Source organism: Microcystis sp. M169S2, from assembly GCF_020245865.1.
GTDB lineage: Bacteria > Cyanobacteriota > Cyanobacteriia > Cyanobacteriales > Microcystaceae > Microcystis > Microcystis ichthyoblabe_A.
The window spans coordinates 1-57,671 of sequence record NZ_JADBUB010000082.1; the positions used below are offsets into that span (position 1 = coordinate 1).

A 57,671-nucleotide genomic window follows, 5' to 3' on the forward strand; every position below is an offset into this window, starting at 1 on the left:
AAACAGGTGCAAGATTTTGAGAGAATCGTGCTTCAAAACCTTGCGTCTTCATCGGCCCGCGTCCTGTAGGGGCGAAGCATTCGGATAAAAAATCTACGGTTTCACCGATAGGTTATTGCCCGAATGCTTCGCCCGTACTTTTTCAGCAAACCCTAATTAGGGCTTGCTGAATAAATCTAAAAACCTTGTTAGATTAAGGCTTTTTCAGGGGGAAAATTCACACCCCACACCCCACACCCTGCCCCCACCAACAAACTTTTTCAGCAAACCCTAATTATTACCCTCTATTCTGTGCAATTAAAATAACTGTTTGCATTAGTCCGACTAGAAGACCAAGAATCCCACCGAGATTAACAATTCCCTGTAATTCCTGTTTAACAATGCCTTGAATAGCATTTTCCAGATCAGCCGGGGAAGTGGCATTCACCCGATCGCGGATTACCTGATCGATGTTGAGAATCGGGATAATTTGGGCGACTAATTTCTCTAAATCTTCCTCTAAATAACGCTCTAAAATTAACGCTAACTCTTGACTAATTACCCCTAATGATGTAGTCATTGACTCCGAAGATTGCAGACGATTAATAATTAAATTAGCGATTTGATCCCAGTCGATCGTTTGTCCAAAATCTTGCAGAAATTGTTCGCCACTTTCTTGAATATAAATTCGCACCGTATCCCTAGTGGTTTTACGCAATTGTCTGACGGTGGAGATAGGTAAATTTTGCAAAGAGATACCTTGTAACCAGTTTTTCAGACGATTACGCATCTCTAAAGATAGTAATAATTCTTTGATTCTGGTATTAGCTAAATCCTTTTCATCAAGGCAAAAAGTGCGTAAGCGAGCGAGAGCATTGCGTAAACCGAATAAATTGGCTACTACCCAATAGGTTCCACTGGTTTTTTCCCGAAATCCTTCATCGATAACCTGAATATTGCGATCGGTTAAAAAATCGATTAAAGCTAGACGGATAACATCAGCAGGTAGGACGGTTTCTAATAGCCAATCGGAGAATTGTCGCGCCTGTTGTTCACTGAGAGAAAATTCTAAGACTAGGCGATCAAAAATTTGATTGATCTGTTTTTCTAAAAAGTCCTGCCGTCGGGCTAAAACTTTTAGTAATCTCGCTAAAGATTCCCCGAATAAATCGTGAAGAATCGCCGCCAAAATCTCGGCTGTTTTTGCTTGCCGATCGCCTTTTATTTGTTTTAAAGCTAATTGTAACAGCCAGAGGATCGCCCCCTGTACCCTTTCGGTGTCGAGGAGTCGTTTAGCCAGTTTTTGTAATTCCTCGGGAGTTAACAGGGAACCCATGATCGTATCCGATACCCGGACAGCTAATCGATCTTGATTGCGAGGAATTAACCCCGGGGTGAAGGGAAGAGGACGCTTACCGATATAAATCGCCTTGTAGGGACGAAATAGCATTTTTATGGCTACATCGTTGGTAAAATAGCCAATAATTGCCCCCGCGATCGGCGGTAAGATCCATGTCCAAAGAGTAGGGAGATTCAATTTAGCAGCAAAAAATAAACGGAAATGTGAGTGAGTTATTTCTTTAAGACTAACACTCCCATCAGTCCTGCTAGGAGTGGATAGTGAACAGCGCCGGAAAATCCCGACCGATAGCCTAATTTTACCTGTTCTGGGCCCCGGGGAAAGCGATCGATACTGGGACTAATATAAGCGTACTGGTCAGTTAAGCCGTAGCGCTCGGCAGCCGGAACGACGATATGATCGAGATACCAGTTTTGGAATAATTTGGCGATGGTTTCGGTGGGTTGATGGAAGTCCAGAATCGCCGCTTTAGCACCCGGTTTGAGGACTCGGTATAATTCCCCCAAACATTGGGCAATATCCACCACATTGCGTAATCCATAGCCAATAGTGGCACAATCAAAGCTAGAATCGGCAAAGGGTAAATTGAGGGCATCCCCCTCCATCCAGTTAATATTAGTGGCGCTAAAACGTTGACGGGCGATTTTTAATTGTTGTGGGGAAAAATCTAGTCCGATCACTTGGCCGGTTTTGCCCACTTGTTTTGATAATAGGTTAGTCAGGTCGCCGCTACCACAACAGATATCGAGAGCAAAATCCCCTTTTTCGGGTTGACACCATTTGACTGTCATTAATTTCCAGATACGGTGTAATCCTAAACTTAATTCTTGATTAAGGCGGTCATATTCGGGAGCGATCTGATCAAAAATTGCTTGTATTTCTGTGGAGTTAGGTGAGGATTGATTGGACATTTTTATAATATGGCATCAGAGAAAATCCCAGATGAAGTTATATCATTCTATCTTATCTGCGCTCACGGGGAGCAGTTATCTTCATGGTGGGGAACAGTGACTTAGGTTACGCTTCATCTATCTGAATCATCTCCCGGTCGCAGTTCGATCAACAGGCCTTCCCGGGCGAGAATAGTTTGAGGGAAAATCTTTCTTACCTGTTCCCCAATGCGATCGAGAAAATCGTCATTATGGGCGGGATCGTGATGAAATAGAACTAACTGCTTAACTTGTGCTGCCCGGGCGATTTTAACTGCCTGCTGCCAAGTGGAATGACCCCAACCCACCTTAGAATACTTAGGATCGTTGTATTCCTCATCGGTGTAGGTAGCATCAATAATCATCACATCCGCTTGCCGGACTAAAGCCAAAACGTTATCATCAAAGCGATCAGGAAAATGTTCGGTATCGGTAATATAAGCTGCCGATAAACCCCGCCAATTTACCCGATAACCCACCGCTTCCCCTGGATGGTTTAAAGGACGGTTTTCGACCCTGACATCGCCATAGTGGAGAGTTTCGCCCATTTCTAGATCATAAAATTCTAAATCGGCCTGCATAATCTGCAAAGGCACGGGAAAATTAGGATGTAACATCTGATCGTGTAATCTTTGCTTGATGGTTGCTCCGTTGGGGGAGGGAACCCCGTAGATTTTAAAAGTATTGCCCCTGATAAAAGCAGGGGTAAAAAAAGGAAAACCTTGAATATGATCCCAATGGGAGTGGGTGAAAAATAAATGGGCTTTCGCTGGACTTTCTGCCATCAAAGACTGTCCTAGGATGCGTAACCCTGTACCACCGTCAAAAATTAATCTTTCTCTACCGACTTGCATCTCCACACAGGAAGTATTACCACCATAACGAACGGTTTCCGAACCTGGACAGGGAATACTCCCCCGTACTCCCCAAAATTTGATCTGGAAGCAGTTGTAGGGCATATCAGAAGTTGGTCTACTTGTGCTGATGGGCTAATAGATCAGATTAGCACTCTTCCACAATTAAGTCTGTGACTTCATCCCTAACACAACGATCTATGATTAAGGGTGAGGATCGTCACTTTTGCAAGAGCATGGATTTACAGAAATTCTTAGAAAAACTGCCCCAACAGTATCAGGATTGGGGATCGCCTTTGATGTCGCCTATTTCCGAGCAATTAACCCTTTTAAGCGAAAAAACCGCCTCCTATCCTGATCGCAATCTCTTTCCCCTGCTCAATCTAGCCGTTGCCTGTCTGCAACCGGACGAGGTTTACTGTCAAATTGGCTGTTTTCGTCGCGGTAGTTTAGTCGCCGCTTTCTGCAATAATAGCGATCGCTGCGGTTATGGCGTAGAAGCTTTTTTTAAATACGATCCATCGGGAGAAAAGCTAACTATATTATCTGAGGATTTGGAGGATTTTCAACTATCAGAACAGATATTTTTAAGCGATCAAGAAACGGAAAACTTTTTTGATGATCTGGAAGAATTAAACAGTGAAGAAAAGCTGGGAGTTTATTACTACGATGCCGCCGAAGACTATCGATCCCTCTTCATCTCTTTACTTTTCGCCAAAAAATTCTGGTCTGATTACGCTTTAATTATCATCAATAAATGTCAGCATCCTGCTCTCCAACAGGCAATAAAAGATTTTACTAAAACCCATCCCCAAGCCCAGATAATTTTAGATGATCAAGTAGCTAATCACGGTTTGCTTGGTTTGAAAAATATTTGTTTATTAGCTTGGAATGCTCCCCCAGGGATAACAGCGCTAAAATCCCCGAAAAAACTGGTTTTAAATGTGGGTTGTGGTCCCTATAATCCCGAAGCTTTACCTAAACTATTCCGCGATGGCAATTGGCAAGAAATTCGCCTCGATATCAATACTGCTGTTAACCCCGATATTTTAGGAACAATTACCGATTTAAGTGCCGTTCCCGATAACTGCGTCGATGCGGTTTTTTCTAGTCATAATCTAGAACATATTTATCATTACGAAGTTCCCATCGCCCTAGGAGAATTTAAACGCATTCTTAAACCCGAAGGCTTTTTAATGATCGTAGTTCCCGATATGCAAACTGCCGCCGAATTTGTCGCTAGAGGCGATATGGAAAATGAACCTTTGTATATTTCTCCTGGAGGTCCCGTGCGGGCTTTATGGATGTTTTACGGCATGGGAACAGAAGTCCCCGGAATGCCCTATATGGCTCATAAAACTGGTTTTACCTCCCAAAATCTTAACCAGAAATTACAAGAAGCAAATTTTGCCAGAGTCGAGGTAATTCGCACAGAATTTGAGTTAGTTGCTTTTGGGTATAAGTGAGGAAAGATTAGCAAAAATTGCCCGCACTTGTGGGGATATTCTTTCCCTTTGATTGATTAAATAAATACTAACGAGGGTTAAAGATACCCCCACCCATTGCAATATACTTAACATCTCACCAAGGAATAAATTCCCGAAACTGAGGGCAAAAACCGGAGTTAAAAAAGTTAAAGAACTTAAACTGGTTAAATTGCCCTTGGCGGCTAAATAAAAGAATATTCCATAGGCGATCGCACTACCAAAAATCGTGGCATAACTTAAAGCTAACCAACCATTTAAATCGATATTTTGCCATTGATGGGATTCGGTGAAACCTGAAGCTAAAAATAGCGGCAATCCTCCTAAAATCATGTGCCATCCGGTGGCGCTGACGGGATCCGCATGACGACAGACAAACCGGATTAACACTGTTCCCACCGCCATGGATAGGGAAGCCAAAAGCATGAGCATTTCGCCGCTATTTAGTAATTCCTGCCAGCTAAAGTCAATATTTACCGCTTTTTGTCCAAAAAAGTCATAAAACCATTGATCGGGCAGGCCGATTAAACTAATTCCCCCAATCCCTAAACCCAATCCTAACCATCCCCAGACACCGATAACTTCTTTAAATAGCCAACTGGACATTAAAGCCACCGCTAGGGGTTGGGAGTCAATAATTACCGATCCTAACCCCGCCCCGGTGCGATTTAATCCCAATGCCAGAAAACCTTGAAAAAGAGTGGCATCCATGAGAGCAAAAAGGGCAATCCATAACCATGCTTGCAGGGTTTTGGGCTGAGGACGACCTAAAAACCAAGCTACTATTAAAACTAACATTCCGGCGGGGACAAGGCGAATTCCCGCCATAAATAGGGGGGTGGTGTGGGGGATAACACCCTTCATCGCTACCATCGCTGTTCCCCAGAGAAAAAACGGTGAGATAAATAAGAGGGGCGAGGATTTCTTTAAATCTAGGTTTTCCATAGGTAGCGATCGAGTGTTGTGGATAACAAATTTCTCTAATTGTATAGTAGAGACTGGGGATCAGCCCTTAATTCTCCTGACTTTCTCCTAACTGATTTTCCTCTAAATCTGTTATTGGTTTTTCTTCCCCGTAACTGATCCAGATCGCAATCATTCCAGCAATAGGAATGGAGAGAAAAATTCCTAATAATCCCGCAACTCTTTCGCCGATAAAGAGGGATAAAAATAAAATTACTGGGTTTAATTCTAGGGCATTGCCCATAACTTTAGGGCGAAGAATATTATCTTGAATTTGCACCAAGACAACACAGACAATAAAAGCTTTAACGGCAATTGCTAGTCCCTGGGAGGTAAAAGTCAAGATAGTTACCAGCAAAATGCCCAGGGTTGCCCCGATACCCGGGATAGCATCGATAACACCGAGAATACTCGCTAAAATTAGCCCATATTTGATTCCCAATAGGGAAAAACTTAAGAAACTCGTCACGGATAAAAAGAGCATTAATAACAGTTGCCCGCGAATAAATCCCAGAAAACTTTGTCGAAAAGACTTGGCAAAACGCTCCCGGTATGCTAGGGGGAGAAGTTGCAAAAAACTTCGCCAGAGTTTATCACCGTCGATGAGCATATAAACACTGATCACCGCCCCGAAAATGCCCGTAAAGACACTGGAAAAAACTCCCTGTACAAGCGATAAACCCGTGGCTAAACCGGTTTGTAAGCTTCCCACCATTTTATTCAAATCTAATCGATCAAGAAAGTCTTGAAAGGGTAAAAAATCTTTTTGACTAAGGGCATCGGTAAGATTAAATAGTAGTCCTCTCCCCTGATTAACCGCTTCTAATCCTATGCCTGTGACTAATCTAAATAGGAGGATAAAAGCTACTAGGGTGGTAATAGCAATGGCTAGTCCTCTCGGTAGATAACGGGATAACCAAACCACGGGATAATTTAATAGAGCGGCCAGGACTGCCGAACCAGTAAAAATAGCGATCATCCCGTAGAAATAGTTAATTAAGATAATTAGACTCCAGCCACAGCCAAATAATAATAGATAGCGTACTAGAATCGAGTTATTCAGAGTTTTCCAAAAGGAACTAGAAGGGGGCATAAATAAAGCCAGAAATAGGATTTTAGCATTTAGAATTGTTTTAACAAAGCTTCCCGCATGACCGAGACGGGGACGGGTTGACCTAACCAGATTTCTAGTGCGATCGCTCCCTGATTAACTAACATTTCTAACCCATCAATAATTCTTATCCCTCTAGTCTGGGCCAACCGGAGAAATTTGGTCGGCCGGGGATTATAAATTAGATCGTAGGCGATCGCCGATGGGGGTAAAAGGTCTAATAATTCTAACTCAACAGGGGATTGTTCGCCCTGGGGGGACATTCCGATCGGGGTAGAATTAATCAGGAGTTCTGTGGTGGATACCAGCCCCTCTAATTCGTCCCAGCTATGCACTTCTAGGAGGTCATAGAGGCTGGTATTCGCCCAACTTTCTTTAAAAGGATCTAATTTCTTTTGATTGCGTCCTACCACATGAATTTCGCCACAGCCCAACTGGGCGCAAGCCACCACTACCGCCCGGGCCGCGCCGCCATTGCCTAAAATAACTGGATTCACCTGACTCCAATCTTTGTCAAGGGATTTCAAGGGTGCGAGAAAGCCATCCACATCGGTATTCGTTCCCTGCCAGCCGGTTTCCGTGCGCCAGACGGTGTTAACTGCGCCTACTAGCCTGGCTTTCTCCGTAATTTGCGATAATAAGGGAATAATTGCTAATTTATGGGGAATTGTGACGCTAAAACCCTGTAGATCGATGGCGGACAAGCCAGCGATCGCAGTTGCTAAATTTTTCGGGGCGATCGGTAGGGGAAGATAGACATAATTTAGCCCCAAGGCATCGATAGCGGCATTGTGCATGGGGGGAGAAAGAGTATGGCCGATAGGATCGCCGATTACGCCTAATAACTTGGTTTTTCCGTTAATAATGGTCATAAAAAAAGGTGGGCTTTCCCCACCAAAGTTTGATATCAAGGGTGGCCAATGCTCACCTTACTATACTAGGGTTTGCTGAAAAAGTTTTTCCTGGGGGCAGGGTGTAGGGTGTGGGGTGTGGGGTGTCGGGTTTTACCGATTTTGAGGGGGTCAATTACCTAATTTTCAGGGAAAAAGTCCAGGGATTTTTCCCCCGATCACTCCCAGATCCATTACTTTTTGATGGCCAAAAGGTCTAAAAGTTTTACCCAACAAGGTTTTTAGATTTATTCAGCAAACCCTATACTATTTCTTGATTTCGCGGGCCATTTTCAGGAAAGGATTGATATTGTCATCGTTAGCGCGACGAACGTTATCATTAGCAGCGTTAGCCTTACTATTAGCCTCGGAAGTAGCCGATTTTGCCACAATACCGTTATCGGTGACTTTGCTGACTTCCATAGAAGAAATCTGTTTAATCGATTCGCCACCCTTTTTATTCGAGGCAGTTTTCGGGAAAGTACGTCGGATCGTGATCGGTGTCCGCATAAAGTCGATATCACCGAGAGTTTTAGCGTCATCGGGTTCCAAGTAAAAAGCCTCTTTCGGTTCCGGTGCGCTCATATCCATCGGTTCATCGACGTATTTCGTCTTATTGCCAAACAGGCCAAAGAATCCAGCCATTTTCTCGCTCTCCTAAATAAATATATTTACCATAAATTGCTGCTCATTGTTAAATAATATCAATATTTATGACAAAAAGCTAGGTAGCCATCTATCAGTGATCAGTTATCAGTTATCAGTTATCAGTTATCAGATGTGAGTTTTCAGTTCACTGATTACTGTTTACTGTTTACTGATCACTGAAAAGCTTCCCACACCCCACACCCCACACCCCACACCCTACACCCCACACCCCACACCCCACACCCCACACCCCATCACCCCACACCCCATCACCCCATCACCCCATCACCCCACACCCCACACCCCACACCCCACACCCCAATCAACGCTGTTCTAACCTACGACTGGCTAGGGACATAGAATAACAGAAAATCCAGTAAATAAACGCCAAAAATAGATAAACCTCTGGATAATCGCCGATAAATTTCGGATTAGCTAAAACCGATCCTGCCATACCCAAGAGGTCCACCAGTCCCACGATCGCCAGTAGAGAAGTATCCTTAAATAAACTGATAAATTGACCAACAATAGCGGGAATGACCGCTTTTAAAGCTTGGGGTAGAACGATCAATAATAAAACGAAAATCGGTTTTAAACCCAAGGCTTTGGCCGCTTCAATTTGACCTTTGGGAATCGCTTGTAAACCACCCCGGACATTTTCGGCCAGATAGGCTGCCGCAAAAAGGGTAAATCCGGCGATCGCTCTGATCACCCGTTCTGGTCTCGTCCCGGCGGGTAAAATTAAGGGTAACATCACCTGAGCCATGAATAAAATTCCCAACAAAGGTAAACCGCGCAATAATTCGATATAGCCAATAGATAGCCAACGAATTGCTGGTAATTCACTCTGTCTCCCCAGGGCTAATAATACTCCCAAGGGGAAAGATAAAATCATACTGGCGATCGCTACTAATAAAGTTAAGATTAAACCACTGAGATCATCGAGGGGAATTGCCTTTAAAAATAATCCCCCCAATAGTAACCAAGCAATTAAAGGTAAAGTCAATAACCAGAGCAATCCCCACCAGCGTTGGAGAAAAGCGGGGCAATTGGGGAAGCGACCCCGGTTTAATTGCCAAGAAAACAGCGATAAAGCCGCAATTATCGTTAAAATCAGCCAAATTCGCCATATTGACTGTTCTGGATAACGACCGACCACAAATAAACCGAGATTTTCCGTCACTACAGCCCATTTTGCCTGATTTATCGACCAATCAAGAAAACTTAAGCCACCCCAGAGGCAGAGAAATAGACCCGCAAGGGTTAAGATGACGTTGTACCAAGTGTTAAAGAGATTTTTTCTTAACCAGAGTCCCATAAAATTCCCCAACCTCTACAGTGGTGATCATTGTACTTATTCAGTACAATGGTGCTATTAGAAAAATTCAGACTGATTTTCGACCATGAACAGTTGCATTTTAATGGCTAAAATTGTCCGTCGTCCCGAATTACGTTATACCCAAGATAATCAAACTCCCTACGCTCAAATGTTAGTCGAGTTTTCTCCCAATCGTGCCGAGGCAACCCCAGCTAATTTAAGGGCCGTAGCTTGGGGAAATTTAGCCTCAGAAGTCGCTCAGAACTATAATGAAGGCGATCGGGTAATTTTGGAAGGTCGTCTCTCCATGCAGACGATCGATCGTCCCGAAGGTTTTAAGGAAAAACGGGCCGAATTAGTCATTAGTCATCTCTATCATCTTGACGGCAGCATGAGTAGCGGGGAAATGGCAGCCCCGACTCCAGAAAAAGTCGTACCAATCAATGCCCACAAATCGAATAAAACCGAGGTGGAAAAACCCGTCGCACCTGTCTCCACCGGGGACTTTGAATACGACGCATCCTATGAACTTTCTAATCCTTCCGCTTGGCAACCCAGCGACACATCGGTGGAGGAAAATTTAGACGATATTCCTTTCTAATCACCCCGACAGAATTAATGGCTCTTCTCGATTTTGTCTGATAATTTTTGCTTATGGAATCGTGAAATGCTGATCGGGCAAGACTTTCAGCACTATTTGGCGGATATTCTATCAGTATAGACCTCGTTTCCACACAGAAACCAGAAGAGCCAAAGCTTTAACTGAGATATGGCGGGTTAGAGAAGAATATGCGTGAGGATGTCTCAATGAAAATTACCCTGAACCTACCGGATAACCTCAGCCAAGCCGAAACCTTTAACCAAGGCGACTGGCTCCGGGAGATTGCCATTGCGCTGTTTCAGCAAGAGCGGATTTCCCTCAGTCGCGCCAGTAAAATTGCCGGGATGGAAGTCATGGACTTTCAAAAACTGCTGGCAGAGCGCGATATTTGTGTTCACTACGATGTAGAAGACTTTGAGCAGGATGTTCAGCATCTGCGCGATCGAGGCTGGCTATGATCGTCGTCAGCGATACCTCCGCCCTTTGCAATCTGGCGATCGTCGATCATCTCTGGTTGCTAGAGTCAATTTACCAAACCGTGTTAGCGAAATTTTGAACCCTATTACCGAATCTGACACACCGCGCCACAATCCCTCACGGAAGGCGATCGGTCGCCTGAGAAGCAGTAAAACAGGGTAAAATACCTGAAAATCCTTCCCCTGTCAATCCCTAAGCCAGGGAGAAGAATATAAAGATTTATTAAATTGTAACTTTTGATACAGTTGTGGGGGGGGGTAATGTGTATCCTCTTGTTGTCCGCTAGTAGAAGTATTTTTCGGAATACTATTAAAAATGAAAAACTTTAATTTAGGTTTGATTCTTGGAATAACAGTAGCTACTATTGCTTTATGTCCTAAAAATGTTACCGCAAATTCCTTTACACTGATTAGTTTAACAGATACGAAGGATAGTTTTACAGCTACTTTCCAGTGGGATGGACAAATAGAGCCTGGCGAATCACTTTTTTTTGCTATTGATAGAAATGATTTTCCACAGATTAAATGTGCATTTAATGGAGGAGTGTGTTGGGATTTTTATGTTGCTTTTAGTGATAATCAAATAAATGGTCTAGATTTTTTTGCTTCTGCTCAACATAAAGTTCCTGCTGACGATGGTGATAGTGATGAAGGTGATTTTTTTACATTTTCTCAAGCTGGAGATAAGATCGTCCCTGGTTTAATAACCCAAAAAACAGTAGGACATGAACATAATCCAGCACCAAATCATAGGGACTTGTATAGTATTACTCTTAGTCCTCAGTATATTTTTGTTTTTACTGGAAATCATATAGGTAGTGACATCAACATCAGTATACCTGAACCCTCTACCGCTCTCAGCCTCCTCGCTCTAGGAACACTCGGTGCAGCTTCCACCCTCAAACGCAAACTAAAACCCTCCCAATTGACAGAAAAAGAAACTACAAAAGTCTCCTAAAATCCCCCATAAAACCCCACAAAAACCCCTTCATTAATTGGAGGGGTTTTTGTCATAAAACCCAGTCGTTGGTCGTTAGGAGAATTGAGATTGATTGTATATACCCCAAAATAGTCCTACTGTTCACTAATTTTACTTTCAGCGAGAATTTCTTGGAGGACGGGGGATAAATTGCTAGTTAAACGGCCAGATCGAATAAATTCAGCGTAGGTATCAGCTTCGATATCTAGGAGGGTTTCCCGAAGTTGTTCCATTGTTAATAGCTGTAATTGGGGATAACTATCGTTGAGAGATTGTATTTCCGCTTCTACAGTCTTTAACTTTTCTTTGACGAGATGCTGCTCATAACTAAAAAATTCGGGGGCAACATCGGGAGATTTATCTAACTTAGAAAGATAGTCTAAAACTCTTTTTAAAGCTACCCGTCGGGCTAAAAGTTCCGCATAGTTTTCTCGAATTGGTTGATCACCGATCAAGTCTAATCTCGATAGGAAAGTTTGAATAGTTAATCCCTGAACCAAAAGGGTAAAGAGAACAACTCCGAAGACGATATCGATGATATCCTGACGATTGGGAAAAATAACCGGCACACTTAAAGCTAGGGCAATAGAAACGGAACCGCGCAAACCTCCCCACCATAAAACCGTTTTTTCCCGCCAATTAATTTTAGTTTCCATCAAGGCATTACTAACAGTTGCCAAAGCAAAGGTAGCCAGAAAACGGGCCGCTACCACGGCAGCGATCGTGATAAAAATTAAATTGAGATTATCGGCTAAACTGGAGAGACGAATCTGATCGCCGATGAGGAGAAAAACGATCGAATTGACAAAAAAAGCGAGAAACTCCCAGAATTGCGTGACTAATAGGCGGGTACGGGGACTCATACTAATTCGAGAGCCAAAATTACCTAAAATAATCCCCGTAGTCACCACTCCGATTACCCCCGAACCCCCGAACTCCTCGGTTAATAAATAAGCACCGTAGGCGGACACAAGAGTTAAAGACTGTTCCACTAGGGGTAAATCGAGACGTTGAGTCAGATAGGAAATACCAAAACCCACTAAACAACCCACTGCTACCCCGATACCGATAAAAGCAGCAATCCGGCTAATGGTTGTCTCTAAGGATAGACCACTAGCACCGAGGGGAATTTCCACCAAAAGAGCGAAAGCGACCACAGCAACCCCATCATTAAATAAGCTTTCCCCTTCCAAAAGCACGGTGAGGTTTTTACTGGCCCCTAATTCCCGAAAAAGAGCGACAACAGCGACGGGATCCGTAGAAGAAAGGCTCGCACCCACTAATAACGCCGTAAATAGGGGTAAATTGGTCAATTCATCTAGGGTAAAACCAACCCCGAAAATCGAGATAATTACGCCGACAATAGCGAAAAGACTGACGGGAATCCAATTATCCTTCAGATCTCGCCAGCGCGTATTCCAAGCGGCTTCAAATAGCAAAGGGGGCAGAAAAATTTCTAGAATCAGTTCGGGGGATAGGTTCACCAGACGGATATCGATGAAGGCTAAACCTAAACCGACTATCACTAACAATAGGGTGTAAGGAATTTGGCGAAACCAGCTAAAAATCCTCGAAACCGTGGCCACACTCAGGGAAACGGACAAAACAATTAGAAATTGTTCTAAATTTTGCTTAATGACTTCATCGGTAGCGGATTCTAAACTCATTGGGTGGGAGGCAATCGGTGAGCGGACGTGCAAGAAAAGAACAATCTCAATTATTATGACACTTTAGAACCAGTGATTTTTTCTCCTAAACCCAAGTTTTTCTGCTGGCAATTCCTTATTATCTATGTCCTTGACTATGCCTCAGTCTGCCGAGTCCTCCACGGGTGAGGATTTACCCCTAGCTATCTCACCCAGTAACGAGCAGTTAGAGAATATTAATAGCTATTTAAACCTGATTTTGGCAGCTTTAGTCTCTCTAGCTAATTTAGACTCCGATTCTATCACCCAAGCAGCCCAAGAATTAGCCTTAGATGCAGATACAAGCGATCGCCTAGTTGCCCACCACTGGCAACCCCAGTCAAAACTTTCCCTAGCGGACATCCGTTCTCTAGTTCTCCTCCTCTGTCATCTAGCCCAAAAAAAGCAAGAGTTAATCCGTCGCGCTGTAATTCTCTTGGAACAAGTGGGAACTCAAGGAGAAGAACCGGTCAAAACCACGCTTTTGGGCAATTATATTGATAATTTTCGCTTAAAATACCCAGAAATATCGGAAAATAATCTCAGTGATTCTAGCCTTGCTTCCCTAGCCTGGAAATTATTAATCGATTTATTGTTCTACAGCAGCCCCCGCAGTCATCTCCTTCTTTGGCACACCCTTTTGGCAAGTAAAAAGTAAAAAGGCTATCAGTTATCAGTTATCAGTTATCAGTTATCAGATGTAAGTTTTCAGTTCACTGATTACTGTTTACTGTTTACTGGACGGCTACGCCGTGCCTTTGGCAACACTGAAAAAAAGCTTCCCAGTTCATAATTCATAATTCATAATTCATAATTCCCACCGATAACTAAAAATGAGTAATCTAATTCGCAAATATACACCCCCCACCTGTACCCTAGAAATTTGGGGAAATAGTTCGCCTCTAGCGGTTTGGCTAGGTAAAAATGTCTTAAACGATGCCCACTTTCAATTGCGCTTTGATGATCCTAGATTGAGTGAGGAAAAACAGGTGACGATCAAAGGTGATCGCACACAATTACAACTCCTAGGGGAAATTGTCGCTAATTATGTGCAGAATTTACTCTCTAGTCCTGTTTCTACCCTCTCTTTCGTGGCTAGTGGTTCCCCCGAAAGTCATCTTCCCTCCTTACCCTCTCTCCGTTGTCAGGGACTTCTGCACCATCAATTATTTTTAGGTTCCCTGCTAACCGATCGAGATAAACAGGAGATCGAATTAACCACATCGCAATTATTCGATCTAGCCAATGCTTTAGGGGAATATAACCATGAAAGCCCCCTAATACCCCCATTAATTCGCCAGAAAACTCGAAAAAATGCCCTGATGTGGACGGGATTAATCGCCTCAGCCCTAATAACTATCGGGGGAATAGCGATCGCATTTTATCAACGGCAAGAAGTGGTCAACAATGATTTAACCAGCGATCCCAATAACGCCAAGATTCCCCAACCCTTGCCAACGCTGCCTTTACCCCCCACGGGAACAGCCGCCCCAAACCCGCAGTTACCGGCAAATTTGGGCAATAAAACCCCTTTACCGCCACCGCCGCCCGTGGCAACCGTTCCAGCCCCAGTTCGCCCCTCTAGCGTCCCCCTAGTGATTCCGCCGTCCCCTGTACCGCCGCCACCAGTCACGGGTTCGCTTCCCGGCGGCACGGCGATCATAATTGAACCGAATAATCAGAACATCCCGATTACTGCCCCCCCCGTCACCAGCGCTCAGGGTACAAACGCACTAGCAAATATTCCCCCCACCACGATGAATCCGACTCCAGCACCGCCAAAATTGCCCAATTTACCGCCTCTAAGCCCTATTAACCCTGAAAATGTCAATTTAGACCCCAAACCGCCCACAAGCACTGCTAAAGCCCCAGAGACGAACTTACTAGATACAATTCCCCAAGTGGCAGAAACCAGAGAATATTTTCAGTCCCGTTGGCAACCGCCGGAAAGTCTCAAGCATACTCTAGAGTACCGTTTGGTCTTAAATCAGGATGGTTCCCTAAAACAGATTATTCCCCTCGGACAGGCGGCGAAAATCTATCTCGATCGCACTAATATGCCCCTGCTCAATCAACCTTTTGTTTCTCCCCTCGATGTACCCGGTAATCCCCAATTGCGTCTGGTGCTTGGTTCCGATGGTACGGTGCGGACTTTTATGGAACAGTAATAAGCTGTAAGCTGCCCGCGCATTTAAATTGCTTGTTGAGACGAGGCAAGAGGCAATTTAAATAGGGTTTGCTGAAAAAATCTAAAAACCTTGTTTGGTAAGACTTTTAAACTTTTTGTCAATCAAAAAGTACCAGGCATGGGAGTGATCAGGGGGAAAATTGAGGTACTTTTTCCCTGAAAATTAGGTAATTGGCCACCTCAAAACCGGTAAAACCCCACACCCCACACCCCACACCCGTTCGGCTGAGCTCACGGCCGAAGCCCACACCCTGCCCCCAGGAAAAACTTTTTGCCGCAAACCCTAATTAACAATAATCTCGTCGGCGCTGTCGGGTTGGTTCATTTCTGTTAGGGTTTGCCAACCTGATTGCCAGAGATTCGCGTCTTGCAACTGTTTAGCATTAATCCAGAAGCGGACGGTGGGATCGCAGGAAGCGACTAATTCGGCAAAAACCCATTGACCGCGATTTTGACGATTGACCACTTGAAAATGTCGCCAGCCCCATGTTTTTTGTTTTGCCGTCCATTTTGATCCCAAGAGATGGGGATATTTCTGTTTTTTGGGCATAAAAGTTAAAACACCTGAGTTCGGGATAGGCTAAAACCCTTATATTATCCTAGTTTGCCAACCCGATTCTTTTCCGGAAGCCAAGGAGAGGAAAAATGATCGGGGCGCTTAAGTGCGCCCCAGTTTTGCCTAATAACCGCGCCAAACACCAACCAAAACCCCTTGTACTTGTACTTGTTCGGTATTGGCTGTAATTGGTTGATATTTTTGATTGGAGGGTTGAAGAGTGATGATTTCTCCTTCTTGGTAGAAACGTTTTAAAGTAGTGCCGTGGCCTTCGACTCTAGCGGCGACGATTTCCCCATTGGACACCGCTTCACTACCCGTCAGAGAACGCATAATCACCAGATCCCCATCGGCAATATGATCCTCGATCATACTGTCTCCGGAAACGCGCAGAGCATAACAGTCTTGACTGCGTTGCAACAGGTTAGAAAGATCGAGTTTTTCTTCCTCATCGGTGAAGGGTTCCACTAAACCACCGGCAGCGATCACACCTAGAACTGGTAAACCTTGCACTGGTTGTTTGAGAATCCGCAGAGTGCGTGCTTTTCCTTCTGTCCAATCAATATAGCCTTTGGTGCGTAAACGTTCTAAACGGCTTTGAATCGGTGCGGGAGAGCGTAAATTCATCGCTCGCATCATTTGCCGGATGGAAGGGGCGTGTTGCGTAGTACGAATATACTCAATTAGCCAGTCGTACAACTCCTGTTGCGCTTGAGTAAGGGATTCGAGGTTAGTCATGATCTATTTTCCTATCCTTGGGTTAAGATAATTTGTACTTTAGTTCATTTGTGTTCAACCTAGTACATCTTAACTTCATCGGCCGACTAAATCAACTGGTTATTGAGACCGCTGGCAAAAATCAAAAATTTAGGAAATTAATTCTGCACGATTACTTATCAATTCTCAATATTAATTAATCCAGGTGACAATTGCTGGCAAACTCAGCAGCGTATTAAGAAAAAATAACGAATTGCTAGAAAGCCGAGAATCTGGATAATGATCGAGGTGGAGACAGAAAAATCGCTCTACTTAAGCCTGTCTGCCGTAAGCGTCCAATAGTAGATAGGGAGTCAAAAGCGACGCTCAAGAAAATCCTTCGGTTGTCAGGGAAACGAGAGGATATTTAGTGCGAAATTGAGCCGTAAAAAAACTTAAAATCCCGACAAATATCGTAAAAACTAAGGGGAACACATGACCACAAAAACCTATGCAACCATAGATGGTAACGAAGCTGTTGCACGCGTTGCCTATCGTCTCAGTGAAGTAATCGCTATTTATCCTATCACTCCCTCCTCGCCTATGGGTGAATGGTCCGATAGTTGGGCAGCCGAACGCAGAGCTAATCTCTGGGGAACCATTCCTTCCGTAATCGAAATGCAGAGCGAAGGTGGGGCAGCGGGAACCCTGCACGGAGCGCTACAAACAGGCTCTTTAACTACTACTTTCACTTCCTCCCAGGGATTATTATTAATGCTCCCCAACTTCTACAAAATTGCGGGAGAATTAACCTCTTCAGTAGTCCATGTGGCGGCCCGTGCTTTAGCAGCCCAAGGGTTGTCAATTTTTGGAGATCATAGTGATGTCATGTCTGCCAGAAGTACGGGTTGGGCTATGTTAGCGGCTAATTCCGTTCAAGAAGCTCAAGATTTGGCGGCTATTGCCACAGCTACCACCCTAGAAACCAGGATTCCTTTTCTGCACTTTTTTGATGGGTTTCGTACCAGTCATGAGGTGCAAAAAGTCGAATTAATTAGCGATGAAATTCTCAAAGAACTGATCGATGAAGACCTAATTATTGCCCATCGTCAAAGAGCTTTAACTCCCGATCGACCAGTGTTACGAGGCACGGCACAAAATCCCGATGTTTATTTCCAGGCAAGGGAAAGCGTCAATCCTTTCTATCATGCTTGTCCCGATATCGCCCAAAAAATTATGGATCGTTTTGCCCAATTAACAGGAAGGCAATACCATCTCTATGAATACCACGGTGCGCCCGATGCCGAAAGAGTGATTATTCTAATGGGATCGGGAGCGGAAACCGTCCATGAAACCGTGGATTATCTCAATCAAAATGGGGCTAAAGTTGGGGTTTTAAAAGTTCGTCTCTATCGTCCCTTTGCCGCCGAAAAATTACTGGCAGCTCTGCCCACCACGGTGAAAAAAATAGCCGTTTTAGATCGCTGTAAAGAACCCGGTGCCGGGGGCGATCCGCTATATTTAGACGTGGTAAATGCCTTTATGGAAGAGTACGAAGGCAAGCTGCCGAAAATTGTGGGAGGACGCTACGGTTTATCTTCCAAAGAATTTACTCCAGCCATGATTGCTGGTATATTTGATAACTTAAGTCTCGACAAACCGAAAAATCACTTCACTATTGGTATCGTTGACGATCTTACCTTTTCCAGTCTGGAATATGACCGCAGTTTTTCCACTGAACCAGACGAAGTAGTGCGGGCGGTTTTCTACGGTTTAGGTTCCGATGGTACGGTGGGAGCTAACAAAAATTCAATTAAAATTATCGGTGAAGATACCGATAATTATGCCCAGGGTTATTTCGTCTATGATTCCAAAAAATCTGGCTCCGTCACCGTTTCTCACCTACGCTTTGGCCCCCATCCGATTCGCTCTACCTATTTAATCACTGATGCTAACTTTATCGCCTGTCATCAGTGGGAATTTGTCGAACAATTTGATCTGCTAGAAACCGCTAAATCGAACTCAATTTTTCTCCTCAATAGTCCCTATCCACCGGAGGAGGTATTTAGTCACTTACCTCGCAATCTCCAGCAAACTATCATCGATAAAAATCTGCAAGTTTATACGATTAATGCGACTCAAGTGGCCAAAGAAGCGGGCATGGGCAGCCGGATTAATACCGTGATGCAGGTGTGTTTCTTTGCCCTAGCGGGGGTTTTGTCGCGGGAAGATGCGATCGCACAAATTAAAAAAGCCATCCGCAAGACCTACGGCAAGAAAGGCGAAGAAATCGTGCAGATGAACATTAAAGCCGTCGATTCTGCCCTAGAACACCTCTATCAAGTGCCAATTTCCGCCACTGTCACCCCCGAAGCTTTTGAATTAAGACCCCCAATTCCCGACACCGCACCTGCTTTCGTCCGAGAAGTCCTCGGCAAAATTATCGCCCGTCACGGGGAGGAATTGCCCGTTAGCGCCCTTCCCAACGATGGGACCTATCCCACCGCCACTAGCCAATGGGAAAAACGCAATATTGCCCAAGAAATCCCCGTTTGGGATGCGGATGTCTGTGTTCAGTGCGGTAAATGCGTTCTCGTTTGTCCCCACGCCGTTATTCGCTCGAAAGTCTATGATGAGGCCGAATTAGCCACGGCCCCGGAAACCTTTAAAGTCGCGAATGCCAAGGATCACGACTGGAAAGGGCTAAAATTCACCATCCAAGTGGCCGCCGAAGATTGTACCGGTTGCGGTCTCTGTGTTGATGTTTGCCCCGCTAAAAACAAATCGCAACCGCGTCTAAGAGCGATTAATATGGCTCCCCAATTGCCCCTGCGGGAACAGGAACGAGTTAACTGGGATTTCTTCCTTAATTTGCCTAATCCAGACCGATTAAGCCTAAATCTCAACAAAATTAACCATCAGCAAATGCAGGAACCTCTCTTTGAGTTTTCCGGTGCTTGTGCCGGTTGTGGTGAGACTCCCTACGTTAAATTAGTCAGTCAGCTATTTGGCGATCGCATGATAGTAGCTAATGCCACCGGTTGTTCATCTATCTACGGAGGTAATTTACCGACAACGCCCTGGGCAGTTAACGCCGAAGGTCGCGGTCCGGCCTGGTCGAATTCCCTCTTTGAAGATAATGCCGAATTTGGCTTAGGATTCCGAGTTTCCATCGATAAACAGGCAGAATTTGCCGCAGAACTCTTAGGAACCCTCGCTAGTGAAATCGGAGAAAGTCTAGCGGCAGATATTCTCAATTGTCACCAAGTCGATGAAGCGGAAATTTACGAACAACGGCAACGGGTAGAGGCCCTAAAATCCCGTTTAGGGCAATTAACCCCGACCACGCAAGTGAAAATGTTGTTATCCGTGGCCGATTATCTGGTTAAGAAAAGCGTCTGGATTGTCGGGGGTGACGGTTGGGCCTACGACATCGGTTATGGTGGCTTAGATCACGTTTTAGCCAGTGGTCGCAATGTGAATATTTTGGTCATGGATACGGAAGTTTACTCGAATACGGGCGGCCAGGCCTCGAAAGCTACTCCTCGGGCCGCCGTAGCTAAATTTGCTTCTGGTGGCAAACCCAGCCCGAAAAAAGACCTCGGTTTAATGGCCATGACCTACGGTAATGTCTATGTGGCCAGCGTGGCTATGGGGGCAAGAAACGAGCAAACTATCAAAGCTTTCCTGGAAGCGGAAGCTTACAACGGGCCATCGTTAATTATCGCCTATTCTCACTGTATTGCTCACGGGATCAACATGACCACCGCCATGAACCATCAAAAAGAAGTGGTGGAAAGCGGTCGCTGGTTAATGTACCGTTATCATCCCGATTTAGCTAAAGAAGGCAAAAATCCCCTACAATTGGACAGCCGTGCGCCTAAGCTTACCGTAGCGCAAACTCTCTACTCGGAGAATCGCTTTAAGATGTTGGCCACCAGTAAGCCGGAGGAAGCTAAACGTCTGCTCAAAGAAGCACAAGCAGATGTGGATACGCGCTGGCAAATGTATCAGTATTTAGCAGCAAAAGGTACAGGGAGCAACGAATAGTTATGAATCTACACACTACCTACATGGGTTTGCAATTGCGATCGCCGCTAGTCATCGGTGCGGCCGCACCCTTGAGCGAGGATATCGACAATATCAAGAGAATGGAAGACTTTGGGGCCGCTGCCGTGGTTTTACACTCCTTTTTCGAGGAGCAGATTAAACAGGAAAGACTGGCTCTACACCATCATTTTACCCACGGAGCCGAGAGTTTTGCGGAAGCTTTGACTTATTTTCCCGAACCGGAGGTTTTTCACGTTGGTTCCGACGAATATCTCAACCATATTCGCAAAGCCAAAGAAATGGTCGATATTCCCATTATTGCCAGTCTCAACGGTGAGACCTCTGGGGGATGGTTGGAGTATGCCATTCAAATTCAACAAGCGGGCGCTGATGCTTTGGAGTTGAATGTTTATTATGTTCCCAACGACCTGGAATTAACCGGAAATCACGTCGAACAAAACTATATTGATATCCTCAAAATTGTCAAATCGGAGGTATCGATTCCCGTCTCGATGAAGTTAAGTCCCTACTTTAGCAATACGGCCAATATGGCTAAACAATTAGCGGAAGCGGGGGCCGATGGGTTGGTATTATTTAACCGTTTCTATCAGCCGGATATCGACTTAGAAACCTTAGATGTTCACCCCAATATTATCCTCAGTAATCCCCAAGCAATGCGTTTACCCCTGCGCTGGATTGCCATGCTTTACGGTCGTGTACCGACGGATTTTGCCGCTACCAGTGGTATTCATAACGCCATCGACGTGATCAAAATGATGATGGTGGGGGCAAAAGCGACCATGTTAGTTAGTGTTTTATTACGCCACGGTTTGGAGGAAATTACCAAGATCGAACAGGGTTTATTGCATTGGTTGGAAGAAAATGAGTACGAATCGATCGAGCAGTTAATTGGCAGTATGAGTCAAATGAATTGCCCAGATCCGACCGCTTTTGAACGGGTACAGTATATGAAAGCTCTGCAAAGTTACGAACCTGTTTGGAAACGTTTTCAAACCACCAGTAAATAAAAGTGGGAAGCTTTTTTCAGTGATCAGTGATCAGTAAACAGTAATCAGTGAACTGAAAACTTAACTGAAAACTGAAAACTTACATCTGATCACTGATCACTGATAACTGATAACTGACAAAAAAATCCTGGAGGATATAACCATGAACGAGAATCAAAAGAAAAAAATCGGCATTCTGACCAGTGGTGGCGATTGCCCGGGGTTAAATGCGGTAATTCGTGCCGTGGTGAAATCATCAAAACTCAAGGGTTGGGATGTGTACGGCATTCCCTACGGGACCGACGGTTTTATGCAGATTGCCGAGGGGAAATATCACCCCGAAGATTTGATCCTGACTCAGCATGGCTATAACCTACCCGGGGTCTTGAAAGGATTAGACGTTTTGCAGTTTCTTAGTGGTAGTGTCTTGGGTTCTTTGAGCAAAGGACATCCCGAAAACCCAGAAATTGCCACGAAAATCCTGCAAGGATACGAAATGCTGGGATTAGATGCCCTGATCGTCGTCGGGGGCGATGGGAGCATTGATATCATCTACGATCTCGCCCAGAAAGGCAACTGGAATATTATCGCGGTTCCCAAAACCATCGATAATGACGTTCCCTATACGGAATGGGCAGTCGGTTTTACCACTGCCGTCGATATCGTTACTCAAGCTTTGTATGATCTCACCTTTACCGCCGCTAGTCACGAAAGGGTGATGATTGTGCAGGTGATGGGTAGAGATGCCGGTCATCTAGCCCTTCATGCCGGAATTGCCGGGGGGGCCGATGCGATTTTTATTCCCGAATTAACCCCGGCTCTCACTCCCGCAATTATCGACGGTTGTTGTCGTCATTTGGCAGAATTACGCGCTCAAGGTCGTAAATTCGCTCTTATTGTGATTTCTGAGGGTGTTAAAAACGAAGATAACCAAAAAGAGAAGTATATTGCCGATTATTTAGAAAAATTAATATTTGACAAAACTCGCTCTTTGTGCATTACCGATCCCGTCTTCTGTTATCTCAATTCCATGGATGTGCGGGCCATGTCTTTGGGACACCTGCAAAGAAGTCGTCCTCCTTTGGCCATGGATCGACTGTTAGCCACGGCTTTTGGCATTAAGGCCGTAGAATTAATCGAACAGGGAAAACTCGATCGCGTGGTGATTTGGCGCGGGGGACAAGTGCGTAGTTTGCCCCTGAAACCAGTGATCAAAATTATCAAACAATGTCATCAAGAGCATCGCTGTGCCTATCCCGTGGATCCTGAGGGTTTTATCGTGAAAACAGCCCGTTCTTTGGGAATTTACCTAGGGGAAAATCCCACGACCGAGACGGCAGTGGTTCCAGAAGCTGTGGAGGCGTTGGTTTAGTTATAATAAAGCGAGAAGGGTTGCTCATACTTTCTCGCTTTATTAATTGGTTAAGATTAGGCATTTCTAAACGCTACAATTACGGGAGATACTGACGGCTACTGTCGAAATAAAGAAACTTTTTAAAAGAGTGTAATTAGGGCTTGCTGAATAAATGTGAAATATAGACGAGGTAAGGGTTTTAGGGGCCTATTTTGCGAAACAGGTGCAAGATTTTGAGAGAATCGTGGTTGAAAACCTTGCATCTTCGGGGCGAAGCATTCGGGCATAACCTATCGCTGAAACCGTAGATTTCCTATCCGAATGCTTCGCCCCTACTTTTTCAGCCAGCCCTAATTAATTTTCTGAGCATAAACTTTTATCATTATAAACCCGAACTGTATATCCTTCTCAACCCGACGAATCAAATTCTTTTCTGTCAAATTTGTGGCTTTTCTCGCGAAACAGGTGCAAGATTTTGAGAGAATCGTCGTTCAAAACCTTGCATCTTCATCGGCCCGCGTCCTGTAGGGGCGAAGCATTCGGGCAATAACCTATCGGTGAAACCAGAGATTTTCTATCCGAATGCTTCGCCCGTACTTTTTCAGCAAACCCTACATAAAGACTTCTACTATCAGTAATGAGGTTATAAAATTGAACTATTGGACAAGCTTCAATGAGATGTCTAATCTCTTGAAAATAGTCATTAATCAACAAATTCTATCTCCTCAATTTCTTCTTTGTCTTGCAGTAAAGCTTCTAGCATCCAAGCTTCTCCCATCCATTCATCAAAGTCTAAGGTATGCTGCAATTCATTGTTTTCAAATCGTCTGAGAAATTCTTGTGTCTGCATTTGATACTTAAGTAGGTAGGCGTTAAAAATCATCAGATGCCCCCCTTATTAAGGGGGGATTAAGGGGGGATCCCCCCACCTATCGGCACCCCCCTTATCAAGGGGGACAGGGGGGATCGAACCTAAAATCCATTTTTAATTTAATTATAACCAGCTACTTATTTTCAAAAAAAGTTATTCGTTATTGAGTGCGCTTAATTCCTTCTTGAAGTTCTTGCAGTCTTTCGGTTAATGCGTCTTAAATAAATTTTTTTAAGGAGTTTAGATGCTTGGATTTAAGTTTTACTTCAGCCATAATGCTTCCGAGTTGATAATCGCTGCTGTTTGCCATTCGTCAGTCCATCCTAATTCTAGTTCATCTACTGCTAAAAAAGCTTGGGCGAGTTCTTCTGCTTCTTGTTGTTGTCGCCATTGTTGTAAAATTGAGGCGATGAAAATGCTTTTATTTTCTACTTTCTGGTCTAGGTAATTAACCAGTTCATCGGGTAAAGAAATGGAGATTTTAGCCATGGTTATCTCTTTAGCTATTTGATTCTAATATAGACTATTTTGATTGAGATAAAATAACAGAATTAAGGGGGAAAGACTCAGTTTCTAAACGAGTTAAATCAACAATTTGACTAGCTTGATCAATATCAATTCCAACTAATTTTCCTTCGCTATCAAAATCTAAAACGATATCAGGGGCGATTTCTTGAGAATCGGTGCTTGTTTTTTCTGATAGGCTAATGTATAGAGAATCGGTTTCAGGATAATAACTAAATTTCATTTTTTACTCCTTAAAGTTACGATCTGGGAAGGCGTTATGAATGGTTTCTCCATCATCTAGAGTGACAACTCGCAAGTATTTTCCTAATTCGGGAATGTATAACCAATGACGAATGCGTCCGTTTGGTTCTATTTCTCGTCTAACTGGATTCTGGATAGCCTGTTGACACCATTCTCGCTTAAGATAGGGTCTTTTGACCAAGACTTGTTCTTCAAAGTAGCGGGTAGTTTTCATTCATCATTTTTCTGATCGATTCCTTCTATCATAATTTTAACGAAATTTAGATAAATTTCCCCAGATACTAAATTCTCCCCCCTTTTTAAGGGGGGCAGGGGGGGATCAAATCCCATCACACAAACCCCTATCCTCCTCCCTGACACCAGAATTAGGATTGTGCAAATAAACCCGCACCCAATCGCAACTACGTTCCATTAAATCACTTAAACCCCAGTCTGTCCCAAGATTCCAGAGTTTGATAGTGTTGTCATCACTACCGCTCACCAATGTCTTGCCATCGGGACTAAAATTAACGCTATAGACAAAGTTATCATGCCCCTTGAGGGTGCGAATTTCTTCGCCTGTTTCTACATTCCAGAGTTTGACAGTGTTGTCAGCACTACCGCTCACCAAAGTCTTGCCGTCGGGACTAAAATTAACGCTATTGACATAGCTATCATGCCCCTTGAGGGTGCGAATTTCTTCGCCTGTTTCTACATTCCAGAGTTTGACAGTGTTGTCAGCACTACCGCTCACCAAAGTCTTGCCGTCGGGACTAAAATTAACGCTTCGGACATAGCTATCATGCCCCTTGAGGGTGCGAATTTCTTCGCCTGTTTCTACATTCCAGAGTTTGACAGTGTTGTCAGCACTACCGCTCACCAAAGTCTTGCCGTCGGGACTAAAATTAACGCTTCGGACAGGGTAATCATGCCCTTTGAGGGTGCGGATTTCTTGGCCTGTTTCTACATTCCAGAGTTTGATAGTCTTGTCACCACTACCGCTCACCAAAGTCTTGCCGTTAGGACTAAAATTAACGCTTATGACAGTGTTATCATGCCCCTTGAGAGTACGGATTTCTTTGCCTGTTTCTACATTCCAGAGTTTGATAGTCTTGTCAATACTACCGCTCACCAAAGTCTTGCCGTCGGGACTAAAATTAACGCTCAAAACATAGTCATCATGCCCCTTGAGGGTGCGGATTTCTTGGCCTGTTTCTACATTCCAGAGTTTGATAGTCTTGTCCCCACTACCGCTCATACCCGTATCCTCATCCTCTTTGTCCCAACTAAAACTACTGCTCACCAAAGTCTTGCCGTCGGGACTAAAATCAACGCTATTGACAGGCTCATCATGCCCCTTGAGGGTGCGGATTTCTTGGCCTGTTTCTACATCCCAGAGTTTGATAGTCTTGTCCTCATCACTATCGTCCACCAAAGTCTTGCCTTCGGGACTAATGCTCACCAATGTCTTGCCGTCAGGACTAAAATTAACGCTATTGACAGGCTCATCATGCCCCTTGAGGGTGCGGATTTCTTTGCCTGTTTCTACATTCCAGAGTTTGATAGTGTTGTCCAAACTACCGCTCACCAAAGTCTTGCCGTCGGGACTAAAATTAACGCTATTGACAGAGTAATCATGCCCCTTGAGGGTGCGGATTTCTTGGCCTGTTTCTACATTCCACAGTTTGATAGTATTGTCAGCACTACCGCTCACCAATGTCTTGTCGTCGGGACTAAAATTAACGCTTATGACATAGTAATTATGTCCCTTGAGGGTACGGATTTCTTCGCCTGTCTCTACATTCCAGAGTTTGATAGTCTTGTCCCAACTACCGCTCACCAATGTCTTGCCGTCGGGACTAAAATTAACGCTCAAAACATAGTCATCATGCCCCTTGAGGGTGCGGATTTCTTGGCCTGTTTCTACATTCCAGAGTTTGATAGTCTTGTCCCCACTACCGCTCACCAATGTCTTGCCGTCGGGACTAAAATTAACGTCTAGGTCAAGCTCATTATGCCCCTTGAGGGTGAGGGTGCGGATTACTCTGCCCGTTTCTACATCCCAGAGTTTGATGGTGTTGTCATAACTACCGCTCACCAAAGTCTTGCCGTCGGGACTAAAATTAACGCTATAGACAGCGCTATCATGCCCCTTGAGGGTGCGGATTTCTTGGCCTGTTTCTACATTCCAGAGTTTGATAGTGTTGTCATCACTACCGCTCACCAAAGTCTTGCCGTCGGGACTAAAATTAACGCTATTGACATCGCTATCATGCCCTTCTAAGCGATTGCGTTCACTTTTCTGGTTGAGAAGTTCCTGTAAGGCATTTGTCACATTTTTGTTGTATGCCTGCTGCTTTTGTAGAATTTTTCCCGCTTTAATCGCTTCGACGAAAGCCTCCAAGTTTTTATGTTCATTCAATAGAGATAAGGAATATCTACCAAGAGACTCAGCTTGATTAAATTCGGCTTCTTTTGTCTTATTCCAAGCCATCAAACCCAAACTACTACTAACCACCACCGCCACTAAAGAACCCGCCGCAATCCTTCGCGCTGTTCTAATTTTTTCATTTTTTTGTCGTTCAGCTTGAGTAACACTCGCCTTAATAAACTCTATCGCCACAGCCTCTAAATTAGGCAGAGAATTATTCTTTTGAAACTCAACAATTTTAGCTAACTTAGAACCTCCCCAAAGCTCACTACTCGCTTTTACTGCATCTTGCTTCTGTAAATCATCCCACTGTTTTGCATCAGCATATAAACGACTTCTCAGAACAATTATCTCCTCTTTTTCTCGAATTAAATCCTGTAACACTTTCCAAGAACGAATTAACTCCTCATGTGCTACCTCAACCGTTGCTTTCCCGTCTTCTCCCTTACTCACCAAAAGACGATTATCTATCAATTGATAGAGAACCTCCTTTTGCATTTCCTCCTGTTCAAAACTCGATTTATCCGCCCTTCTGCTAACCGCTTTTTCCCCTTCTAAACTAATTAACTCTAGAAAAATTTCCTCTGCTGCTTTCCGTTGCTGTTCATTAAATTGACCATAAATTTTATCCGCTTGTTTTTCTAGCGCACCCGTTACCCCACCAATCTCTTGATAAGTCTTAATATTTAAAATCCGCTCTTGAATATGATTTTTTTCCCACAATAAATCTAACGTATATTGTAACAGAGGTAAAGAGCCAGCCTGTTCATAAAAATCGGCAATAATTTGATTAATTAATCCCTTTTCAAAGATTACCCCATTTCTCGCCGCCGGTTCAGCAATAGCTAATCTTAACTCACTTTCGTCCATATCTGTTAACATCTTGCTATACTGATCATGGATTTTTCCTAAACTGGGATAAGGACTTAATTTATCTAAAAAATCCGCCCTCATCGTCATCACAATTTTAACTAAACTATCATTATTTTCAATTAATTTAATCAAACTTTTAATGAAAATATCTCTTTCCGTCTTCGGTGTACGAGTAAATAATTCCTCAAATTGGTCAATAAAAATAAACCATAAATCAGAATTATTTTTTAATCCTTCAACCACCTTAATTAAAGTATCTTCCTTAACAGCTTGTGCTAACTTTGCTTGGGATTGTTTATATCTATTTGCCAAAAGACAACCATAGAAAGACTCAAAGGGATTAACATCAGGAACAAAAGTTAAATTAACCAATTTATTTGCGCCAAAATTATCCTTTAACTTAGGAATTAAACCCGCTTGAACTAGAGAAGACTTACCACTTCCCGACGCACCTAAAAGCAATAAAACATTCTTTTGCTTTAAATAATCGGTTAACTCAATAATCCAATTATCTCGCCCAAAAAACCTATCCTTATCATCTACCTCAAACTTCCTTAAACCCAAATAAGGTGAACCCGTAATTAAAGTTTGAGCCTGAATCTCAACTCCTGACTTTTGGGTAATAATATATTGATTGATTACACCGCCACTAATATCACCCGCAATTCCCTTAAATTCACCATCACCAATAAGACCTTTAACATCACCCCCTATTTCTAAATAATAACTTTTATCAGTCATTTTTGCTACCCCAAAATTATTCTTTTAAAGTTAACTTTAAATTGCAGTTTTAGAATTAGCAATTTTTAAGGACTTCCTACTAAACCAAACAATTTAGCCAAACCGCCTAAAATCGTTACAATTAAAGCGACTAAAATCCCTCGACTGACAAACTCTTGATTCTCTAAGCGCTTTTCCACGCCATCAATTTTTCCCTCTAAACGCTTCTCAATACCATCAATTTTTTCCTCCAGACGCTTCTCGACACCATCGATTTTTTCCTCCAGACGCTTCTCGACACCATCAATTTTTACCTCCAGACGCTTCTCGACACCATCAATTTTTCCCTCCAGACGCTTAATTTCACCTTTAACTTCACTAAGTTCAATCTTAATATCAGTAACATCTTTTTGAAGATTGTCTAACTTTTGATTGATTTGAATTAGAAAATCTTTAAGTTCTACCTCAACAGTAATTGACATAAATTTCCCTCCTAAATAATTCTCAACTAATTAATGTTCTGACTAATATTTCTACCACTAATATCTCCTGCAATTCCCTTAAAAGTACCATCTCCCACCATTCCCGTAATATCATCACCAACATTAATATTATACTTACCTGCGGCAAATTCTTCAGGTTTTAATTGCTTGAGTAATTCTTCTGCTGTCTTAATAACCTCTGCATCTCTATCAATTTTTGCCTCAAGTAACTCTTCTTTGAGCAGTGTTTTTACCCCCTCTGAATCTGGTTTTTTCTCATGTTTATCGACGATATCACTATCATCTGTTTTCCCTTTTTCTGCAAATTTCTTCTTAATCAACGCTTTTAAACCCTCATAAGCATCCTTAACGGCTGTTCCTGCCGTATCCTTAGCAGCAGCAACCGCACCAGCAGCCAACGCAGCGAGAATTAGAGAAATCGGTTCCATTGCCTGAGACTCCAAATTAGATATTGCTGACTCAATCTTAGATCAAAGCAAAGTATCTGACGCGATTATGGCGCAGGTATTGGGCGCAAATGGCTTGCTCGTCGGGGTTGTTGGCTACTACTATAAGCTGGACGTAGGGGACTTGCTTGGGAATAATATCCCAGCCAGAAAATCGCTCTGTAGAAAAATCAGACCAGCCAGATAGCATATTATCAAAGCGTAAGTCCCTTAGCTGCGGGGACTCTCGAAGGACTTCCCCCTACTTAGGGTGATCAGCACACTTGAGCGATCGGAGGGCGCAGGTTCCTGGCACTTCTACAGTAACGGATTTTGTCCACAATGTAGGGGCGAACTGCGTTCGCCCAAAAGATACATTATCAAAGCGCAAGTCCCTAATCCCGTTTAGAGCATATTTCATTTAGACGAGAAAGGCTGTACTTAAAAAAATATGGTATGATGAGAAATTGTCAGTTTTACGAAAGCCGATGAAAACGGAAGAGATTATCAAATCAATCGAAGCCGAGTATCTCAAGAGCGATCTGCCCATTATCCATGTCGGTGACACGATCCGGGTAGGGGTGCGAATCGTTGAAGGAGATAAAGAGCGGATTCAGCCCTACGAGGGTATTGTCATCGCCAAACGCCATGGCGGTATCAACGAAACGATTACAGTACGCAAAGTCTTCCAGGGTGTGGGAGTAGAAAGAGTTTTCCTGCTCCACTCGCCCCGGGTTGCCAATATCAAGATCATCCGTCGTGGTAAAGTACGCCGGGCGAAACTCTACTATCTGCGCGATCGGGTTGGCAAAGCCACCAGGGTCCAAGAACGTTTCGATCGCCCTCTCTAAAAAATTTCCGGCGACAGCCTAACCAAGAAAGTTGCTTAATCGCCAACAACTACGCTATAATAAATAAAGGCCTTAAAAAAGCCCAATAGTTTAGCGAATGGGCGCTCTTAGTTCAGTTGGTAGAACGCAGGTCTCCAAAACCTGATGTCGGGGGTTCAAGTCCTCCAGGGCGCGTTTGGTAATCACCAAGCCGATAATTGCAAAGGACATAATCTAAATGTCTGAGGGTTAGTGTGGGTTGTCCGGTGAAAATGATAAGTTAAGGATAGCTTGAGTATCATTTTAAGGAGTAGCGATCGTGGCCAAAAAAGAAACCCTAGAAAAAGACGCGAGCGACAAGAAAGAGGGAAGCTCTTTTCAGGTCAAGGAATTCGTCAATGAAACCAAAGAAGAACTCGCCAAAGTCGTCTGGCCTTCCCGTCAGCAACTTTTGAGCGAATCGGCGGCGGTGATGTTAATGGTGACTTTGGTAGCCACTCTCATCTATCTGATTGATAAATTCTTTGCCTGGGGTGCGGGGAAGGTGTTCCCATGAATCTAGAAGAAGAGCAGTTTCCCGAAGAACTCAATCTTAGCGGCCTACCGAAAAAACCCCGTTGGTATGCCGTGCAGGTGGCTTCCGGTTGTGAGAAACGGGTCAAAGCTAATTTGGAACAGCGCATCCACACCCTCGATGTGGCCGATCGCATTCTGCAAGTCCAGATTCCCCAAGCGGCCACCGTCAAAGTCCGCAAGGATGGTTCACGGCAACACGGTGAGGAAAAAGTCTTCCCCGGTTATGTCCTGATCAGAATGATCATGGATGATGACGCTTGGCAGGTGGTCAAAAACACCCCCCATGTGATCAACTTTGTCGGGGCCGAACAAAAACGCCACTACGGACGCGGCCGCGGTCACGTCACCCCGCTACCCTTGAGTATGTCAGAAGTCGATCGCATCTTCAAACAAGCTCAGATTCAAGAACCCGTCGTCAAAATCAATATGGAAGTTGGCGATCAAATCTTGGTTCTATCCGGTCCATTTAAGGACTTTGAAGGGGAAGTGATCGAAGTTAGTCCCGAGCGCGGCAAACTCAAGGCCCTGCTCTCCATTTTTGGTCGGGATACCCCGGTCGAATTGGAATTTAATCAAGTCGAAAAACAAAACTAAATCATGGCTAAAAAAGTCGTCGCAATTATTAAACTAGCTTTACCTGCTGGTAAGGCTAACCCTGCTCCTCCGGTCGGTCCTGCTTTGGGTCAACACGGGGTAAATATTATGGCGTTTTGTAAAGATTACAACGCTAAAACCGCCGATCAGGCCGGGATGATCATCCCTGTGGAAATCTCCGTTTTTGAGGATCGGAGTTTTACCTTTGTCCTCAAAACTCCCCCCGCTTCCGTTCTCATCCGCAAAGCGGCTGGTGTGGAAAGAGGTTCCAACGAACCTAACAAGAAATTTGTCGCCACCATTACCCGCGACCAATTACGGGAAATCGCCCAAACTAAAATGCCCGATCTTAACGCTAACGACATCGAAGCGGCCATGAATATTGTGGCGGGAACGGCCAAAAATATGGGTGTCAAGATCTCAGACTAAATCTTATTACGGGGAGAAGTTAAGCTTCGTTATTACCCAAGGAGCAACAAATCAGATGGTAAAAAAAGTTTCACGACGTTTGCGAGATGCCCAGGCTAAGGTAGAAAATAAAGCCTACGAGCCATTAGAGGCACTAACATTATTAAAGGAATTAGCGACGGCGAAATTCGACGAAACCGCCGAAGCTCATATTCGTTTAGGTATCGATCCTAAATATACCGACCAACAACTGCGGACAACGGTAAGTTTACCCAAAGGAACCGGACGCACGGTGCGAGTAGCGGTCATTACTCGCGGGGAAAAGGTACAGGAAGCGAACAACGCCGGGGCCGATATCGTTGGTTCGGAAGAATTAATCGAAGAAATCGCCAAGGGGATGATGGATTTCGAGGTGTTAATCGCCACCCCCGATATGATGCCGAAAGTGGCTAAATTAGGTCGTCAACTCGGTCCGCGGGGTTTAATGCCTTCACCGAAAGGGGGAACCGTAACCACGGATTTAACGGGAGCAATCTCTGAGTTTAAAGCGGGTAAATTGGAATTCCGGGCCGATCGCACTGGGATCGTTCACGTTCAATTTGGCAAAGCTTCTTTTAGTGCCGAGGATTTGTTAATCAATTTGAAAGCTTTACAGGAAACGGTGGACAGAAACCGGCCTTCCGGGGCCAAGGGGCGTTACTGGCGCACAGTTTACGTTTCTTCCTCCATGGGGCCATCGATTCAAGTGGATATTAGCGCGCTGCGGGATCTGAAATTAGCAGAAGGTTAATACAGTTATTTTTTCTGAAAAAGCCTCCAAGTAATTGGGGGCGTTTTTTTGGCTTGATCGCCCGATTGATATAGAATCAAAAGGCTACACTCAAGATTAATCGCTTGAATTATTCTCTTGTATCTGTTCTTAAAGCCAGCGTGTGGATTGTAGATTCCCCTAATACCCGTATTTTAGCCCCCAGTGCGATCGCTCTTGGTAACTTTGATGGTTTGCACCTAGGTCATCAAACCGTCCTACAGCCAATTTTTCAGGATGAACCCGCTTATCCCACCGTTGTTAGTTTTACTCCCCACCCGCGGGAATTTTTTACGGGGGAAAAATGGCAGTTATTAACTCCTCTAGGGGAAAAGGTGGAGGTTTTGGAGAATTTAGGCGTTAAACAATTAGTTTTACTGCCTTTCTCTGCTCAATTAGCTTCCCTGACTCCCTTGGCTTTTATCGAACAGATTTTAGTAGCAAAATTACAGGCTAAATCGATCAGTGTTGGTCAAGATTTCCGCTTCGGTTATCGTCGTCAAGGTACAGCCGAAGATTTATTACAGATCGCCTCTCAATTTAACATTAAAGTCGAGATTGTTGCTTTAAAAAACTGTGGGACGGGTCGAATTAGTAGTTCCCTAATTCGTCAAGCTTTGGCAGCAGGAAACGTTGAGCAAGCTGGGCAAATGTTAGGTCGTCCCTACAGTTTAACCGGTCGTGTGGTCATCGGGCAACAGCTGGGCAGAACATTAGGTTTTCATACCGCTAATCTACAGGTTCCTCCCGATAAATTATTGCCGCGATTGGGGGTTTATTGCGGTTGGGTGCATCTTGATGGTTCTCGCTTACCAGCAGTTATGAACATCGGTTATCGTCCCACGATCGAGGGAAAAACTATCAGTGTGGAAATCCATTTATTGGATTGGTCAGGCAATGTATATGATCGCATTTTAACGATGGATTTAGTGCAATTCCTGCGACCAGAACAGAAATTTAATTCTCTCGATCGATTAAAAAATCAGATCGAGATAGACTGCGATCGCTCTCGGTTAATTCTAACTTCTGTAACTGACAATTCCTAATATTTTTGGTATTCTCTTTCCACTTTACCCACGGCTTTCAATAAAGGAGAATCGAGGGAATCGATCCAATCAGCTACTTCTCGCGCTAATCCTAGGGTAACAATGCCTTGAGACGGTGGTAATTGACCAGCTAACGCCTGACTTTTGATGGTTTTCAGGACAGAAATTAAACCCTCAATCCGAGTCGATCTTTCTGTTTTCGGCATCTGTTCGGCCACGGTAATAGCTTGGTCAATTGATTGAATTAATTCCCTCATGTTCGTTTCCATAATATTCTAGCGACAGGAAAGAGATGTAACCGTTATTGCTCGCCCCTCTCCCCATTGTATATTGGCATCTCGCGAGTCTTTAATAAAAGTTTGCTGACCACCACCGGGATAACAATCAGCCGGATTCTGGGGGGCGACAATTCCTTGATAAACCGTTGTTCCCGCAGGTAAAGTCACCGATATTACTTTGGTCGCTTGATTGGGAGGATTCCACTTTTGATCGAGGGCTAAATTTCTGATCACCTCCACATTGGTGGTATATTGATCCGTGGTCAGAAAACGACCTTTTTTGTAATTTTCGTCACTATAATAACGGAAGAAAGTCTGGGGTTTTTCTAGGGTAATTGCCTGACATTCACTATTGCGAAAAGTGATGGCAAGATCTGGAGGAAGGGGACAGGAAGGAGCCTGATCTTGAGCCAATATTTTCCGAGAATTGAAAGTCAAATTTTCGGGTAAACTATTGGTTAATGTACTGGCAGCGATTCCTAAAACAAGACTAAAAACGAGTGAACTGGCTTTCATCTTCACTGATTAAGAGAAATTCTTCTCGATTTTACCGTACTGAACCGACTGAAAATCTTGATTTCGCCCACTGGCAACAATTCTTAACTAATTTTCTCCCTGCTCGCCACCCTAACCCCGATTAGCTCCCTAGCAGAAAATTTCCCGCCATTGTCTGTCAACTTTTCTCGCTAGTTTGGGCAAATTAGGAAAAGAATCGTTAAGATCAAAAAAACTTAACATTAATCTTCTTGACAAAATCCCCCATTTGTGCTATGAGAGACGCTATTGATATTTTGATGGAAAATTTGAGCCGGAGCATCGTCGGCCAAACCGAATCGATTCGCATTGTGCTGGTGGCTTTACTCAGTGGTGGCCACGCTCTCCTGGAAGATGTACCCGGAGTCGGCAAAACCCTGTTAGCCAAATCCTTAGCGCGTTCAATTAACGGTCGTTTCCAACGGGTACAATGCACCCCTGACCTCCTTCCTAGTGATATCACGGGAACGACGATTTGGAACCCCAACAGTCGCGAATTTGAATTTATCCCTGGCCCCGCTTTTGCTAACGTCCTGTTGGCCGATGAAATCAACCGGGCTACCCCGCGCACCCAATCGGCACTTCTAGAAGTCATGGAAGAAAAACAAGTTACCGTCGATGGAGAAGCGCGGCCGGTCCCCCAACCCTTCTTTGTTATCGCCACCCAAAACCCAATCGAATATCAAGGCACTTTTCCGCTTCCAGAAGCACAAATGGATCGTTTTGCCGTTTGCCTGAGTTTGGGTTATCCCAGCGCCACAGAAGAATTAAAAATGTTACAAAGACAGCATTCTCAAGAGGCGGTTAAATCGCTAGAAGCTTGTATTTCCCTAGAACAGGTGGGAGAATTGCAAAGATTAGTCAGTCTGGTCCGGGTAGCTCCTGCTTTACAGCAATATATTGTCGATTTAGTCCGCGCTACCCGTGACCACGAAGATATTAGTTTAGGAGTCAGTCCCCGGGGTTGTGTGGTTTTGCAAAAAGCAGTTCAAGCTTACGCTTTCCTCGAAGGTCGCGATTATGCCATTCCCGATGATGTTAAGTTAATTACTCCCTACGTCTTCTGCCATCGTCTGATTCCTAGTCACGGTCGTCAAGCTAAAGCGATCGTGGAAAGACTTCTGCAATCGGTGGCGATCGAGGATCGCATCTATGCTTAAATTTCAGTTATCGATGAATGGTAAGTTACAGGGTATTTCTAAATTCTGCCAAATTGGTAGAGCCGATCTATTAATTGCTAGTATTGCCTTAGCTAACTCAAGGCTTGGGTAAAAAAATTTAGTGAGTCCACGGAAAATCTGCTCTCAGGAGAAAACAATGTTTTGTTCACAGTGTGGAATCAAAAGTGGACATCTCTAAAAATTATCACCCGCTCACAGCTTGCTTTTATGTTCTGTACTAATCAAGCAGTTCGATAACGGAAATGTATGTCTATCGTTGCTAATTCAATTTCAATGATCGTTCCCTTCCTCCTTGCTAGAAAAGCGATCGCCCGATCTTGTATAGGCTAGATTAAGTTTCTGTAAAATTACCTCTCTGAATGCGATCATCAATCAATTTTGATACCACGGAAGTATGTAATTTTTAGAAGCTCTAACAAACCCTTTTTGGTTGTTATATTCAACCATCAGCCATAAACCACTATTGCCAAAACCAACATGAAAAACTTTCGGTCTTTGAGAACTAGAGTCAACCAGACTTTTGATCACTGTATCTATAGGGATAGTGGTGATAGGCGGTGAGCCTGTACCAACAGAAGGACGTAAATTCAAATCAGTCAAGGTTTTAAAGTTTGGCGCATTGATAATCTCCCAAACCTCAACATCATTTTCACCGGCCTTTTCTTGCATTTCTTCCTGCGTCATGGAGTAGGTTACGTCACCAAAATATTCTCGAAAGACTTCTAGACCCACAGATTGAATTTCATCAAAAGAGGATGGGATAGGTCGTGTAGCAGTTGATTTTGGAAAAACCAGGTACTCAACTCCAAATTCGATTCCACTAATAATCTCAGTTTTACCAGCATTCCAAGGGTTTTCTCCCAATGCTTCAACCAGTTTGATCGAGCCTTCACCAATTTTATCGCTAGGTCCTTGATCAGCATAAATTGCCAAGATTTCCTGTCCTTGCCAACGAACAAGAGCTAAGTCTCCTAGCTTACAAGTTACACCGGAGACTGAAGCAAAATTTCCGGGTAAAACATAATAGGGAATGGTTTCTGCATTGACATACTCAGCATCTCCTCGCCAACCTTTGCTCTTGCGGAGAGATGTTGGCAGTTGACCATATTTGGGATCAATAGTCCGTGCGCGAGGTGAACCATCAGCATCCGTATCCATATCAGCTTTGATGTAAACAGCACCGTTACTGAGTATCTTGATGCGTGATTGAGAGGGTTGATAGGAATGGGAAATGCTCCTTCCTGCTTGTATAGCAGCAAGAATTTTATCTGACCATAACTGAGACATATTGATTTCCTCCCAAGGATAAAAGATAATTTTAGTTTGACATTAAAAACCGACTAGATTTACTCGCATTTAAAATATCTACCTTCTTTATCTTCAGACTTTTGTTTACACCAATCGTTAAAATCAATTAAGTAGGTGGGTGGAATTAAATATAAGATGAACGTAGGTTAAATTGAAGCATGAAACCCAACGCCCGCAAGGATTACGCTACCGCCAACCCATCCTTTTTTCTCTTCATTATTATTCATAATTCATCCCCTCTATCTTACTACTTAATTTCAGAACACTTACACCACCTTATAAGTTTGATGGCTCTCTTGATTACTGCGGACAAAATGTTCTACCATAATAAACAAGAGAGCCGCTTTGATTATGCAGGTTGCAGTTCAGCAATAACCGTTGACGCAATCGCATAAGCCGCTTCGGTAGATAGTTTTTCGGCTTCTGCTCGTGTATCAATGGCATCTAAAAAGTAACTCTCACACAGAACACAAATCGGACAATTCGTGTCTTCAGACTCCGAGAGAACGGTTACACCATTTTCCATTACACCAAAATCCCTTTGTCCAATTGCATTAGCAACCGAAGTCGAAAGTTTTTTGGCAAAAGCGATCGATTTTGGTTTAGCTTTGGTTGGGTGAACCATTACACAAGTGTAGTGAGGTTTTCTGTCCGTAGCATTGTGATGCAAACTGAGAAACATGGAATGATCTGCGGCTTTTTGTCCGATCAGATCGCGCGGATCGCTTGCTGGATCGAAAATCTCGGCTGAAATGCTTGCTTTATCTAGTTCCGCTTTCACGATCTTGGCTTGCAAAAGATTCATCTCATATTCAGGAGTCCCATCTTTTGCATCAGTACCTGAATGGATGGGGGAATGACCAGGATCAATTAAAACAGAAGCTGGACGAACAGAAGGATGGTCCATAATCTGATTCCAAGTCCGTTCATCTACTATCCCTGTTACTTCCGATTCCCCTAAATGATCCCGTTGGAAATTTTCAACAGCCTGTTTGGTTTTGGGTCCAAAAATCTTGTCAACCCGACCACAGTTAAAGCCAATTTCATTAAGTTTGGCTTGTAATTGTCCAACTTGTAACCCTTGACTGCCTACTTGTAATAACATAAACTTGTCTCCTCCAATCTCTCGTAAAAGTTTTTGTTTTTTGTGCTTCTGGATAGCATCGATTTATGATCTAGTCTGCATACCCTAAAAAATTAAACAAACGGTGAGTTTTCCCAGCGTCCCCCCTATTCTGAAAAAACTCACCAGAAGCCTTTATCTGGCCCCTCACACCTTATCGAATCGGTCTCCTATCCGAACTGTCCCGTATCGACCCATTCACTCTTGATTAGCGACCACCAATCAGTCGCCAGCCCATCGAGGACGTACTTGTAGGGCAGCCAGCCGTAGCCTGCGCTTCCCCAGCCAGTCCCCCAGGAGTTGCGAATCAGCAAGGCACCAGTGGTTTCAATGCCACCCGCATTGGTATTCTTGATCTTGAGGTTGTCGTCGTAACCAACTGCGTCAATGGCGTGACCGCCGAGAACTCTCTCGCCCCGAGTCGGGTAAGGAATCTTGCCGGTCGTGTTGCCCTGACTGATAGAACTGTAAACAGTAAAGCCAAACATTGAGGGCAGCCCATTTGCCAAGTAGGTTTTAATCTGAGTTAATAGGTTGCTCCGTGTCGTTCCTGGGGGGTCGAGGCGATAGTAAGAGATCGCTTGGAAGCTCTGGGCAAAAGCGTAGCAGAATGCCGACGGCTCTTTGTCAAAATCAGCGATATTGTAGGGATAGTATTCTTCTGGTGGTACGCCAAACAAGGTGAGGGCGTACATTGTTGAGCGCAAGAAGGCCCCCGTATCTCCCGTCCATTTGAGCAAGTTGCGCGTCACTTTGTAGAGGAAGAGTCTGGAAGCATCGAGGTGTTTGCCAAAAGCTCGCCGCTCAAAATACTCCACCAGTCCGACCCCGGCGTGGGCCGTACAAGAACCGATAGTTTTTTGATCCTCGATGAGGGAACACCACGGCCTCAAGTCCACGCTGGTTGGCAGCGCTGCTGGGGCAGATGTCGTTGCTCCCACTTTGGCCAGCATTTGCTTGACAGATGGCTGTCCCAAAGCTTGCAGTTTGGACGGTACGCGTTCAGATTGAAAAGTGACATCACGAATATCGGGATAGTCGGGCAACCATCCCATTGCGGGAATTACAAATGTTTCACTCATTTTTCTTTTCCTCCTAAGTCGTTACTCACTAGCCCCAGGCTGTCTGAGAAGCCTTTACTCTCGGACTTGGAGCGTGACGGTAAATCGTTCGACAATTGACGGTTCTCCTTGCCACTCTCGCCAGAGCTTAAGCCTTAGTTGGCCTATCCCAGCCCGTTGCGCTTTAAAGGTCAGGACTCTCTGACCGCCCCCGCCGACTCTCGACTCTATGGCAGGTACATACTCAGAGGCCTGCAGCTTCACTAAATCGCTCCCGACACCATCGACCGCCCACTGAAAGCCAGTGGTGGGATTTTCGTCGAGGGACAGTAGCAGCAGGTCATTGACCTGCATGGTGATGGATTTGCCGTTGTCAGTGCGAGTAAGGGTTAGCATTGCATCTTGACCGTTCCCTCCTTTCGGGTTCCACTCTGTCGCCCCACAGCCCTGGGAAAAGACCGGGGAAAGCACGAAGATTAGAGTTATGACAATCGCGACGGCCCACTTAAGAGAACGATCCATTATTTTCCTCCCTCGTCTCTATAACGGCCACAGGGATTTACTCTCGTTATTGCAGTTGGGAAATCGCGCCAAGCGCAGAACAAACTGGGAAACGATCTAATTTAATTGTCTCTTGCTTTGCCCACCGAGAAATGGTAGGATGGAAGATTTGTGATTTTTCTTAATAATCCCCCTCGCCTGCGCCTACACGAGCTTCAAATACCCTTCAGAGCAGTCCTATCCGTAATTTGAAATAACTCCTCAATGCTCCCCCATTTCGCCCCCCTAGAGGAGAGAATTGCCACGATCAAAACCTCTAGCGGGGGAATAACAACGACTAGCAATTAAACCCAAAACTAACCACCAGAGGGTACTAACTTGGGGACGATACCAAACCGTATCAAAAAAACCGTGGGCAAGAATTCCAGCCATAGCGGCAATTGCCCCGATTAACCAAAAGCCTTGACTATCCATTTTATCGCGTAAAAGTTTAATTTGATGGATGCCTTGGCCGATAGTTGTGACTAATAACCAGAGGAAACAGGTAAAACCAATAATTCCCGTTTCTACCATGATTTCTAATAGCACAGAATAGGCACTTAAAGCCGTGTATTTTGGTTTCATGAATAGGGGGTAAATTTTCTTAAAAGCATCATTACCCGGTCCGATGCCCAAAAGCGGATAAGTTTGAATCATGCGGATAACTGCATCCCAAACATTAATCCGAAAGTTATTACTACTATCTTCCCGGCCTGCAAAAATACTCATCACCCGAATTCGCAGCGGCTCCACCAATAAAATCGCCCCTAAAATCACCACGGCTAAACCCCCTAAAACTAATGGTAAAAGCCATGTTTGCCAAAATAAAGGTAGATAATTTTTGAACCAATAAAATAATAGCAATAAGAAGACGATTCCTAAGACCATCAAACCAATCCAACCGCCACGACTCTCGGTAAAAAATAAACAAGCGGCATTGGCTAAAGTTAATAAAGCCGCTAAAATTTTCGGTAGCCATCCCTGCCACACAAACAAGGCTGCACCGCTAAAGGCAATACCAGGGAATAAATAACTAGCTAATAAATTAGGATTACCGAGATAACTATAAACCCTAGTATCTCCCGCTAATTCTGAAGTGGGATCGTTCCAAGTTGCTAACTGTTCCGCACCAAAAATTTGCTGACGAATGCCGTAAACGCTCACTGCTAAGGCGGTTAAAACTAAAGTAGTCAGAATCCAATTTGTTAGGCGTGGCGAACGCATGATTCGGGCGGTAAAGGCAAAAAAGATGAGATTGAGAGTTAATTTAATTAGTCCTTCCAAAGCTGCCATTTTAACGGGAGAAAAAGCCGTAGAAACCGTGGCAATTCCCCAGTATAAAAGCACTAAAATGTGAATCGGTGTCACCCCGATTTTGCCTTCATCCACAAGGGTTAACAGTAGCCAATAACCGGCTATTGCTAACAATAAAAAACCGATTTGACTGGTGGAAAAAAACGGCGCAGTGGCGATAAGAAGAGAGATTAACAGCGCACCCATCAGTTCTGTCCACTCCACAAACCGGCTACCCTGTCGCCATTGACTAAAAAGGCCGACGAAACGATGCAGATAGCTATATTTTGACCAAGAAGCGGGGGAAAAGTTCAGTAGGGTGATTTGTTTCCAAAAAGCATTCATAGGGTTTTTAGTTGCGGTTGTCACCATCACACTTTGATTAAGATACCGATTGTATCTTAATTGTTGACTCTTGGGAGCGAAAAGAGTTTCAGTCTGGTGTCTTAGGGCAGCTTCACACAGTCAAAACCTAATAGCATAACCAGTCTAAGCATGGGGTGAACGTAAAGCTTGACCTAAACGAGTTAAGCCTTGGGAACAGTCAAAACGATCGAGATGTACTTCAATAAATGATAGGCGATCGATGTTACCCTGGGCAATTGATAAAGCCTTTTCTAATTCCCCTTCTGTCCTGACTTGACAACTCCAACTTTCCCCGTTAAATACTGCTGGTAATTGGTGATATTTCCACGGTTGTAGATCATTATAAATATTATCCTGAATTACCCGCTCGATCGTGTAACCATCGTTATTAATTAAAAAGATAATTGGATTGAGATGATGACGGATAATTGTCGAAAGTTCCTGGGCAGTCATTTGAAAAGCGCCATCCCCCACAAAGACGATAGGACGAGTATTGGGTGCGGCAAAAGCTACTCCTAAACAGGCGGGAATTGAATAACCAATAGAGAGATAAAATGCTTGACCAATAAAGTCGGTTTTTTGAGGCATTAATAAATCAATCGTGGCAATAATTGCATCCCCTGTATCGGAAATAACAAAAGATTCTTGAGCGATAAAATGATTCATTCGCTCATAAAAACGAGCATTAGTTAATTTTTGCTCTGGCACGGCAATGAATTCTAAATCCTTCAATTCGGCTGCGGGTTTAATCTCTAGTGTAGCCGCTTCTTTGTGACTTAGTTTATCAATTAAACCATCGATAAAGTCTCCTAGGAATACTGGTTGATAGAAGTGATGTTTAATTTTTACTTTCTCAGAATTAGCATTAATCAAATTATTGGGATTTAAATTAGCCGTAAATCCGCCTAAATTCATATCGGACATGATCGCCCCTAAACAGAGGACACAATCGGCATTTTCCACCCGTTGACTAACGTATTCGCGACTTAATGCTCCCACATAAGTGCCGATAAATTGCGGCTGCATTTCCGAAATTGACGACTTACCTAAAATAGTGGTAGCTAAGGGATAACCCGTTACTTCTAAAAGTTTCAGCAACTTATCTTGGAGTTTAAACCGATGGAATTCTACCCCCGCTAAAATAATTGGTTTTTCCGCTTTTTCTAATAAAAAAACCGCTTCTTCAATGGCTTCTTCTAAAGCGGCGGTATCCGTGAGATTATCGGTTAAATAAATTGGATTTTCTGAGGGGATACAGGGACGATAGACTAGATCCCGGGGAATTTCGATATACACAGGACGTTTGTGATGCAAACAAGCTGTTAAAGTTTGATCGATTTGACTGGCTGCTTGGGCAGAATTAGTGAGAATAACCGAGGCAACCGTGACTTTTTCCATGATGGAAAATTGCAGATTATAATCGCCCGTGGTGTGGTGTAATAATAAATTATCCCGGCGAATCGAGCGATCGGAAGCTCCACTAATTACCACCAGGGGAACTCTTTCAGCGTAAGCACCGACCACAGCATTAACAAGGCTAAATCCCCCGACTCCGTAGGTGACACAGACAGCGCCCATACCTTTGACTCGCGCGTAGGCATCGGCGGCATAACCCGCGTTAAGCTCATTACAGGTGCAAACTAATTCGATCGGACTTTCCACCAAAACATCCATCAAATCGAGGACATAATCCCCCGGCACCCCAAAAATATGATTAACCCCTAAATTATGGAGACGCTGGAATAAATATTCGCCGATGGTGATCATAGCAATTTTCTCGCAAAGATGAGCAGGATGTCGGTGCGGAATTTTCCTTGCTCACTTTCAGCCAAAATGCCGATCGCTCTTGCTAGGAAAAGACCGACTAACTTACATATCATATTTACTAATGATAGCAACTCCCAGATCTACATCTAGAGTACCTTGAGCGCCACCTCCGGGGATTAAACCGCAGAAATCTCGCAAATAACGCTCGTAATGGTTAGTTTTTAGTTGTCCTGCCCCTCCTAACAAACGTTGGGCAATCAAAACTAATTCGATGGCGCTGTCGGTAGCATAGGATTTAGCTAAGCTAGTAATCGGTTCCCAGAGAGGATCTACCTGACCAGCGGCCTCAGCTTCTAGGGATTGATAGACGATCGAGCGACTGGTTTCTAGCAGTTTATACATTTTACCGATCTCTGCCTGTACCGATTGCATAGCGGTTAAGGGTCGATTGTAACGGATGGAATGACTGAGACTTTTGACGCAATCTTCCAAAATTGCCTCCATTCTGCCCAAAACGGGACTAACCAAGATAGAACGACGGGCGTTTAAAAATTCCTGCACATGACTTAACCCATCGGCTGCCACCATCACCGAGTCATGGGGAAGAAAAACATCATGAAAATGTACCGTTGAGATGCCAGCAGCACGCCATCCTGCCATGGGTAAGGGAACAATTTCCACTCCGGGGAATTCTTTTTCCACCAAAAAAACCTTAAGATCGTCAAAACTATCGGTTTTATGACGGGCATAGGTCATAAAGGTATCAGCATTGTAACCGCCAGTGGTGAAAAGTTTTTTGCCAGAAAGGATATATCCGCCTTGGGTTTCTCTGACGCAGGTGTTAAAGGAAAAAGGATCCGCACCGTCGGTATAGGCAAAAGCGGGCGATCTTTTCCCCGCGATCATCGGTTTCAGGTAACGTTCGATCAAGTCCTGTCGTTTTGACTTGTAGATCATTCTCATCACCGAACCGCGCAGAGAAATCACGAAGGGAAAGGATAGATCTTGACAGAGATAACCGACTCGATCGAGCATCATTCCCCAGGATAGCTGATCAGCCCCTCCACCTCCTAATTCTTGAGTTACAGGGTAGGGAGTCATCCCTAAACGACAAGCTTCGGCAAAAATATCTTCTGGTATACAAGTACCATTGGCATCCCGTTCTAAAACTCCGGGGTTAATGCGTTTGCGAATAAAATTGCCAAAACGACTATCGACTTCTGCTGCTATTTTTTTGGCTAGGGTACGATTCATGATGTTTTTATCAACCTCTTGTCTCAATTTTTTCCGGATAACGATTTTTTTGTCCCTATATACTTAGCAGGGCAATCGCACTTATTTTGTATAAATTGTACTTGACAAACAGACAGTTTAAGCGGTGGAGACCAGGGGCTAGACATGGCCGCTTGAATCGAGGACAGTATCTAGGGCTGGCTGAATAAATCTAAAAACCTTGTTGGGTAAGACTTTTAGACTTTTTGTCAATCAAAAAGTACGGCTCTTCGGTAATTGTTATGCAAATAATTAACTTAAAATAAAATTTGATCAGAGAGCCTATGCCCAAAAATAACTGAAACCCATACAGGGAAAGATTTTAGGCACAAACAGGTTAATGCCAAAAGATAGACAATTGAGTTAAGATTTGATATAATAGCCAAAAACCAGAGTATTTTACTTAGGGTTTGCTGAATAATGGTAAAACCTTTTTAAAATAAGGCTTTTGGCCTGTTAAAATCCAATGTTCATGCTGCGAAAATCGGATTGGTATCCTCAAAAACCTTGCATTATCCTTGCCATAGTACATAACCTAGTACGAAAGAGAGGGCAACAAAGCCTGAAACTCCTGACTCCCGACTCCTGACTCCTGACTCCTAACTCCACCAACAAACTTTTTCAGCAAACCCTACTTATGATACTTGACAAATTTTTGAACCTAGAAGGAACCTCTATTCAAGGCTATCGACACCTAGAAAATATCGTTATAGTTTTCCGAATCGAAAAATAAAAAAGCAACGGCAGAAGCGCAGAAAAATAAAAAACAGAAAGCGGAAAAAGAAGCAAAGCTAGAAGTTTTAAAGCGAAGTAAATATAGCCTGTTAAAAAATGAAAAAGATTTAACGGAAACCCAAAAAATCAGGCTAGAAGCTATCAAAGGAAATTTTCCAAATTTGAAAAAGATGCAGGAATTAAAGGAAGAATTCAGAAAGATTTATGAAACCTCAGAGAATCCGACAGAAGGACTGCTATCTATCTCGGAATGGTTGGCAAAATCCTCTAGTGTTTTTACCAAGAGTTGTCAAACAATCCGAAACTGGTTTGGAGAAATCATTAGTTATTTCGAGCGAAGGACAACGAATGGGGTGGTCGAGGGAATCAACAATAAACTGAAACTAATAAAACGGAGAGGCTATGGCTTTAGAAACGGAATTTTTGGGTTAGAAGTATGTTATCTAGGCATCTTGTCTGTTGATTTAGCATAAAGAGTAACGAAGAGCCATCTTTTTGCCGCAAACCCTACTCAGCGATCGGTACTCAATTGACCGATCGCTGTTTTTGGCGAGATTTTAGGCGATTACTGGTCAAATTGTTCGATCGCCGTGGCGTAACTCTCTTCCACCCCCGTGCCGTAACCTAGTAAGCGATGGATAAAAACTACTCGGTGCTGCCAAAGATAGACTTTCGTGTCCACAACTCCTTCATCAAGGAGAAAATAGGGTTTGTGCAGTTCGATATCTATTTCTTGTAGGGGATTACTGAAACCCACTTTCAGAGCTGGTTGTTTGCTACCTTGGCCAAGAACCAGTTTTTCCCGACTAGCATTAATGTAGGCTGCCGCTTCCATAAAAGCCCATTGATCGGCAAAATCAAGAGCATAGCGGTGCAATTGGAAGGGATAACGACCTTCTGCGATTAATTCACCCTGTTTTTGTTCTTCAATTTGTTTAGTTAATTTTTGGACTGGACGTTCAAATTTTTTCGAGATTTCTTCTTCCGAGAATAAATTTATCAGTTCCTCTGGCAATCGCCCTGGTTTTGCTCCTAAACTCACTTGATCGGTGATTGTTACTGGACGTAAACTGATTTTTACCTGTGCCACTTCTTGATTATCAGCCAAGATACTAGAAGGCATTTCTAATAATACTCCCCCCTTAATGCAACTGGCACGGGTGACGAGTTGAATCGTTTCGCAATCGTGAAAAGTGACATTTTTGATGTAGCGCAGATGGGCCATGGCAACTACCATACTGGTTTGATAGTTTTCCACTAACTTTTGAATACTCATCAAGTGATCGCGCAACCATCCCGCCCAACCATTTAATCCTAAGCGCAAAAGTTCTCGCTGGTGCATCTGCAAGGGAGTGAATAAAGTCGGACAGGCGGCGAGAGTAAGTTCACTGGTTCTCGGTGGGGATGAAGTGGGAGTAGTTGCGGCAACTGTACTAACCATTTTGTCGTCCTCGGCTAAAGATTTTGTGGCAATAAAATAAGACTAGGGAAGTAAGTAGATAAACCTGCCCGACGAAACAGTTAATCTTCCCTGTTGATAGTTAAAGCTGGGAATTATTTAATATTTTTAATTAACCACCAGCAATTGCCGTTAAAATTTGCAAGCGATCATTTTCTTGAATACTGCGGTCTAATTCATTCGAGAAAAGCTGTTCCCCATTTAAAAAAAGTCGATGAACTTTGCGAACTTCGCCATTCGCATCGTAGAGAGAAGCCGTTAAAGAGGGATATTTTTCCGTGAGAGTCCGTAAAGCTTTGGAGATGGTTTCCGCTTCTAGGGAAACTTCTTTTTGGTAGTCCACAAATCGTAGGAGAGTTCCAGAAAATGCAATGTTTAAGGTGGTCATTGTGGTGTTCCTCTTGTCTTACTGATCAGGAATACAAGCTTTTTGAGATTTATTCCGTGAAAATTGATTTGCCAATTTAGACCTGAATTGGCAATTATCTTCATCTTGTGTCATGATACTGCCCTCTCCCTTATTACCTCCATTATGTGTACATTTCTTAACAAAAAGATAGAAAACTTAAAAGAGTCCGAAACGATTGATAGGTATAGTTTTGAAAGAAGTAATCTACTGAGGGGTCATCAAAAAAAGGGAAAATGGGCAGCCCAAGGATTATTTCTGTGGAAAACTTATCGAGCCAATGTTGTCCATCGGAGCTTACTTGAGCTTTTTTTAAGCTTTGCCTCCCCCTAAAGTACGATCAATTTTTTAACAAAACTTAACTTGACGCTGGGCATAAATACGCTTATTGTGAAGCGGAAAGGTTAGTCATCTGTCTTTGGGAATAGCCACGCTGCTGCTTCAGCAAGATTTCTGCTGCTAATCAACTGATATAGTACAAATTCAAAGCCCAAAATGAGCAAAAAATTAACAGTTTCTACCATCGCTTTACTAGGCGCATTTGTCGCTACCTCCCCAGCGCAAGCGGCTTTAGTTCAAAACGTATCTCTTTTAGACTTGGTTAATAGCGGCACCGTTGCTGGTTCCACGGGAACCCTAACTAGAACGGCGACGGGAATTGCAAGTACCGTGTCCACTAGCAATTTATCCCCTGGGGCTGCCTATACCATGTGGTGGGTTATCTTCAATAACCCTGAGTTTTGCGTCGGGGGTTGTGGTCAAGACGACTTCTCCAATCCTACTGTCAATGCTTCGGTATTTTTTGCCGATGGAGAAGTAATTGGTTTAAATGGACTGGGTAATTTCTCTGCTCAAGTCGGTATCGGTCAACTGCCTAATCCTAACCAAGTGGAATTAGGTAATGGGTTATTCAATCCCTTGACAGCAGAAGTGTGGAACGTAGTTCGCGACCATGGACCAGCTAGTAGCGACCCCGCACTGCTAAACGCACAGTTAACCACCTTTAATGGTGGCTGTACCCTTACTCCGGGGGATGGTCTTTTTCCCTGTCGTGATGAGCAGTTAGCGGTTTTTTCAACCCCTGTTCCTGAACCTTCCGTTTCCGTGGGGTTAATTGTCTTGGGAACTCTAGGAATTTTATCGAGATTCCAAAGAACCAAAAACTAAGCTGGACTGAATTGAAATTATCTGAGGGATAATCCTTCTCTTAGTCCGTTTTTCCTCGCTTTCGGCCCATTTGTTCCCATTTGCCGGTCATGTACAAAAAAATACTCTCTTTAACCCTTTTTCCTTTAGGGATTGCTTCCACTGCCTTGCTGCCAGTATCATCTGCTCAAGCGGTCACGGTGGCCAGTGATTGGATTGGTGCCGCCACTCAAGGTGTCAGAAATCAACCCCAGGGACCAACGGTAGCTTCTCGGCTCTATGGCATCCTTGGCACTGCTATGTACGATGCTTGGTCAGCCTACGAAGCTACCCCCATTAGTACCGTTCTAGGAGATACTTTACAACGTCCTACGAGCGAAAATACTCAAGCCAATAAACAGGAAGCGATTAGTTTTGCCGCCTATCGGGTGTTAACGGAACTGCTACCCACACAAACGGCTAATTTGACTGCTCGGATGAATAGTCTTGGTTACAACCCCAACAATACCAGCACCGATACCACTACGGCAGCGGGAATCGGTAACACCATCGCCGCCACACTGATGAATGCCCGTCGTAATGACGGTTCCAACCAGTTAAACAACTACGTTGATACCATCGGTTATAGCACCCCCAACACTCCCACTCAAGTGGTCAATATCGAACTCTGGACTCCAGAGAGTGTTCCCATCGATTCTGGTTCAGCACTACAGAGATATCTCACCCCCCACTGGGGAACGGTGCAATCCTTCTCTTTAACCGATAATGCTCAATACCGTCCCCCTGAAATTATTCGTTTTCTGTCAGATCGCAACGCTTCGGCGGATTTACAGGCGGGAACGATCACCCGGGCTAATGGTACAGTGGTTCCTATTAGTGCTGCTTTAGTGGGAGTAGATATCAATCCCGCTTTCATCCAGCAAGCGGTTGATGTGGTGGCATTCAGTGCCAATCTCACCGACGAACAGAAACTAATTGCTGAATTTTGGGAAGATGGCCCTGGAACCCCCTTCCCTCCGGGTACATGGATGGAGTTCGGGCAAGATATCTCGCAGCGGGATAATAATACTCTCGACGAAGATGTGCAGTTATTCTTCGCCCTCGGTAATGCGGTTATGGATGCGGGGATTGCCACCTGGGAAGCGAAACTATCCTATAATTCCGCCCGTCCCGTGCGCGTGATTCGCGAGTTAGGTCGCTTGGGTTTAATCGGGACTGACAGTAACGGCGATGGAGTCTTTGAAATTAACGCTTGGGGCGGCCCCGGTTTAGGCACAATAACTATTCCCGCTACCCAATTTCTCACCTACCAGAATCCCTTTGGTCCTCCTTCGCCACCCTTTGCCGAATATACCTCAGGCCATAGTGCCTTTAGTGCCGCTGGGGCGGAAATCCTGCGTCTTTTCACTGGTAGCGATGTCTTTGGTGGTTCTGTCACCTTTGCTCCCGGTACTTCAGCTTTTGAACCGGGCATCACTCCTGTTAGTCCGGTAACTCTTTCTTGGGATACTTTCTCAGAAGCGGCGGGTGAAGCCGGTATTTCCCGTCGTTATGGCGGTATTCACTTCCTCGACGGCGATATTCAAGGCAGAATTTTAGGTCGCAGGGTGGGGAGAAGTGTTTGGAACCGCTCTCAATTTTTTATCAACGGTGGCGTTACTACTCCAGAAGCGGATAATGTTCTCGCCCTCTTGACCCTAGGCGGTATTTTCTCCCTAACACGCCTGAGAAAAAGCAAAATTAAATAAAAATTAGACATTTTGCTAAATTTCCTAGAGACGTTGCCCCCAACGTCTCTATTTTACTTTCTCCCTAGTCTGCCCATCCCACAAGCCGAAAATAGGGAGATTGGCTCCGATCGCTTGTTATACTTGTCTAGGATAGAAATTACCGCTCCTCACCCCTGACTGTTAATGATTTTTACTGAATTAGTTTTGCAAAATTTCGGACCCTACGCTGGTCGTCAAGTGATTAATTTACGTCCTGAAAAAGATAACAATCCCTGTCCGATTATCCTTTTAGGAGGCATGAATGGCGGCGGTAAAACTACTTTAATGGATGCGATTCGTTTGGCTTTGTACGGTGCGCGGGCGAAGTGTTCTACTCGCAATAATTTAAGTTATGCCGAGTTTCTCAGTCAAGCAGTTAATAATCAAGCTTCCCTCATCGATCAAGCTAGAATTGAACTGGCTTTTGAACATCTAGTTAATGAACAATGGCGACAATATCGTATCGTTAGATACTGGACAAAACAGCCCAAAGATGGTAAGGATACCCTCGGTATTTTAGATGAAGATTGGCCTGATCCTGCCTTAGCTAATACTTGGGATGAATATATTGAAACTTTATTACCTTTGGGTATTTCTAACCTGTTTTTATTTGATGGGGAACAGGTAAAAGAATTGGCAGAACAGGATGTACCTCCTGACAGTGTTAAGGATTCGATGCAGACTTTATTAGGGTTAGAATTAGCGGAAAGATTAGCAGTTGATCTTGATATTTTAGCTAGTCGCAAGCGTAGGTTATTAGCGGCAGAGAATGAACTGGCAACTATTGAAGCTATCGAGAAAAAATTAGCCCAGTACCAAGAAGATTTAGAATTGGCTCGGCAAGAGATGGAAACTCAACAAAAAAATTTAGATTTGGTTAGAAATGATTTTGATGCAGTCTCGGATAAATTTCGCATTGATGGCGGAAAAATTGCCGCCGAAAGAAGTCAATTAGAGAGCAGAAAAAAGGATTTAGATAAAAAGCTAGATAACCAGAGAGAATATTTAGGTCAATTAGCGGGGGAATTTTTACCATTAAAGTTAATTTTTCCTCTCCTAGAAGCGGCTAAAATTCAGGGAGAAAAAGAGCTAAAATTGCAATCGTCTCAAGTCGCTCAATCGGTTTTAGAATCCAGAGATAAAAAGTTACTTGCTTATTTAGAACAACTGAATTTAACTTTAGAACAATTAGATAATATTAGAGAATTTTTACAGCAAGAAAATCAGTTTTTAGCTGAGGATAGCGATTGTTTGATTACTCCTTACTTAGATTTAGACGAGGAGGCGATCGAGTTATTAAATCGAGTCTTAACCCATCAATTACCGGCACAAATTAACCTCGCTCATCAAGCGATGGAACAATTAAGAAATCTGGAAGCTGACTTAGATAATTTAGAGCGAGAATTAGCAGTAGCAGCCTCTCCCGAAGAATACGAAACCCTGAGTAATAACTTAAAAACCGCTCAGAAAAAGTATCTAAATGCTCAAGCGGAATACGAGCAAAGCCACAAAAATTATGAGGAAATCAAAAAGAAAATTGAGAAAACTAAAAAAGAATTATTTGCCTATAGTGAGAAAGCTTTAGAATCCCAAAGTAACGAACACATCGTCAATGCTATTGTCAAAGCACAGCAAACTTTAAAAGTATTTAAAGAACGCTTAACTTTAAAAAAATTAAATAGATTAGAGGGAGAAGTGGCGGAATGTTTTCGTTATTTATTGCATAAGTCCGATCTAGTTCAAAAAATAGCGATTGATGCTGATACTTTTGGTCTATCTCTCTTTAGTCCTGATGGACAAAATGTGCCTAAACACCGTCTTTCTGCCGGAGAAAAACAACTATTAGCGATCGCTTTTTTGTGGGGATTAGCGCGAGTCTCTGGACGAGATTTACCCATCGCTATCGATACACCCCTCGGACGTTTAGATTCTTCCCATCGCCATAATTTAGTTGAACGTTATTTTCCCGCTGCTTCCTCTCAAGTTATCCTCCTTTCCACCGATACAGAAATTGGACAAAATGAGCTACTCTTATTAGAAGAACAGGAAGTAATCGCCCGAAAATACCTGCTAGAATACAATTCCCAACAACGTCAAACCACTATTCACCCCGATCGCTACTTTTGGTAAAATCATGACCGAGATAAATTCCCCAAAAATCCTCCCCCAACAGGATTGAGAATGACTAACTATTTTCTCATCACTCAGATCGAGGTAAAATTATAAATTATGGAATCACCGATCGAACGTTTTAGACTATCTCAAACCGCCAAAGATAGCCTAATAAAATTAAAACGCTACACCAAAATTGACCAATGGAATATCCTCTGTCGTTGGGCTTTTTGTCGTTCCCTTGCCGAACCGAGTCTCCCCTCTCCCGTTCCCATTCCTGCCGATAGCAATGTAGAATTATCTTGGAAAGTATTCGGGGGAGAAATGGCCGATATTTTCCTAATTGCCCTCAAACAACGTTGTCATCAAGACGGATTAGGAACCGATAAAGAAACTCTAACTCAACAATTTCGCTTACATTTACATCGCGGTATCGGTTATCTTGCCGGGGATGCCAAGCTAAAAAAAATTGATAATTTGATCGAATTAGAGAGAGAAAATCTCAGAGAATCTTGATCAAGAATGATCTGTTTTTAGGGGGAGCGCATCTCAAACGCTATTGACAATTGGGTAATTTTGTGATGGTATTTAAAAGAGGGCGGCTATCGGGGGATGAGAAAAAATGGAAAATTTAATCGAGGAAGCACTAAGCCATCGAGCGATTAATCATCCGTATTTACTTGCTTTAGAAAAAGGAGAATTTCAACATACTGATGAGGTTCTCAAAGACTTTGCCAGTCAATACGGAGCTTATAGTGACTGGTTTTCCCGTTATTTAACAGCAGTAATATCAAAGCTAGAAAATCCCACTCATCGAAATCACCTGCTGAAGAACTTAGCTGAAGAAAACGGACATCTACACGATGAAGATCTCGAAGCAATCCGTAAATTAGGTATTAAGGACGAGTGGGTACAGGAAATTCCTCACCCACAGTTATTCAAGCGTTTTCAAGAAGCGATGGGAGTAGATAGCAGGCAACCGCCTTGTGTTGAAGTACAAATTTGGCGTGAATCATTCTTATCGCTGCTCCAGAATGGAAGCTCACTCCAAGCTATTGGAGCCATAGGTTTAGGGACTGAATCTGTTGTTAAATTTATCTACAAACACATTATTGAAGCGATTAAAAACCATACATCATTATCCTTGCAGCAATATGTATTTTTTCCTTTACACACAGAAGTGGAGGATGAACACAGCTTAACTTTAGTTGAGATCGCTAAGGAATTAGCCAGTGAAGGCGAACAGGCTGTTCTGGAATTACGGAAAGGAATGTTAAAAGCCTTAAATCTACGTGCTGCTTACTGGGACAATATGTATGAACGTGCGTTGGCGCTAGATAAATCTTTGACATCATCAGACCTACCCAAGATTGTTACGCTTTTCACTAAAATGATTAAAAGCAAAAAGCTGTCTAATCAGGAACAGGAACTTTTATCGCATCAAATCAATGACGTGCGTATTGGATTGACGGAAGACTTATCTACTGTTCCAGTGGAAAAACTACTACCCGGATTGAGTTCACTTTTGCTATACGGTATGCAAAGGGAAAAGCACAGGGAAGAAGTTCTGAACTTGTTAGATTGGCTTGCGGATCCATCTGATGAATGCCAATGCTCTCCAACAATATTAAGGCTTGCATCACAACTTTACCATGATTTTCAAACGCTACGACTGGGAGCCTTGACCGAAAAAATCAATCAACAAAAAAGCTTAACTTATGTCCAAGAAGCTAAGGAGCTTATTTCAACAATCAGCGCCAGCAACTTAGAAGCTTTATACAACAATCAGGTTGATAAACTCAATATTGATTTTAACGTATTTCGCCTACCGTTTGCTCTAGAAGTTTTAGATGCACGCCTAGTCATAGTCAAGCCAGGAAAAACGAATGAAATGCACCGACATGCACATGAAACCGTATTTGTATTTCTTCAGGGTCAAGGAAAAGTTATTGTTGATCAATACGAAAACGAAGTCGAACCGGGTACTTTTGCTGTTATTCCCCGTTGGTGCGTGCATCAATCTGTGAACTTAGGAGAAGAAGATTTGGTTTTTCTGGCGATAGCTGATTTCGGATTAACTGGTAAAAGTTTCCTGGGTAATTACTTGCACAGTGCTAGGCTAAAACAAAATTAGTGCAAATTTTATCCCGTTAGATAGGTAAGGTATGAAAGCAACACAAGAAACCAAAAAACTTTACGACGAAAGCGCATCCGACTGGAAACGAGTAGAACCGATTTTGCTTTCTGATTACTCCGCGCGTCCGTTTGTCATTGATTTATGTGAACCGATTGTCAATAAGAAAATATTAGATCTAGGCTGTGGGGAAGGTTATGTAGGAAGAGAGTTAATTAACCGAGGCGCTCAATATGTTCATGGGATTGATATTTCATCACAAATGATCGAGCAGGCCTTGATTCAAAAAAACGAGCATCAGATTATTAATGCTTCCTATGAAGCTGGTGATATTCGTGATTTTGCGGTAACTGAGTCCGAACAATACGATTTAGTTCTGGCTATGTTCCTGTTCAACTACTTAAATGTTTCAGAAACTATTAGCACGATGCAGAAAGCCTACCAACTTTTGAAATTCGGTGGCTATTTCCTGTTCGCCGTCCCCCATCCCTCTTTACCTTTTCTGAAAAAAGATAAGTTTCCCTTTTATTTTAAACCGAAAGCTGGCTATTTTTCTGGACGCGACCAATTATTCCCCGGTGAGATTTGGCGCCGAGATAGAAAAGCCGTCGCCGTGCAATGTGTTCATAAAACTATGGAAGATTACTTCACATCTCTTCGTTTAGCAGCCTTCACAAAAATGCCAGAAGTTTATGAACTAAAAATTAATCAGGAACATTTAGAACTAGACCCAGAATTTTTTACTCCGCTCATTGACCTTCCCCTTCACGTTGCCTTCAAGATTCAAAAATGATTAGACCAATTTTTGATCCTAATATTTCATTACTGACTTGGAAAAAATTGCCCGATCCTTCTCAACTATTTTTTAGTTTACCCAAATCATTAGTCTTGGATTTACTGAAAACAAGCAATCACAGATGGCTTGAAAAACCCAACGAAATAGGACGGGAAACAGTTAATAAAAATCTTGACTTTTTCCTGCCGTTTCGTGAGAAATTGCTCCTAGAACCCGGAATAGTTATTTTCCGATTAGATTCAGCATTAACAGAAACGGAAATGCGGTTAATTTATGCTTTTATTTCTCGTATTTTTGGACGACTAAACCACCGCTATGGCTATTTTTTTGATGTAATCGATCGAGGAATGGATTACACTAAAAAAGCTATACCCGTTTCGATGACGAATGCAGAAACTGGCTATCATACCGATAGTACAGCCAAAAACTACTTCCCTGATCTTGTTGGCTTACTGTGTCTTGCTGCCGCAGATGAGGGAGGAGATTCTCTTGTAGTAAACGCCGCCAATTTGTATCAATATTTCTGGCAAAACCATACAGACCTAGTTCTCTATCTTTACGAACCTTTGGCGCGCGATGTGATTACACCTGGAGAGATTAATTCTCAAGAAGCTATTCAAAATAATAATTTCCCCTTATTCTCAACAGATTCTCAGGGTCTGGTTTTTCGTTATATGCGGTACTGGATTGAAGTCGCTTACTCCAAACTAGAAATAGCGCAACCGGAAGCTATCACAAAAACACTCGACATCATCGACGACTTTTTTTCAAAACCAGAAAATATAGTCCGCTTCAAAATGAAAAAAGGCGATATATTTTACATTAATAATCGCTTTTTATGCCACAATAGAACCGCTTTTAAAAATTCAGGAAAACCCCGACAGATGGTCCGTAGTTGGATTAACCTTTAAACAAAATACGTCCAAGGGAGAAAGTGAACCGGTCAAGGTACAGAGTACGATGACCTCAACCTCTTTGTCACCCCTTCAGTGGTTCAAACTCACCCTAAAAAACCTTCGGTCGGCCTAAAGTAGTGATATAAATAACTGCTTCATCGGAGGGAATTCCTAACACTTCATTAACTTGATCATCAAAAAAACCACCGATACCACTAACCCCTAACCCCAGATGAATAGCCGCTAAATTTAATCTCTGTCCCAAATGGCCCGCATCTGCATGAAGATAACGATAAACTCGATCGCCATATTTAGCCACTGCTTTCGACAGATCCGCCGTATGAAAAACCACAGCAGCCGCATCTCGTCCCAAATCCTGACCTAAACAGAGATAATGTAACTCTTGCCGGAAATTTTTAAAGCGAATTTGCCGCAATTCTTGGGCTTTAGGAGCATAATAATAACAGCCTTCCTCTAATCCAGTTACTGCCGAAACAGCGATAAAAGTTTCCAATAAATCCAGAGCAAAATAATCGGGATTGGGATCGAGATTTTGACTGGCATAATCTTGGGGTTGATAGGTAAAATGCAGCAGCGCTCGCAATTCGTCTAAACTGAGACTAGCACCACTATAAGCGCGGGTAGATCTGCGTTTAAGCATCGTACTTTCCAGATCGATTAAATCTTCCCCCCAATTGACGGGACGGGATGTCACGGAAACTTTCAGACAAAAAGGAAAATTATATTTATCTTCCCAATTAGACGGGGTAACGGCTGCTTCTATCTTTTCGTCTGTAGCTATTATAGTGGCTCGCTGTAGGGAGCTTAATAATTCTCCCTCGGCAATTTTGGGATAAAGAGTCGTGGTTGCCGAAGGGAGTGCCGTGGTACTAGGGGGGAGATTTTGGCGGATATTGAGCAGATCTGCCAAAGGAATCACCGTCATGACACTTTCCTTCTCGGAATCAAGATAAAGCAATTCATTCATCTGGCTATCGTTAAAACCACCGATTAAATGAGCGCGATAGTCATTAATCGAGGCTGATAGCTCAATATTGCCCAATAAATGCCCTGTATCGAGGAAAATACGCCGATAAGCTCGATCTTCGTAGCGCCAAGCAGACCGATAAAAAATGGCACTGGTAACTAAAGCGATATCGGTATTTTCTAAAACAGGATTCCAGAAACAAGCAGATTGTAGGTGGGTCCAGACATCACTTTCCCAGAATAAAAGCAGCGAGTGACTTTGACCTTGATAACTGTAGAGACCGGCGGGTAAAAATTCCGTGCCACGGGAGATCAGATAGACCTCGGCGGGGTATAATCCACCAGCAGAGGGTGCGGAACGTAGGTACAAGGGACTGCCCATAGTGGCGATTTTGGCAGTTAAACCATAGCTACAGCCCAAAATTCGCGATATACGTCGCCAAAAGTCCCCTTTTTGGGGAACCGTTTGACGGGAGAGGTAGGGTTTGAGATCGAAAGTCTGACCGATTTTGTATTCTTTGAAGGGATGGGGTTGTTGACTCCAATCA

At 43.5% G+C, this 57,671-nt stretch carries 55 protein-coding genes, 1 tRNA gene and 1 pseudogene (1 of these 57 running past the window's edge); 26 read left to right on the forward strand and 31 right to left on the reverse strand.

Going from position 1 to position 57,671, the window contains the following annotated elements; all coding sequences use genetic code 11:
- Positions 1–277: 277 nt before the first annotated feature.
- The 3 genes from IM485_RS08390 to IM485_RS08400 form a co-directional block, all read right to left on the reverse strand.
- Positions 278–1,516 carry a DUF445 domain-containing protein gene (locus IM485_RS08390; RefSeq protein WP_159253385.1) on the reverse strand — a complete coding sequence of 413 codons (1,239 nt, stop codon included), beginning with the start codon at positions 1,514–1,516 and terminating at the stop codon, positions 278–280.
- Between the two features lie 35 nt (positions 1,517–1,551).
- Entirely contained in the window at positions 1,552–2,250 is a 699-nt protein-coding gene (gene ubiE, locus IM485_RS08395) for a bifunctional demethylmenaquinone methyltransferase/2-methoxy-6-polyprenyl-1,4-benzoquinol methylase UbiE (protein WP_287742423.1), read from the reverse strand.
- Positions 2,251–2,363: 113 nt separating this feature from the next.
- Complete coding sequence (locus IM485_RS08400) at positions 2,364–3,227, reverse strand: MBL fold metallo-hydrolase (protein ID WP_104395584.1); 864 nt, start codon at positions 3,225–3,227, stop codon at positions 2,364–2,366.
- Between the two features lie 131 nt (positions 3,228–3,358).
- Here IM485_RS08400 and IM485_RS08405 point away from each other — a divergent pair, with 131 nt between their 5' ends.
- Positions 3,359–4,588, forward strand: a complete 1,230-nt coding sequence (locus tag IM485_RS08405) for a class I SAM-dependent methyltransferase (RefSeq protein WP_104395585.1) — start codon at positions 3,359–3,361, stop codon at positions 4,586–4,588.
- Here IM485_RS08405 and IM485_RS08410 read toward each other — a convergent pair.
- The 5 genes from IM485_RS08410 to IM485_RS08430 form a co-directional block, all read right to left on the reverse strand.
- Positions 4,565–5,551 carry a DMT family transporter gene (locus tag IM485_RS08410; protein WP_104395586.1) on the reverse strand — a complete coding sequence of 329 codons (987 nt, stop codon included), beginning with the start codon at positions 5,549–5,551 and terminating at the stop codon, positions 4,565–4,567. The genes IM485_RS08405 and IM485_RS08410 overlap by 24 nt on opposite strands.
- Before the next feature lie 67 nt (positions 5,552–5,618).
- Positions 5,619–6,662: an AI-2E family transporter gene (locus IM485_RS08415; protein ID WP_104395587.1), complete on the reverse strand. Its 1,044-nt coding sequence runs from the start codon at positions 6,660–6,662 to the stop codon at positions 5,619–5,621.
- Between the two features lie 29 nt (positions 6,663–6,691).
- The gene (locus IM485_RS08420; RefSeq protein ID WP_287742427.1) at positions 6,692–7,552 is read right to left on the reverse strand and encodes a shikimate dehydrogenase; all 861 of its coding nucleotides are present in this window, start codon (positions 7,550–7,552) and stop codon (positions 6,692–6,694) included.
- Between the two features lie 285 nt (positions 7,553–7,837).
- Positions 7,838–8,215, reverse strand: coding sequence for a hypothetical protein (locus IM485_RS08425; protein ID WP_002737069.1), 378 nt, complete (start codon positions 8,213–8,215; stop codon positions 7,838–7,840).
- A 325-nt stretch (positions 8,216–8,540) separates the two neighbouring features.
- The gene (locus tag IM485_RS08430) at positions 8,541–9,536 is read right to left on the reverse strand and encodes an amino acid ABC transporter permease (protein WP_287742429.1); all 996 of its coding nucleotides are present in this window, start codon (positions 9,534–9,536) and stop codon (positions 8,541–8,543) included.
- Positions 9,537–9,621: 85 nt separating this feature from the next.
- Between IM485_RS08430 and IM485_RS08435 the strand changes: the two genes are divergently transcribed.
- The 4 genes from IM485_RS08435 (at position 9,622) to IM485_RS08445 (ending at position 11,571) form a co-directional block, all read left to right on the forward strand.
- Positions 9,622–10,137 (forward strand): single-stranded DNA-binding protein, encoded by a 516-nt coding sequence (locus IM485_RS08435; RefSeq protein ID WP_104395590.1) that lies wholly within the window; start codon positions 9,622–9,624, stop codon positions 10,135–10,137.
- 206 nt (positions 10,138–10,343) lie between these two features.
- Positions 10,344–10,595, forward strand: a complete 252-nt coding sequence (locus tag IM485_RS08440) for a UPF0175 family protein (protein WP_287742431.1) — start codon at positions 10,344–10,346, stop codon at positions 10,593–10,595.
- Positions 10,592–10,693: a PIN domain-containing protein gene (locus IM485_RS22940; protein ID WP_464472986.1), complete on the forward strand. Its 102-nt coding sequence runs from the start codon at positions 10,592–10,594 to the stop codon at positions 10,691–10,693. The genes IM485_RS08440 and IM485_RS22940 overlap by 4 nt, the downstream gene beginning before the upstream one ends.
- Before the next feature lie 236 nt (positions 10,694–10,929).
- Positions 10,930–11,571, forward strand: a complete 642-nt coding sequence (locus tag IM485_RS08445) for a PEP-CTERM sorting domain-containing protein (RefSeq protein WP_238141829.1) — start codon at positions 10,930–10,932, stop codon at positions 11,569–11,571.
- Between the two features lie 116 nt (positions 11,572–11,687).
- On the opposite strand, the gene IM485_RS08450 is transcribed toward IM485_RS08445, so the two are convergent.
- Positions 11,688–13,259 carry a Na+/H+ antiporter gene (locus IM485_RS08450; RefSeq protein WP_002758276.1) on the reverse strand — a complete coding sequence of 524 codons (1,572 nt, stop codon included), beginning with the start codon at positions 13,257–13,259 and terminating at the stop codon, positions 11,688–11,690.
- Positions 13,260–13,395: 136 nt separating this feature from the next.
- On the opposite strand from IM485_RS08450, the gene IM485_RS08455 reads away from it, so the two are divergent.
- Together IM485_RS08455 and IM485_RS08460 are read left to right on the forward strand one after the other, a co-directional pair.
- Positions 13,396–13,935, forward strand: a complete 540-nt coding sequence (locus IM485_RS08455; RefSeq protein WP_104395592.1) for a DUF3038 domain-containing protein — start codon at positions 13,396–13,398, stop codon at positions 13,933–13,935.
- Positions 13,936–14,110: 175 nt separating this feature from the next.
- A complete protein-coding gene (locus IM485_RS08460) occupies positions 14,111–15,445 on the forward strand; it encodes a DUF4335 domain-containing protein (protein ID WP_104395593.1) in 1,335 nt (444 codons plus the stop codon).
- 303 nt (positions 15,446–15,748) lie between these two features.
- Here the strand turns inward: IM485_RS08460 and IM485_RS08465 are convergent, their stop codons facing one another.
- Positions 15,749–16,015 (reverse strand): TIGR02450 family Trp-rich protein, encoded by a 267-nt coding sequence (locus tag IM485_RS08465; RefSeq protein ID WP_002737176.1) that lies wholly within the window; start codon positions 16,013–16,015, stop codon positions 15,749–15,751.
- A 129-nt stretch (positions 16,016–16,144) separates the two neighbouring features.
- On the reverse strand, positions 16,145–16,759 hold the full coding sequence (gene lexA, locus IM485_RS08470; protein ID WP_104395594.1) for a transcriptional repressor LexA: 615 nt from the start codon (positions 16,757–16,759) through the stop codon (positions 16,145–16,147).
- Between the two features lie 453 nt (positions 16,760–17,212).
- Here lexA and nifJ point away from each other — a divergent pair, with 453 nt between their 5' ends.
- From nifJ to IM485_RS08485, 3 genes are all read left to right on the forward strand, one after another.
- Positions 17,213–20,767, forward strand: coding sequence for a pyruvate:ferredoxin (flavodoxin) oxidoreductase (nifJ, locus tag IM485_RS08475; RefSeq protein ID WP_104395595.1), 3,555 nt, complete (start codon positions 17,213–17,215; stop codon positions 20,765–20,767).
- 2 nt (positions 20,768–20,769) lie between these two features.
- On the forward strand, positions 20,770–21,795 hold the full coding sequence (locus tag IM485_RS08480; RefSeq protein ID WP_104395596.1) for a dihydroorotate dehydrogenase-like protein: 1,026 nt from the start codon (positions 20,770–20,772) through the stop codon (positions 21,793–21,795).
- Between the two features lie 142 nt (positions 21,796–21,937).
- Positions 21,938–23,146, forward strand: coding sequence for an ATP-dependent 6-phosphofructokinase (locus IM485_RS08485; RefSeq protein ID WP_287742435.1), 1,209 nt, complete (start codon positions 21,938–21,940; stop codon positions 23,144–23,146).
- 685 nt (positions 23,147–23,831) lie between these two features.
- Here IM485_RS08485 and IM485_RS08490 read toward each other — a convergent pair.
- The 8 genes from IM485_RS08490 to IM485_RS08525 form a co-directional block, all read right to left on the reverse strand.
- Positions 23,832–23,978, reverse strand: coding sequence for a hypothetical protein (locus IM485_RS08490; protein ID WP_004161760.1), 147 nt, complete (start codon positions 23,976–23,978; stop codon positions 23,832–23,834).
- Positions 23,979–24,260: 282 nt separating this feature from the next.
- Positions 24,261–24,488: a DUF8778 family protein gene (locus tag IM485_RS08495; protein ID WP_079209082.1), complete on the reverse strand. Its 228-nt coding sequence runs from the start codon at positions 24,486–24,488 to the stop codon at positions 24,261–24,263.
- Positions 24,489–24,522: 34 nt separating this feature from the next.
- Positions 24,523–24,747, reverse strand: a complete 225-nt coding sequence (locus IM485_RS08500; protein WP_072923712.1) for a DUF2283 domain-containing protein — start codon at positions 24,745–24,747, stop codon at positions 24,523–24,525.
- Positions 24,748–24,750: 3 nt separating this feature from the next.
- Complete coding sequence (locus IM485_RS08505) at positions 24,751–24,981, reverse strand: hypothetical protein (protein WP_002742722.1); 231 nt, start codon at positions 24,979–24,981, stop codon at positions 24,751–24,753.
- A 105-nt stretch (positions 24,982–25,086) separates the two neighbouring features.
- The gene (locus IM485_RS08510; RefSeq protein ID WP_287742437.1) at positions 25,087–28,791 is read right to left on the reverse strand and encodes an NACHT and WD repeat domain-containing protein; all 3,705 of its coding nucleotides are present in this window, start codon (positions 28,789–28,791) and stop codon (positions 25,087–25,089) included.
- 65 nt (positions 28,792–28,856) lie between these two features.
- Positions 28,857–29,252: a hypothetical protein gene (locus IM485_RS08515; protein WP_287742439.1), complete on the reverse strand. Its 396-nt coding sequence runs from the start codon at positions 29,250–29,252 to the stop codon at positions 28,857–28,859.
- A 26-nt stretch (positions 29,253–29,278) separates the two neighbouring features.
- Positions 29,279–29,701: a Het-E N-terminal domain-containing protein gene (locus IM485_RS08520; protein WP_104395600.1), complete on the reverse strand. Its 423-nt coding sequence runs from the start codon at positions 29,699–29,701 to the stop codon at positions 29,279–29,281.
- A 37-nt stretch (positions 29,702–29,738) separates the two neighbouring features.
- Entirely contained in the window at positions 29,739–29,909 is a 171-nt protein-coding gene (locus IM485_RS08525) for a hypothetical protein (RefSeq protein ID WP_192575966.1), read from the reverse strand.
- Positions 29,910–30,186: 277 nt separating this feature from the next.
- Here IM485_RS08525 and rplS point away from each other — a divergent pair, with 277 nt between their 5' ends.
- The 7 genes from rplS to IM485_RS08560 all read left to right on the forward strand — a co-directional run bounded on the left by rplS (position 30,187) and on the right by IM485_RS08560 (position 33,960).
- On the forward strand, positions 30,187–30,549 hold the full coding sequence (rplS, locus tag IM485_RS08530; RefSeq protein WP_002754314.1) for a 50S ribosomal protein L19: 363 nt from the start codon (positions 30,187–30,189) through the stop codon (positions 30,547–30,549).
- Positions 30,550–30,650: 101 nt separating this feature from the next.
- A tRNA-Trp gene (locus IM485_RS08535) sits at positions 30,651–30,723 on the forward strand.
- 124 nt (positions 30,724–30,847) lie between these two features.
- Entirely contained in the window at positions 30,848–31,084 is a 237-nt protein-coding gene (secE, locus tag IM485_RS08540) for a preprotein translocase subunit SecE (protein ID WP_002737505.1), read from the forward strand.
- Complete coding sequence (gene nusG, locus IM485_RS08545) at positions 31,081–31,698, forward strand: transcription termination/antitermination protein NusG (RefSeq protein WP_002735925.1); 618 nt, start codon at positions 31,081–31,083, stop codon at positions 31,696–31,698. Before secE ends, nusG begins: the two co-directional genes overlap by 4 nt.
- Before the next feature lie 3 nt (positions 31,699–31,701).
- Complete coding sequence (rplK, locus tag IM485_RS08550) at positions 31,702–32,127, forward strand: 50S ribosomal protein L11 (protein ID WP_004160232.1); 426 nt, start codon at positions 31,702–31,704, stop codon at positions 32,125–32,127.
- A 55-nt stretch (positions 32,128–32,182) separates the two neighbouring features.
- Positions 32,183–32,896: a 50S ribosomal protein L1 gene (gene rplA, locus IM485_RS08555; protein ID WP_043999247.1), complete on the forward strand. Its 714-nt coding sequence runs from the start codon at positions 32,183–32,185 to the stop codon at positions 32,894–32,896.
- A 140-nt stretch (positions 32,897–33,036) separates the two neighbouring features.
- Positions 33,037–33,960 (forward strand): bifunctional riboflavin kinase/FAD synthetase, encoded by a 924-nt coding sequence (locus tag IM485_RS08560; RefSeq protein WP_287234213.1) that lies wholly within the window; start codon positions 33,037–33,039, stop codon positions 33,958–33,960.
- On the opposite strand, the gene IM485_RS08565 is transcribed toward IM485_RS08560, so the two are convergent.
- On the reverse strand, positions 33,957–34,229 hold the full coding sequence (locus IM485_RS08565) for a hypothetical protein (RefSeq protein ID WP_193957401.1): 273 nt from the start codon (positions 34,227–34,229) through the stop codon (positions 33,957–33,959). The two genes, IM485_RS08560 and IM485_RS08565, sit on opposite strands and share 4 nt — an antisense overlap.
- A gap of 6 nt (positions 34,230–34,235) precedes the next feature.
- Complete coding sequence (locus tag IM485_RS08570; RefSeq protein WP_287742444.1) at positions 34,236–34,754, reverse strand: hypothetical protein; 519 nt, start codon at positions 34,752–34,754, stop codon at positions 34,236–34,238.
- Between the two features lie 254 nt (positions 34,755–35,008).
- Between IM485_RS08570 and IM485_RS08575 the strand changes: the two genes are divergently transcribed.
- Entirely contained in the window at positions 35,009–35,932 is a 924-nt protein-coding gene (locus tag IM485_RS08575; RefSeq protein WP_104395602.1) for an AAA family ATPase, read from the forward strand.
- A gap of 393 nt (positions 35,933–36,325) precedes the next feature.
- Here IM485_RS08575 and IM485_RS08580 read toward each other — a convergent pair whose 3' ends face one another.
- The 7 genes from IM485_RS08580 to IM485_RS08610 form a co-directional block, all read right to left on the reverse strand.
- Positions 36,326–37,240 (reverse strand): glycoside hydrolase family 75 protein, encoded by a 915-nt coding sequence (locus IM485_RS08580; protein ID WP_104395603.1) that lies wholly within the window; start codon positions 37,238–37,240, stop codon positions 36,326–36,328.
- Positions 37,241–37,610: 370 nt separating this feature from the next.
- A complete protein-coding gene (locus IM485_RS08585; RefSeq protein WP_104395604.1) occupies positions 37,611–38,366 on the reverse strand; it encodes an N-acetylmuramoyl-L-alanine amidase in 756 nt (251 codons plus the stop codon).
- Between the two features lie 188 nt (positions 38,367–38,554).
- Positions 38,555–39,466 carry a C1 family peptidase gene (locus tag IM485_RS08590; RefSeq protein ID WP_287742447.1) on the reverse strand — a complete coding sequence of 304 codons (912 nt, stop codon included), beginning with the start codon at positions 39,464–39,466 and terminating at the stop codon, positions 38,555–38,557.
- 54 nt (positions 39,467–39,520) lie between these two features.
- A complete protein-coding gene (locus IM485_RS08595) occupies positions 39,521–39,916 on the reverse strand; it encodes a protease inhibitor I42 family protein (RefSeq protein WP_287742449.1) in 396 nt (131 codons plus the stop codon).
- Positions 39,917–40,231: 315 nt separating this feature from the next.
- Entirely contained in the window at positions 40,232–41,623 is a 1,392-nt protein-coding gene (locus tag IM485_RS08600) for an IctB family putative bicarbonate transporter (protein WP_104395607.1), read from the reverse strand.
- Positions 41,624–41,767: 144 nt separating this feature from the next.
- The gene (locus tag IM485_RS08605; protein WP_104395608.1) at positions 41,768–43,411 is read right to left on the reverse strand and encodes an alpha-keto acid decarboxylase family protein; all 1,644 of its coding nucleotides are present in this window, start codon (positions 43,409–43,411) and stop codon (positions 41,768–41,770) included.
- A 102-nt stretch (positions 43,412–43,513) separates the two neighbouring features.
- The gene (locus IM485_RS08610) at positions 43,514–44,665 is read right to left on the reverse strand and encodes an acyl-CoA dehydrogenase family protein (RefSeq protein WP_104395609.1); all 1,152 of its coding nucleotides are present in this window, start codon (positions 44,663–44,665) and stop codon (positions 43,514–43,516) included.
- A 758-nt stretch (positions 44,666–45,423) separates the two neighbouring features.
- On the opposite strand from IM485_RS08610, the pseudogene IM485_RS08615 reads away from it, so the two are divergent.
- A pseudogene (locus IM485_RS08615) lies at positions 45,424–45,881 on the forward strand (ISL3 family transposase); the annotation flags it as partial.
- 102 nt (positions 45,882–45,983) lie between these two features.
- Here IM485_RS08615 and IM485_RS08620 read toward each other — a convergent pair.
- Together IM485_RS08620 and IM485_RS08625 are read right to left on the reverse strand one after the other, a co-directional pair.
- A complete protein-coding gene (locus IM485_RS08620; RefSeq protein ID WP_069474857.1) occupies positions 45,984–46,859 on the reverse strand; it encodes a hypothetical protein in 876 nt (291 codons plus the stop codon).
- 130 nt (positions 46,860–46,989) lie between these two features.
- Positions 46,990–47,265, reverse strand: coding sequence for a MoaD/ThiS family protein (locus tag IM485_RS08625; RefSeq protein ID WP_002740056.1), 276 nt, complete (start codon positions 47,263–47,265; stop codon positions 46,990–46,992).
- A 513-nt stretch (positions 47,266–47,778) separates the two neighbouring features.
- Here IM485_RS08625 and IM485_RS08630 point away from each other — a divergent pair.
- The 7 genes from IM485_RS08630 (at position 47,779) to IM485_RS08660 (ending at position 56,151) form a co-directional block, all read left to right on the forward strand.
- A complete protein-coding gene (locus IM485_RS08630) occupies positions 47,779–48,450 on the forward strand; it encodes a hypothetical protein (RefSeq protein ID WP_104395610.1) in 672 nt (223 codons plus the stop codon).
- 89 nt (positions 48,451–48,539) lie between these two features.
- A complete protein-coding gene (locus tag IM485_RS08635) occupies positions 48,540–50,177 on the forward strand; it encodes a vanadium-dependent haloperoxidase (RefSeq protein WP_104395611.1) in 1,638 nt (545 codons plus the stop codon).
- Between the two features lie 165 nt (positions 50,178–50,342).
- Positions 50,343–52,328 carry a DNA sulfur modification protein DndD gene (gene dndD / locus IM485_RS08640; protein WP_287742455.1) on the forward strand — a complete coding sequence of 662 codons (1,986 nt, stop codon included), beginning with the start codon at positions 50,343–50,345 and terminating at the stop codon, positions 52,326–52,328.
- A 99-nt stretch (positions 52,329–52,427) separates the two neighbouring features.
- Positions 52,428–52,826 (forward strand): DNA sulfur modification protein DndE, encoded by a 399-nt coding sequence (gene dndE / locus IM485_RS08645; RefSeq protein WP_002735106.1) that lies wholly within the window; start codon positions 52,428–52,430, stop codon positions 52,824–52,826.
- Between the two features lie 106 nt (positions 52,827–52,932).
- Positions 52,933–54,444 (forward strand): cupin domain-containing protein, encoded by a 1,512-nt coding sequence (locus tag IM485_RS08650; protein WP_104395613.1) that lies wholly within the window; start codon positions 52,933–52,935, stop codon positions 54,442–54,444.
- A 31-nt stretch (positions 54,445–54,475) separates the two neighbouring features.
- Complete coding sequence (locus IM485_RS08655) at positions 54,476–55,237, forward strand: class I SAM-dependent methyltransferase (RefSeq protein WP_104395614.1); 762 nt, start codon at positions 54,476–54,478, stop codon at positions 55,235–55,237.
- A complete protein-coding gene (locus IM485_RS08660; RefSeq protein WP_104395615.1) occupies positions 55,234–56,151 on the forward strand; it encodes a TauD/TfdA dioxygenase family protein in 918 nt (305 codons plus the stop codon). The genes IM485_RS08655 and IM485_RS08660 overlap by 4 nt, the downstream gene beginning before the upstream one ends.
- 94 nt (positions 56,152–56,245) lie before the next feature.
- Here IM485_RS08660 and IM485_RS08665 read toward each other — a convergent pair whose 3' ends face one another.
- Positions 56,246–57,671 carry the 3' portion of a SagB/ThcOx family dehydrogenase gene (locus IM485_RS08665; RefSeq protein ID WP_287742459.1) on the reverse strand. The gene runs 89 nt beyond the window's last position, so the window shows 1,426 of its 1,515 coding nt (coding positions 90–1,515); its start codon lies off the right edge, out of view; its stop codon occupies positions 56,246–56,248.

What these genes read in the sequence shown, in the direction of transcription:
- nusG (WP_002735925.1), top strand. Translation starts at nt 31,081, where the DNA reads ATGAATCTAGAAGAAGAGCAGTTTCCCGAAGAACTCAATCTTAGCGGC.
- IM485_RS08450 (WP_002758276.1), bottom strand. Translation starts at nt 13,259, where the DNA reads ATGAGTTTAGAATCCGCTACCGATGAAGTCATTAAGCAAAATTTAGAA.
- IM485_RS08565 (WP_193957401.1), bottom strand. Translation starts at nt 34,229, where the DNA reads ATGGAAACGAACATGAGGGAATTAATTCAATCAATTGACCAAGCTATT.
- IM485_RS08440 (WP_287742431.1), top strand. Translation starts at nt 10,344, where the DNA reads ATGAAAATTACCCTGAACCTACCGGATAACCTCAGCCAAGCCGAAACC.
- IM485_RS08410 (WP_104395586.1), bottom strand. Translation starts at nt 5,551, where the DNA reads ATGGAAAACCTAGATTTAAAGAAATCCTCGCCCCTCTTATTTATCTCA.
- IM485_RS08575 (WP_104395602.1), top strand. Translation starts at nt 35,009, where the DNA reads ATGAGAGACGCTATTGATATTTTGATGGAAAATTTGAGCCGGAGCATC.
- IM485_RS08620 (WP_069474857.1), bottom strand. Translation starts at nt 46,859, where the DNA reads ATGGTTAGTACAGTTGCCGCAACTACTCCCACTTCATCCCCACCGAGA.
- IM485_RS08505 (WP_002742722.1), bottom strand. Translation starts at nt 24,981, where the DNA reads ATGAAAACTACCCGCTACTTTGAAGAACAAGTCTTGGTCAAAAGACCC.
- IM485_RS08570 (WP_287742444.1), bottom strand. Translation starts at nt 34,754, where the DNA reads ATGAAAGCCAGTTCACTCGTTTTTAGTCTTGTTTTAGGAATCGCTGCC.
- IM485_RS08465 (WP_002737176.1), bottom strand. Translation starts at nt 16,015, where the DNA reads ATGCCCAAAAAACAGAAATATCCCCATCTCTTGGGATCAAAATGGACG.
- IM485_RS08655 (WP_104395614.1), top strand. Translation starts at nt 54,476, where the DNA reads ATGAAAGCAACACAAGAAACCAAAAAACTTTACGACGAAAGCGCATCC.
- IM485_RS08425 (WP_002737069.1), bottom strand. Translation starts at nt 8,215, where the DNA reads ATGGCTGGATTCTTTGGCCTGTTTGGCAATAAGACGAAATACGTCGAT.
- IM485_RS08650 (WP_104395613.1), top strand. Translation starts at nt 52,933, where the DNA reads ATGGAAAATTTAATCGAGGAAGCACTAAGCCATCGAGCGATTAATCAT.
- IM485_RS08405 (WP_104395585.1), top strand. Translation starts at nt 3,359, where the DNA reads ATGGATTTACAGAAATTCTTAGAAAAACTGCCCCAACAGTATCAGGAT.
- IM485_RS08455 (WP_104395592.1), top strand. Translation starts at nt 13,396, where the DNA reads ATGCCTCAGTCTGCCGAGTCCTCCACGGGTGAGGATTTACCCCTAGCT.
- IM485_RS08610 (WP_104395609.1), bottom strand. Translation starts at nt 44,665, where the DNA reads ATGAATCGTACCCTAGCCAAAAAAATAGCAGCAGAAGTCGATAGTCGT.
- IM485_RS08400 (WP_104395584.1), bottom strand. Translation starts at nt 3,227, where the DNA reads ATGCCCTACAACTGCTTCCAGATCAAATTTTGGGGAGTACGGGGGAGT.
- rplA (WP_043999247.1), top strand. Translation starts at nt 32,183, where the DNA reads ATGGTAAAAAAAGTTTCACGACGTTTGCGAGATGCCCAGGCTAAGGTA.
- IM485_RS08630 (WP_104395610.1), top strand. Translation starts at nt 47,779, where the DNA reads ATGAGCAAAAAATTAACAGTTTCTACCATCGCTTTACTAGGCGCATTT.
- IM485_RS08660 (WP_104395615.1), top strand. Translation starts at nt 55,234, where the DNA reads ATGATTAGACCAATTTTTGATCCTAATATTTCATTACTGACTTGGAAA.
- IM485_RS08435 (WP_104395590.1), top strand. Translation starts at nt 9,622, where the DNA reads ATGAACAGTTGCATTTTAATGGCTAAAATTGTCCGTCGTCCCGAATTA.
- IM485_RS08525 (WP_192575966.1), bottom strand. Translation starts at nt 29,909, where the DNA reads ATGCTATCTGGCTGGTCTGATTTTTCTACAGAGCGATTTTCTGGCTGG.
- IM485_RS08480 (WP_104395596.1), top strand. Translation starts at nt 20,770, where the DNA reads ATGAATCTACACACTACCTACATGGGTTTGCAATTGCGATCGCCGCTA.
- IM485_RS08430 (WP_287742429.1), bottom strand. Translation starts at nt 9,536, where the DNA reads ATGGGACTCTGGTTAAGAAAAAATCTCTTTAACACTTGGTACAACGTC.
- dndE (WP_002735106.1), top strand. Translation starts at nt 52,428, where the DNA reads ATGGAATCACCGATCGAACGTTTTAGACTATCTCAAACCGCCAAAGAT.
- IM485_RS08445 (WP_238141829.1), top strand. Translation starts at nt 10,930, where the DNA reads ATGAAAAACTTTAATTTAGGTTTGATTCTTGGAATAACAGTAGCTACT.
- IM485_RS08510 (WP_287742437.1), bottom strand. Translation starts at nt 28,791, where the DNA reads ATGACTGATAAAAGTTATTATTTAGAAATAGGGGGTGATGTTAAAGGT.
- IM485_RS08460 (WP_104395593.1), top strand. Translation starts at nt 14,111, where the DNA reads ATGAGTAATCTAATTCGCAAATATACACCCCCCACCTGTACCCTAGAA.
- IM485_RS08585 (WP_104395604.1), bottom strand. Translation starts at nt 38,366, where the DNA reads ATGTTATTACAAGTAGGCAGTCAAGGGTTACAAGTTGGACAATTACAA.
- lexA (WP_104395594.1), bottom strand. Translation starts at nt 16,759, where the DNA reads ATGACTAACCTCGAATCCCTTACTCAAGCGCAACAGGAGTTGTACGAC.
- IM485_RS08600 (WP_104395607.1), bottom strand. Translation starts at nt 41,623, where the DNA reads ATGAATGCTTTTTGGAAACAAATCACCCTACTGAACTTTTCCCCCGCT.
- IM485_RS08415 (WP_104395587.1), bottom strand. Translation starts at nt 6,662, where the DNA reads ATGCCCCCTTCTAGTTCCTTTTGGAAAACTCTGAATAACTCGATTCTA.
- IM485_RS08500 (WP_072923712.1), bottom strand. Translation starts at nt 24,747, where the DNA reads ATGAAATTTAGTTATTATCCTGAAACCGATTCTCTATACATTAGCCTA.
- IM485_RS08490 (WP_004161760.1), bottom strand. Translation starts at nt 23,978, where the DNA reads ATGCAGACACAAGAATTTCTCAGACGATTTGAAAACAATGAATTGCAG.
- rplS (WP_002754314.1), top strand. Translation starts at nt 30,187, where the DNA reads ATGAAAACGGAAGAGATTATCAAATCAATCGAAGCCGAGTATCTCAAG.
- IM485_RS08495 (WP_079209082.1), bottom strand. Translation starts at nt 24,488, where the DNA reads ATGGCTAAAATCTCCATTTCTTTACCCGATGAACTGGTTAATTACCTA.
- dndD (WP_287742455.1), top strand. Translation starts at nt 50,343, where the DNA reads ATGATTTTTACTGAATTAGTTTTGCAAAATTTCGGACCCTACGCTGGT.
- IM485_RS08635 (WP_104395611.1), top strand. Translation starts at nt 48,540, where the DNA reads ATGTACAAAAAAATACTCTCTTTAACCCTTTTTCCTTTAGGGATTGCT.
- rplK (WP_004160232.1), top strand. Translation starts at nt 31,702, where the DNA reads ATGGCTAAAAAAGTCGTCGCAATTATTAAACTAGCTTTACCTGCTGGT.
- IM485_RS08625 (WP_002740056.1), bottom strand. Translation starts at nt 47,265, where the DNA reads ATGACCACCTTAAACATTGCATTTTCTGGAACTCTCCTACGATTTGTG.
- IM485_RS22940 (WP_464472986.1), top strand. Translation starts at nt 10,592, where the DNA reads ATGATCGTCGTCAGCGATACCTCCGCCCTTTGCAATCTGGCGATCGTC.
- IM485_RS08605 (WP_104395608.1), bottom strand. Translation starts at nt 43,411, where the DNA reads ATGATCACCATCGGCGAATATTTATTCCAGCGTCTCCATAATTTAGGG.
- ubiE (WP_287742423.1), bottom strand. Translation starts at nt 2,250, where the DNA reads ATGTCCAATCAATCCTCACCTAACTCCACAGAAATACAAGCAATTTTT.
- IM485_RS08580 (WP_104395603.1), bottom strand. Translation starts at nt 37,240, where the DNA reads ATGTCTCAGTTATGGTCAGATAAAATTCTTGCTGCTATACAAGCAGGA.
- IM485_RS08520 (WP_104395600.1), bottom strand. Translation starts at nt 29,701, where the DNA reads ATGGAACCGATTTCTCTAATTCTCGCTGCGTTGGCTGCTGGTGCGGTT.
- IM485_RS08515 (WP_287742439.1), bottom strand. Translation starts at nt 29,252, where the DNA reads ATGTCAATTACTGTTGAGGTAGAACTTAAAGATTTTCTAATTCAAATC.
- IM485_RS08590 (WP_287742447.1), bottom strand. Translation starts at nt 39,466, where the DNA reads ATGAGTGAAACATTTGTAATTCCCGCAATGGGATGGTTGCCCGACTAT.
- IM485_RS08485 (WP_287742435.1), top strand. Translation starts at nt 21,938, where the DNA reads ATGAACGAGAATCAAAAGAAAAAAATCGGCATTCTGACCAGTGGTGGC.
- nifJ (WP_104395595.1), top strand. Translation starts at nt 17,213, where the DNA reads ATGACCACAAAAACCTATGCAACCATAGATGGTAACGAAGCTGTTGCA.
- IM485_RS08420 (WP_287742427.1), bottom strand. Translation starts at nt 7,552, where the DNA reads ATGACCATTATTAACGGAAAAACCAAGTTATTAGGCGTAATCGGCGAT.